This window comes from Pasteurella testudinis DSM 23072, from assembly GCF_900176075.1.
GTDB classification, from domain to species: domain Bacteria; phylum Pseudomonadota; class Gammaproteobacteria; order Enterobacterales; family Pasteurellaceae; genus Chelonobacter; species Chelonobacter testudinis.
This window is the reverse complement of record NZ_FWWV01000067.1, coordinates 21,462-79,132: the sequence shown is the minus strand read 5'-3', so window position 1 is coordinate 79,132 and position 57,671 is coordinate 21,462. Positions and strand designations below refer to the sequence as shown.

Genomic DNA, 57,671 nt, shown 5'->3' with positions numbered 1-57,671 from the left:
TATTGTTTTCACAGGAACAATTCAAAGCACACAATTCAAAGCACATTGTTAGCCAGTGCCGTGTGCCGTAAACGAGTATGTGAATATTGTTTGAGCATTTAATTATGCTAGTATGTGTTTCAGAGCATTGGTTCTGAAAGGAGATTGGTATGATAAAGAAAGGTTTGAAACAGGCGCTGTTGCTGTCTGCAGTGTTATCGGCGGGCGGTTGTACGAGCGCGATGTGGGGCAGCGGCACGGCGGTAGATACGCAAGATATTTACCACCGTTTGGGCGAAGACAAGGTTCATGCTTTTGGTTATGCCCGGGCAGACAGCGGGCAATTAAAACAAGGCAGCCTGGTCATGATGGGCGAGCGCTACTGGTATGTGGTGGAGCCGCAAGCATCAGAAAGATTGCTGCCTGTTTTGAATGCGAAGCTGCAACACAGTTATCAGATTTTTTCACCCGGCGCTAACAAAGAGCAGCTGGTTGAATTGCCGGTGACGATTGAAGATGAGAGTGGTAAATTTAGCAGCAGTTTTTGCCTCAGATATCCTGTCGACACAAGCCAAAACAACAAGCAGGCCGCCCAAGAAAAAACGGCTTTGCAGGCTTTGCGGTTTCGTCCGATAAGCGAGGAGCCATCGTTGATGACGTATGAACGGTGTTTTTCCGCACGCGGTCAATTGTACGATAAACCGTTGCAAGTGAAGCAAAATTACCGGTTCGAACAGTATGTGCCGGTGAAATTGCAGACAGCCGAGCGTAAAACCGTGGTTAAAAGCGGGTCGAAGCTGTTGAGAAACATTGTGCTGACTCCGCTTACGCTGGTGGGGGATGCCGTTGTGACAGTGATCGCGGTGCCGATTTTTGCGATTAGCAAACCAAAACTTATGTTTTAACCCATGCCTTAGGGCTTGCTGAACTGTCGGTTTTACGGTTGCTAATGCGAAAGCTAAAATTGGGGGCGGGAAAAGATTGAAAGGCATTGGTTACGTTGTTGTTACTCCACTAAAGTTTGCGGCACGCCAATTGTTTCAGGTAATGTTTCAGGTAATGTTTCAGGTAATTACGTTCGCCGATGGTTTTCATGGCGGCGGTCAGGGGTTCCGGTTGTAGCAGTACGCCGTTATAGATCTCACCGCGACCTTGCCGGTGGGCAATGGATTCTGCCTGTTGTAACGCCCACTTAACTTGCTGAAATGATGGTCGGTAAAATCACGCGAGAGTAGCGTGGAGATAACTAATTCAGTATGAGTTTAACGCTATGAATTGCAATGCAAGTGCGGTCTGAGCCGGATAGCCAGACCGCACTTTACCGTTGGCGTCGCCATTTCAAGCGGGTTTAAGGTATCGGCGGTACAAGCCTGTTTAATCACGACGGCTTTCATGTTGTTTGCCGATCAATAACTGTACCAAGTAATAACCGTACCAAGTCACTCGCCGGAGCGGTTTGCACTTGTTGCGGAGGCGCAAATTGTTCTATTTTGCCTCGGTGCAGTACCAGCACTTTGCTGCCGAGAGTGAGCGCTTCGTCAATATCATGAGTCACAAACACAATCGTTGTGCCGAGCGTCTGCCATAACTGTTTAATTTCCTGTTGCAGCAGTTTGCGCGTCACCGGATCTAAGGCGCTGAACGGTTCGTCCATTAAGATGATGTCAGGTTTTGCCGCCAAGGCACGGGCGATGCCGACACGCTGTTTCTGCCCGCCTGACAGCTGGTGCGGATAGCGGTTTTTCAACTCCTCATCAAGATTGACCTGCGGCAATAATTCCATCACCCGTTTGTTAATTTCTGATTTTGGAATCTTTTGTAAGCCCGGCACATAACCGATATTTTCCGCCACCGTCAAATGCGGAAACAGTCCGTTTTCCTGCACCACATAGCCGATTTTACGCCGCAGTTGCACTAAATCCGCCGTTGCCAACGCTGTGCCGAGAACCGAGATCTGACCGCTGTCGGGTTTTAGCAAGCCGTTCAGCAGTTTCAGCAAGGTGGTTTTACCGCTGCCGGATTGCCCGATGATGGTAATGAAATCGCCTTGCTCGATTTGTAAATCCAACGGATAAAGTGCGGTCTGATTGGCGAAGATTTTGCTCACATTGCTCAAACGAATCATTTTAATAATCCCTTGGCTTGCAAAAAGGCTTTGGCGACCGCTCTTTCGTCTTTATGCTCGATTTCCACTGCGGAATTCAGTGTTGCCATTTCCGCATTGGAGATTTGGTTATCCAATTTTGCCAGAATCGCTTTTAATTCAGGGTGTTTGGACAGAGTTTCCGCCCGAACTACCGTGCCGGCATAATAGCTCGGGTAAAAATATTTATCGTCTTCGAGAACATTCAGCCGTTGCGATGCCAGTTGCCCGTCGGTGGTGAACACGTTAATCACATCGACTTTACCGCTCTGAATCGCTTGATATTTCAAACCGATATCCAAATCATGGGTTTGTTTGAAGCGAATGCCGTAAGCCTGCGTCAAACCTCGATAACCGTCTTCCCGTTCGAAAAAGTCATATTCCGCGCCGAAAATCAGGCTGTCGTTGAGTTTGGACAGATCGGAGAAACGGTGCAAGCCGTGTTGTTGTGCCAAATCAGCGCGCACCGCAATGCTAAAGGTGTTGTTAAAGCCGTAATTTCCCAGCCATGCCAGCCCCAGTTTGGCGTATTCGCTTTTCAACAGAGCAAGCAATTGTCCGTCATCAGCCAGAGGTTGTTTTTTCAGTACATACAGCCAAGCAGTGCTAGTGTATTCGGGGTAGAGATCAAATTCGCCGTTGAGCAGTGCAGGGTGGATATTCGCCGTACCGCCGCCGATGCCTTTTTTGATTTCTACCTTCAATTCGCTGTTTTGTTCAATTAATAACGCCAGCATTTCCGCAATGATAAACTGTTCCGCCATCGGTTTAGTGGCGATTTTGATTGTCGTTTGTTCAGGCTTACAGGCGGCAAGCGCTAAAAGTGCGGTACAGATCATCACAAATTTGTTAAACATATTATTTCTCCCAGTGAGATTTTTTGGCGAGATAGGCGCACAGGCTGTCTGCGCTAAACGCTAACAACATGATTAATAGGCTGCCGGCCACCGAAAGTGCGGTATTGTTGGTGGTAATACCGCGATAAATCGCCACGCCCAAACCGCCGGCGCCGATAAATGAGGCGACGCCCGCCAAGGATATGATCATCACCACCATGGTGCGAAAGGCGGTTAAAATCGACGGCAACGCCAACGGTAATTTGATTTTGTACAACAACTGCCAACGGCTGCTGCCCATGGCGTCCGCCGCTTCGATAATTGCCGGATTAATTTGGCGGATACCGGTGTTGGTGGCGCCGATCATCGGCAACAAGCCATAAAGGGTCAACGCGATCACCGCGGTTAAATTGCCGATTCCGCTAAACGGCAGTAATAAACCGAACATCGAAATAGAGGGAATGGTGTAGATAATATTATTACTTTGCAGAACAAAAGGGGCGAGTTTCGGTTTTTCCGCGATCCACAGCCCCAATGTAATGCCAATCAGCGCCGAAGCGAAGATGGCAAACGCTGAAATCGCCAAATGTTCGAGGGTGAGCCGCCAGAAAAAATCACTACGTTCCCATAAAATATTGAGCATTGCTGTATCCCGAAGTTTAGTAAACAGTTTGAGCTGCAAAATTAGACAATACTATAACGGAAAATCGGCGCAGGTGTTGGGTTTTAGTCTGTTTTTTAGGAGAAGAAGTACAGGAGTTAGGGGCTTAAACCGAAATCCGTATCTTAATGAACGGGTTTTATCTCACGAAGATACAGATTCGGTTATATTTTTTAAGGCGGCTTGAGATTATTTTAACGTTAATTATTTAACGATGGTAATCGTCCAAGAGGCATCGCCAATTTGTTCAAAATGAGTAACTTCATATCCTTCCTCAGCCGCCCAACTTGGGATCGCTTCGGTTGCTTGCGTGCAGTCAAAGTCAATAATTAAGCCGTCGCCTTTGTTTAATTTAGCCATTGCCTCTTTTGCTTCAACTAAGGGAAAAGGGCAGACTAAGCCGTTGGTTGCCAGTTTGATATTCATAACTATTTTCCTTATTTTTATTAAATTGCTGTTGCTAATCGTTGTTGCTGTGGGCGAATAATGGTGAAGTATGCTGCAAACCATGTGCCGAGAATCATCACGGGTAGCGAGAGCCAGCCTTGCCAAGAAAAGAATGCGGTTTCGACCAGACCGTTACCGATTGAGCAGCCGCCGGCTAGCGTTGCGCCGATTCCCATTAGTATTCCGCCGAAAGCGCTGCGTAATAATGTTGTGGTATCGGGAACACGAAAACGGAATTCATTGCTTGCTTTGGCCGCAATAAATGATCCGATTAAAATACCGAGAACCAGAAATACGCCCCAGTTAATATATTTACTGTCGCCGGTAATCAAAAACTGCATAATATTAGCCGAGGGTCCTGTAATGCCTAGACCAAAATTACGACCGCTGGCAACACTTAATGGCCAAGCAATTAAGGCAATTAAGCCAACCAAGGTCGCGGTGATAAACGGATTCCAACGTTTTTCAAAAAGAATATGCGCCAGCCCGGTTTTCTTTGGTTTTAAAACCGCTAATTTAGCTTTGGGTTTAATGAAATGCTTAAACACTAAAAACAAAGTGACCGCACTTAATAGTACAACCAGCCACCAAGCTGAAATACCTAAGGTTTCATAAATGGTTTTCTGCTCAATATAATGGCTTTTTAACGCATTATTAAAATCAGCCAAAGGTCCGGTACGCATCATTGCGCTAAATAACATATAGGTAAATAGCGCAACCCAACTGCCGATTAAGCCTTCACCGGCGCGATACCAAGTGCCGGTTGCGCAACCGCCGGCGTAAATAATACCAACGCCAAAAACAAATGCGCCAATTAATACCGCACCAAACGCAAGATTTTCAGCCGGAATTTCTACCACACCGAAATCGCGTAAGATAAATAAACCGACGGATTGCACACTAATGGCAATCAATAAAGCGATAAACATTTTATTACTTTTGGTGACATACATGTCACGGAACGCACCGGTAATACAAAAACGCCCGCGCTGCATCACAAAACCCAGTAATAATCCGCAAAGTAAACCGGTAATCAGCATATAACCTCCTAAAAAATAGAATGTCATTATGTGGAAAATTTTTAAGGAGAGAAAATAACTTTTTCAGTGTATTTATAACTGTTTTTTATAAGATGCAAAATTTTTTGTAGGGTTTAAATCAATAAAAAAACCCAGCATAAGCTGGGTTGTGTGAAGCGTGATGATTAAAACGGAATATCATCGTCAAAATCAATTGACGGTTCCGGTTGTGCCGCCGGTTTTTGTGCGGCGGCAGGGCGGGAGGCCGGTGCGGCGTAAGATTGTTGTTGCGGGGCGTAACCGCCGCTGCTTTGTTGCGGTGCATAGCCGCCTTGTTGTGCGCGCTCGCCACGCGAATCTAACATTTGCAGGCTGTCACCTTGAATTTCGGTGGTGTAGCGATCTTGTCCGTTTTGATCCTGCCATTTGCGCGTTCTTAATCTGCCTTCCACATAGACTTTGCTGCCTTTGTGCAGGTATTCGCCGGCGATTTCCGCCAAGCGACGGTACAGCACGATTCGGTGCCATTCGGTGATTTCACGCATTTCACCGCTGTTTTTGTCGCGCCAGGATTCGCTGGTTGCCACGCTGATATTGGCGACCGCTTCGCCGTTCGGCATGGTACGGATTTCAGGTTCGTTACCCAAGTTACCTACAATAATGACTTTATTTACGCCTGCCATAGTATCCTCTTTTTCTGTATAGCTGGTTGGAATGCGGTATATATTGCCTGAAAATCATGGAAAAATCATCTTTTAAAATAAAAAAGATACTGGATATTTACACAGTTTTTTTATTTGTGCGATAATCATTCCAATTTTACAAAAACACTGAGATGAATTTATGGACAAGATTGAGGTTCGTGGCGCACGCACCCATAATTTAAAAAATATTGATTTGACGATCCCACGCGATAAATTGGTGGTGATTACCGGCTTATCGGGTTCGGGAAAATCGTCTTTGGCGTTCGATACCCTATACGCCGAAGGGCAGCGGAGGTATGTGGAATCGCTGTCTGCCTATGCGCGTCAGTTTCTATCCTTGATGGAAAAGCCCGATGTCGATCATATTGAAGGCTTGTCGCCGGCGATTTCGATTGAGCAGAAATCCACCTCCCACAATCCGCGTTCCACCGTCGGTACAATTACCGAAATTTATGACTACCTGCGCTTGTTGTTCGCCCGTGTCGGCGAACCGCGTTGTCCGACCCATGATGTGCCGTTGGCGGCGCAAACCATTAGTCAAATGGTGGATAAGGTGCTGGAATTGCCGGAAGGCAGCCGCATGATGTTGCTGGCGCCGGTGGTGAAAGAGCGCAAAGGGGAACACGTCAAGTTGTTGGAAAATATTGCGGCGCAGGGCTATATCCGTGCCAGAATCGACGGCGAGATTTGCGATTTGTCCGATCCGCCGACGCTGGAATTACAGAAAAAACATACCATTGAAGTGGTGATCGATCGCTTCAAAGTGCGGTCGGATTTGGCAAGTCGCTTGGCGGAATCGTTTGAAACCGCACTTGAGTTGTCGGGCGGCACGGTGGTGGTGGCACCGATGGAAGGGAATGAGACCGCCGTCGACGAGTTGCTGTTTTCTTCGAATTTTGCCTGTCCACATTGCGGTTATTCGGTGGCGGAATTGGAGCCGCGCCTGTTCTCGTTCAACAATCCTGCCGGTGCCTGTCCGAGTTGCGACGGCTTGGGCGTACAGCAGTACTTCGATGAAAAACGGGTGATTCAAAATCCATCGATATCATTGGCGAGCGGGGCGATCAAAGGCTGGGATAAGCGGAATTTCTACTATTTTCAAATGTTGAGTTCGTTGGCGAAGCACTACGGATTTGATATTAACGCACCGTTTGAAAAGCTGCCGCCCGATATTCAAGCGGTGGTGTTAAATGGTTCCGGCGATGACGAAATCGAATTTCAATATGTCAATGATCGCGGCGATATCACCTTGCGCCGCCACCCGTTTGAGGGCATTTTGAACAATATGGCGCGCCGTTATAAAGAAACCGAATCGACCGCCGTGCGCGAGGAGTTGGCAAAAAATATCAGCACCCGTCCCTGTACCTCTTGCGGTGGTTCGCGCTTGCGCACCGAAGCCCGTCATGTGTTTATCGAACAATTTAACCTACCGAATGTGGCAGAGCGCAGTATCGGCAATGCGTTGGCGTTTTTTGAAGACTTGCAGCTCAGCGGACAACGGGCGCAAATTGCGGAAAAAATCTTGAAGGAGATCAAAGAGCGGTTGTCGTTTTTGGTCAATGTCGGCTTGAACTATCTTTCGCTTTCCCGTTCGGCGGAAACCCTGTCGGGCGGCGAAGCGCAGCGGATTCGCCTAGCGAGCCAAATCGGTGCCGGTCTGGTCGGGGTGATGTATGTGCTGGACGAACCGTCAATCGGTTTGCACCAACGGGATAACGAACGGTTGCTGAAAACCTTGATTCATCTGCGTGATTTGGGCAATACCGTGATCGTGGTCGAGCACGACGAAGATGCGATTATGGCGGCGGATCATATTATTGATATCGGACCGGGCGCCGGTGTGCACGGCGGTGAAATCGTCGCCAGCGGCACGGCGCAACAGTTGATGCAAAATCAAGCCTCGTTAACCGGTAAGTATTTGTCCGGCGAAGAAAAAATCGACATTCCGAAAAAACGTACACCGCTCAATAAAGAGAAATGGTTGAGCTTAAAAGGCGCGAGCGGCAACAACTTAAAAAATGTCGATTTGGCTATTCCGGTCGGTTTGTTTACCTGCGTCACCGGCGTGTCGGGATCGGGCAAATCCACTTTAATCAACGACACCCTGTTCCCGCTGGCGCAAAATGCGTTGAATCGGGCGGAAAATACCGATGTTGCGCCTTACAAAAGCATCGACGGTTTAGGGCATTTCGACAAAGTGATCGACATTGACCAAAGCCCGATCGGGCGCACGCCACGCTCCAATCCGGCGACCTATACCGGTTTGTTCACCCCGATCCGCGAGCTGTTTGCCGGTGTGCCGGAAGCGCGCGCCAGAGGGTATAATCCGGGACGGTTCAGTTTTAACGTGCGTGGCGGCCGTTGTGAAGCCTGTCAGGGCGATGGTGTGATTAAAGTGGAAATGCACTTTTTGCCGGACGTCTATGTACCTTGTGATCAGTGTAAAGGCAAACGTTACAACCGTGAAACCTTGGAAATCCGCTACAAAGGCAAAACCATTCACCAAATTTTAGAGATGACGGTCGAGGAGGGCTTGGAATTTTTTGCGGCGGTACCGATGATTGCGCGTAAACTGCAAACGTTAATGGACGTAGGGCTGTCGTATATTCGGTTGGGGCAATCCTCCACCACTTTATCCGGCGGGGAAGCGCAACGGGTGAAACTGGCGACCGAGTTGTCGAAACGTGATACCGGCAAGACCTTGTACATTTTGGACGAACCGACGACGGGGCTGCATTTTGCCGATATTAAACAGCTGCTTGGCGTGCTGCACCGTCTGCGTGATCAGGGCAATACCATTGTGGTGATTGAACACAATTTGGACGTGATCAAAACTGCCGACTGGATTATCGATCTCGGTCCCGAAGGCGGTGACGGCGGCGGACAGATTATCGCCAAAGGCACGCCTGAACAATTGATCAAAAATAAAGAATCCCATACTGCCAGATTTTTAGCGCCGATTTTAGCCAAAAAATAGCAAAGTGCGGTTTAGCCATGCAAAATGGCAAAAGCGTATTTTGTTCCGCTATCAAGCCTCTCGCTTTGGAGAGGCTTTTTACGTTGGGCGTGATTTCAAGTTGTGAAGCTCCCTGTTTTTTGGTACATTTAGCACAATTTTTTCGCCTCTGTCGGCTTAACCCCCTTTTCTAATCGGAATCATTATGTTTAAAAAAATTCGTGGTCTGTTTTCCAATGATCTTTCTATCGATTTAGGCACCGCCAACACCCTTATTTATGTGAAAGGTCAAGGCATTGTGCTTGACGAACCCTCTGTGGTTGCGATCCGCCAAGATCGTGTCGGCTCTTTAAAAAGCATTGCCGCCGTCGGGCGTGAAGCCAAAATGATGTTGGGGCGTACCCCGAAAAGTATTGCGGCGATTCGTCCGATGAAAGACGGCGTGATCGCCGATTTCTTTGTGACGGAAAAAATGTTGCAGTATTTCATCAAACAAGTACACCGCAATAATTTTATGCGTCCGAGTCCGCGTGTACTGGTGTGTGTGCCTGCCGGTGCAACTCAAGTGGAGCGCCGTGCGATTAAAGAATCGGCAATCGGCGCCGGCGCGCGTGAAGTCTATTTGATTGAAGAGCCGATGGCGGCGGCAATCGGGGCGAAACTGCCGGTTTCGACGGCAACCGGTTCGATGGTTATCGACATTGGCGGCGGTACGACCGAAGTGGCGGTGATCTCCTTAAACGGGGTGGTCTATTCTTCTTCCGTCAGAATCGGCGGTGACCGTTTTGATGAAGCGATTATCGCCTATGTACGCCGTACTTTCGGTTCTTCCATCGGGGAAGCAACGGCGGAACGGATCAAACAAGAGATCGGCACGGCGTTTATTGATGAAAACGATGAAGTGAAAGAGATTGAAGTTCACGGGCATAATTTAGCCGAAGGTGCACCGCGTACCTTTAAACTGACCTCGCGTGATGTGTTGGAAGCGATTCAGCAGCCGTTAAGCGGTATTGTGACTGCGGTGCGTACCGCACTTGAGTCTTGTCCGCCGGAATTGGCTGCCGATATTTTCGAACGGGGTATGGTGTTGACCGGCGGCGGTGCATTAATGCCGAATATTGATACGCTACTGTCCAGAGAATCCGGCGTACCGGTGATTGTGGCGGAAGATCCACTGACTTGTGTGGCGCGCGGCGGTGGCGAAGCGTTGGATATGATTGATATGCACGGTGGTGACATCTTTAGCGACGATTAATCGCGACACTCTTCTTTTTTCACAAGTGCGGTTTTAAACCGATTAAAACCGCCACTTTTTAGAGTAATCTGCATGAAACCAATTTTTTCTAAAGCTCCGCCTTTAGGAATCCGTCTGATTTTAGCCATTGTGGCATCGATTCTATTGATGATAGGCGATGGTCGCAGCAGTGGCATGATTCAACTGCGCAGTCTAATGGAAACCTCCATTAGCGGTCTGTTTTATTTCGCCAATATTCCCCGTTCGGTGCTGGACGGCGTGTCCGATAACCTTGCCGATACCTCTAAATTACAGATTGAAAATCGGGTTTTAAAAGAGCAGTTACGCGAAAAAAATGCCGATCTGTTATTGCTCGATCAACTCAAAGTTGAAAACCAGCGTTTGCGCTTATTGCTCAATTCACCGTTACGTTACGACGAATATAAAAAAATTGCCGAAGTGCTGACCACCGAATCGGATATTTATCGGCAACAAGTGGTGATCAATCAAGGCAGTCGCGACGGCGTGTTTGTCGGTCAGCCGGTGATTGACGAAAAAGGCGTGGTCGGGCAGGTGACTTCAGTGGGGGCAACCACCAGTCGGGTGTTGCTGATTACCGATGTGACGCACTCGATTCCGTTGCAGGTGTTGCGTAATGACGTGCGCCTGATTGCCAGCGGCACGGGACGGGGCGACGAACTGCAACTGGATAACGTACCGCACTCGGTCGATATTGTAAAAGGTGATCTGCTGGTGACATCGGGTTTGGGCGGGCGTTTTCCGGAAGGCTATCCGGTGGCAATCGTCGATTCGGTATCCACTGACAAACAAAACTATTTTGCGATGATCTCCGCCAAGCCGTTGGCATCGCTGGAGCGTTTGCGCTATCTGTTACTGCTATGGCCGGTGAATGATGAATTACACCGCCCGCAATCCCTTTCGCCGGAAGATGTGCGCAATACCGTGCGCCAGCGTTTGCTGACTCGACAAGATGAGCTGTTGAGCCCTGACGGGAATAAAAATATTAAAGAGCAGATTAATTTGAATTCGGAGGAAGTAGCCAATTCGACGAGTGAGGAACTGGCACCGGCGGATGCCAACCAACAGCAGCAAGATGCCCTGACTGAGGAGAACCAATAATGAAAGGCAACTGGATTTTGCAATTGTTGATGGTGGTGTGTACCTTTTTGGTTGCTTTGGTGATGGAAATTACCCCGTGGTCAGCCGAATTTCAAGGGCTGAGACCGTCCTGGTTGGTATTGGTCTTGTTGTATTGGGTGTTGGCGATTCCGAATAAGATCAGCATCGGCTGGTCGTTTGTGGTCGGTTTGATTTGGGATTTGAGTTTGGGGTCGATTCTCGGCGTACACGCCTTGGTATTGTCGATTTTCGCTTATTTGATTGCCTCTAATCACTTGGTTTTGCGTAATCTGTCATTATGGCTGCAAAGCATGTTGGTCATTATTGTGGTGATTGTGATCCATACCAGTATCTTTTTAATCGAACTCTTTATGCATAGCGCCCACTTCAGTTCACAAGAATTACTGGGAGCGCTGTTTAGCGGCATACTCTGGCCTTGGGTATTTTTATTGCTGCGTACCTTAAGACGGAAGTTCAGTTTGCGCTAACAGTCGGCATTATGCAGTGAAAAAGCGGATATAAAATCCGCTTTTTTGCATCGAATGAGCCGCTTGATTAGCGACTATTTTATCACTTTCAGCAACGCCGTGCCAATCTCCGCCAAGCTGCGGACGGTAGTGACACCGGCAGCTTCAAGCGCAGCGAATTTTTCATCGGCAGTGCCTTTGCCGCCGCTGATGATTGCGCCGGCGTGTCCCATGCGTTTTCCTTTCGGGGCGGTGACGCCGGCAATATAGGACACCACCGGTTTGCTGACGTGTTGTTTAATGTACGCCGCAGCCTCTTCTTCCGCTGAGCCGCCGATTTCGCCGATCATCACAATCGCTTCGGTTTCCGGATCTTGTTCGAACAGCGCTAAAATATCGATAAAGCTCGAACCGGGGATCGGATCACCGCCGATCCCGACACAGCTGGATTGCCCCAATCCGCAGTCGGTGGTCTGTTTCACCGCTTCATAGGTGAGTGTGCCGGAACGGGAAACGATTCCCACTTTGCCTTTCTTGTGAATATTGCCCGGCATGATACCGATTTTACATTCGTCAGGGGTGATCACACCCGGACAGTTCGGACCGATCATGCGCACGCCGGTTTGATTGAGTTTCTGTTTCACCGCCAACATATCCAAGGTCGGAATCCCTTCGGTGATACAGACGATCAGTTGAATTCCGGCATCAATCGCTTCTAAAATGGCATCTTTACAGCCCGGCGCCGGCACATAAATCACACTGGCGGTTGCGCCGGTCGCTTGCACCGCTTGCGCCACGGTATCGAATACCGGCAAGCCCAGATGGGTGGATCCGCCTTTGCCGGGCGAAGTGCCACCGACCAGTTGTGTGCCGTAGGCAAGGGCCTGTTCGGAATGGAACGTACCTTGTCCGCCGGTGAAGCCTTGACAGATCACTTTAGTATTTTTATCAATTAAAATAGACATTTATTTGTCCTCCGCTGCGGCAACCACTTGTTTGGCGGCATCTGTTAAACTGTTGGCGGCGATAATATTCAGACCGCTCTTGGCTAAAATCTCTCTACCCAACGGCGCATTGTTGCCTTCCAGACGAACCACGACCGGAATTGCCACGCCCACTTCATTCACGGCGTCGATAATACCGTTGGCGATTAAATCACAGCGTACGATTCCGCCGAAAATATTGACCAATACCGCTTTTACTGCGTTGTCGGACAAAATGATTTTAAATGCTTCGGCAACTCGCTCTTTGGTGGCGCCACCGCCGACATCGAGGAAGTTGGCCGGCTGGCCGCCGTGCAATTTGATAATATCCATCGTTCCCATCGCCAAACCTGCGCCGTTGACCATGCAGCCGATATTGCCGTCCAATGCCACATAGTTGAGTTGCCATTGTTCCGCCAGTGCTTCACGCGGATCTTCTTGGCTCGGATCTTGCATGGCTTGCAAATCGGGGTGGCGGTAAGCAGCGTTACTGTCGGTAACGATTTTGGCATCGAGGCAGAGCAGTTGATCGTTGTCTAAAATCACCAACGGATTGACCTCCACCAGCGCCAAATCTTTTTCTACGAACAATTTCGCCAGTTGAGTGAAAATATGGCTGAACTGTTTAACTTGATCGCCTTTTAATCCCAGCTTGAATGCCAGCTGCCGTCCCTGATACGGCATGCCGCCCAACAGCGGATCCAGGCTGATTTTATGCAGTAATTCAGGGGTTTTTTCCGCGACTTCTTCGATATCCATACCGCCTTCGGTCGAGGCCATTACCACCACGCTTTGCGAACTGCGATCCAAAACCGCGCTGAGGTACAGCTCTTTTTTGAAAGGGGAGCACTGCTCAAGATAGATGGTATTGACCGGTTGTCCGTTTTTATCGGTTTGGAAGGTGATTAAGCGTTTGCCGAACCATTGTTGCGCAAACGCACTGATTTCCGCTTCGCTTTTGACCAGTTTGACGCCGCCGGCTTTGCCGCGTCCGCCTGCATGAACCTGACATTTGGCAACCCAAGTGTCGCCGCCCAATTTTTTGGCTGCGTCGAGCAGTTGTGTTAAATTTTGGCAGGCATAACCGGTGGGAACGGGGATTTGATAATCGGCAAAGATTTGTTTACTTTGGTATTCATGCAAGTTCATTGTTCGTCCTTATCCGTATAGTCCGTTTGTGTATAAATAATAGCGGGTTTGAGGGGCGGCATGCTACCGCCCCGTGTTATATTGACGGCGGGTTAAATTTCCAACAGAATCCGTGTCGGATCTTCCAATAACTCTTTAATCGTCACCAAGAAACCAACCGACTCGCGTCCGTCGATCAAGCGGTGATCGTATGACAGCGCAAGATACATCATCGGGCGAATCACCACCTGTCCGTCTAGGGCAATCGGGCGCTCTTTGATCGCGTGCATACCTAAAATGGCACTTTGCGGCGGGTTGATGATCGGCGTAGACATCAGCGAACCGAATACACCGCCGTTGGTGATGGTGAAGTTGCCGCCGGTCAAATCTTCCACCGTCAGTTTGCCGTCACGCCCTTTTTCCGCCAGTTCTTTGATCTGTTGTTCGATTTCGCCCATTGAGAGTTTATCGCAATTTTTCAACACCGGTGTCACCAGACCGCGCGGTGTGGAAACGGCGATACTGATATCAAAATAGTTATGATAAACAATATCTTCGCCGTCAATCGACGCATTGACTTCCGGATAGCGCTTCAGCGCTTCGACCACCGCCTTGATGTAGAACGACATAAAGCCCAAGCGTACATTGTTGCGTTTTTCAAATTTTTCACCGTAGGTTTTGCGCAGCTGCATAATCGGCGACATATCCACTTCATTAAAGGTGGTCAACATGGCGGTGCTGTTTTTGGCTTCCAGCAGGCGCTCGGCAACCCGTTTGCGCAAGCGGGTCATCGGCACGCGTTTTTCACTGCGGTTCGCCAATGCTACCGAGCTGTCGGTACCGTCTTTATGTACGGCTGAGGCCTGTTTGGCAAGATAGGCATCAATATCTTCACGGGTGATTCGGCCGCCGACGCCGGAACCTTTGATATCGCTGGAGTCAATATTGTTTTCTGCCAGTAAGCGGCGTACCGACGGGCTTAAATTGTCGTGGGAATCGCTGCTCTCGGTGCTTAAAACCGCACTTTGGCGTTCCGCCGGTGTTGTAGCCGGCGCGGAAATGGTATCTTTGGTTACCGTACCTGCGGTAGAAACCGGCAGCAATTTGCCTAAAAGCTGGCTGCTGACCACGGTGGCGCCTTCGTCTTGCAGAATGGATTCAATCACGCCGTCTTCCGAGGCCGGTACTTCCAAAACGACTTTATCGGTTTCGATTTCGACAATAATTTCATCGCGGCTGACACTGTCGCCGATTTTTTTATGCCAGGTAGCAACGGTGGCATCAGCGACGGATTCGGGTAAAACAGGGGTTAAGATATCAATGCTGCTCATATTTATTTCCTTCCAATATGTAATTAACTGTTTAATTCATGCTTCAATCAATTTGTCGAATTTGATTATTCGGTCATCAATGCTTCTTCGACCAAGGCTTTTTGCTGTGCATTATGCAAAGAAGCAAAGCCGGTTGCCGGGGAAGCGGAAGCCGGTCGACCGACATAATTCAAACTGGCGCCTTCCGGTAAGGAAGTGCGGAAATTATGTTGGCTGCAATACCACGCCCCTTGATTTAACGGCTCTTCCTGACACCAGATAAAATCTTTCACATGTTGGTACGCTTTCAGCACGTTTTGCATATCGTCGCTCGGATACGGATAAAGCTGCTCCACTCGAATCAAAGCAACATCGGTCTGCTGTTTTTCACGCCGTTTTTCCAGTAAATCGTAATAGATTTTTCCGGCACAAAGCACGACGCGTTTCACCTGTTTCGGATTGAGCTCGTCGAACTCCGCCAAGACCGGTTGGAATGTGCCTTCCAGCAGTTCCGACATCTCGGAAATCGCCAAGGGGTGACGCAACAATGATTTTGGCGTCAGCGCAATCAGCGGGCGGCGCATTGGCCGGATCATTTGACGGCGCAGCATATGGTAAACCTGTGCCGGCGTGGACGGCACGCAAACTTGAATATTCTGCTCGGCGCACAGTTGTAGATAGCGTTCCAGACGGGCAGAGGAGTGTTCAGGGCCTTGACCTTCGTAGCCGTGCGGCAGCAACATGGTCAAACCGCACATTCTGCCCCATTTTTGTTCGCCGGAGCTGATAAATTGATCGATAACCACTTGCGCTACGTTGGCAAAATCGCCGAATTGGGCTTCCCAAATCACTAAGGTTTTCGGATCGGAGGTGGCATAGCCGTATTCATACGCCAAAACCGCCTCTTCGGACAGCACGGAATCCCAAACCTCAAAGCGCCCTTGCTGATTATGCAGGTTGGCAAGCGGAATGTAGTAAGTGCCGTCTTCTTGGTTATGCAGCACCGCATGACGGTGGAAGAACGTTCCCCGTCCTGAATCTTCGCCGGAAAGGCGAATGGCATTGCCGTCGTCCAGCAGAGTGGCATACGCCATGATTTCCGCCATACCCCAATCCAGCGGTTTCTCGCCGGCCGCCATCAGTTCGCGGTCTTCGTAGATTTTTTTCACCCGATTGTGCAGTTTGTGCGATTCCGGATAGAGGCAGACTTTCTTCGCCAAGGCGATAAACCGCTCTTTCGGGAATCGGTTTTCGTAGTGTGCCGTCCAATCGTGATCCAGATAGTTGATCCATTCCAATGAATTGCGATCCAACTCGCGCCACTCTTTCACCACGCATTCACCGTTATCCAAAGCATCACGATAGCCGTTCATCATTTCAAAGGTTTGATCGTCGCTTAACACCCCTTCGGCAACTAAGCGATCGGCATAGACTTTGCGCGGTGTCGGGTGCTTTTTGATTTGTTTGTACATCATCGGCTGGGTGGCAGACGGTTCATCCGCTTCGTTGTGGCCGTGGCGGCGGTAAGAAACCAGATCAATGAAAATATCGTTTTTAAATTTCGCACGGTATTCCACCGCCATGCGTGCGGCGTAGATCACCGCTTCGGGATCGTCGCCGTTGACATGAATCACCGGTGCGTCCACCATTTTGGCAATATCGGTACAATATTCGGTGGAACGGGTGTCGCCGGTGTAAGAGGTGGTGAAACCGATGCGGTTATTGATCACCACCCGAATTGTGCCGCCGATGGTGTAACCGCGGGTGGACGACATATTCAGGGTTTCTTGTACAATGCCTTGTCCGGTGACGGCGGAGTCGCCGTGTACGGTAATACCCAACACTTTGTTGCGTTCGTCATCTTGCAGACGGGTTTGACGGGAGCGGACAGAGCCGATGACCACCGGACTGACAATCTCCAAGTGCGACGGGTTAAACGCCAACGACAGGTGAACCGGACCGTTTTCCGTCATAAAATTAGATGAGAAGCCTTGATGGTATTTCACGTCGCCGGTGCGATCTTGGCTGTTGTGTTTGCCGGCGAATTCGTCGAATAGTTCCGCCGGTTTCTTGCCTAATACGTTGACCAGCATATTTAGTCGCCCACGGTGCGCCATGCCCATCACAATATCTTTGGCACCGAATTTTCCGGCGTGGCGGATAATCTCTTTCATCAGCGGAATAAAGGCGTCGCTGCCCTCGAGAGAGAAACGTTTGGCACCGGGAAATTTCGCGCCCAAATAACGCTCCAGCCCTTCGGCGGCGGTCAGTTCTTGCAGATAGGTTTTTTGTTCTTCCGCGCTAAAGAGCGGTTTGTTTAAGCGCGCTTCCATTTTTTGCTGTAGCCAGTCGCGGATCTCAATATTATGCAGGTGCATAAATTCCAGCCCGATGGTGCTGCAATAAGTGTCGTGCAATTTTTCGGAAAGCTCGCGCAGGGTAATATTTTCACGCTCGTATACATATTTACCGATATTGAACTCTTCGTCCAAATGCTTCTCTTCCAAACCGTAGAATTGATAATCCAGATTCGGTACGGAAAGACGTTTCCACATTTTCAGCGGATCGAGATCGGCGCGCAGATGCCCGCGATAACGGAACGCATTGATATATTGCAATGCCCGCACAAGGCGGCGGCTGGCACTCGGATCAATGATGGTGTGAGTGCCGGTTTTATTGGTGTTTTCTTGGGCTAATTCGCGGAAGTATTCGCGCACCGGCGTGTGCGGTTGTTCGGCAACCGCCGGTTTGGGCCAAGTATCAAAAATCCGTTTCCAGCTGGAGTCAACACTCTGCGGGTCTTTAAGATAGTCTTCATAGACTTGTTCTACATACGTCTGGTTGGCTCCCCCCAGGGCACTGGAGGCGATCCAATCCTGCATCGCACCGTTTTGTTGCATAACTACCTGACCTTTTCTTAAAATAAAATAATAGGATAAACTATAATTTTGTTAGTAAATTGAATATTTTACCGTTAAATGTAGGCGAAAAATATGCGCTTTACAAGAACATGACGAACTTTATTTCGAGCTTTTATTTCAAGCTAAGCTACCATTCAAATTATACCTAAAAATTTTTTTTATAATGTGACCTGGATAGTATTTTTTACAAAAAAATAACATTTTCCCCAAAAGTTCCTTTAAATTTGTCCGTTAAAAGACTAAATTGTTGAAAATTCATTTTACATTATCTCTTTATTTATGCTAATAAATGAATCAGTCTAACGATAAATACGATTAAATCGGTTGTTTTAACAAAAATATAACATAGGGAGTGATCATGTCAGAATTAAAAGCAACATTATCCATCAGTGATGGTCGTCAGCTTGAAGTGGATGTTCATCGGGCGGTATTGGGTTACGATTCGATTGATGTTCAGTCATTGGTCAAAAATCATCTGTTTACCTTTGATCCGGGCTTTATGTCAACGGCTTCCTGTAAATCGGCGATTACTTATATTGACGGCGATGAAGGGATTTTGTTGCACCGAGGTTATCCGATTGAGCAATTGGCTGAAAATGCGGACTATTTGGAAGTTTCTTATCTGCTGTTGTTTGGTGAGCGCCCGAACAAAGAGCAGTATCAGGCATTTGAAGCCAGAGTAAAAAAACATACCCTCGTACATGAACAGATTTCCCGCTTCTTCCACGGCTTCCGTCGCGATTCCCACCCGATGGCGATCATGTGCGGTGTCAGTGGCGCATTGGCGGCGTTCTATCACGACTCGATTGACGTCAACAATATTTACCACCGTGAATTGACCGCCTACCGCCTCTTGGCAAAAATGCCGACCTTGGCGGCGATGTGCTATAAATATTCAATCGGACAACCGTTTATGTATCCGCAGCGCCATCTCTCATTTTCCGGCAACTTCCTGTATATGATGTTCGCCACGCCGTGCGAGCCGTATGTGGTCAATCCGGTGTTGGAAAAAGCGATGGATAAAATCTTTATCCTGCATGCGGATCATGAACAAAACGCCTCCACGTCCACGGTGCGTACCGCCGCCTCGTCCGGCGCCAACCCGTTTGCCTGTATCGCCGCCGGCATCGCTTCCCTTTGGGGGCCTGCACATGGCGGCGCCAACGAAGCCTGTATCAATATGTTGGAAGAGATCGGCAGTGTTGATCGCATTCCGGAATATATCGAGAAAGCCAAAGACAAAAACGATCCGTTCCGTTTGATGGGCTTCGGCCATCGGGTGTACAAAAATTACGATCCGCGCGCCAAAGTGATGCGCCAGACCTGCCATGAAGTGTTGAAAGAACTGAACGTGCAGAATCCGCTGCTTGATGTGGCAATGGAGCTGGAGCGCATTGCCTTGAGCGATCCGTATTTTGTCGATCACAAGCTGTATCCGAACGTGGATTTCTATTCCGGCATTATCCTGAAAGCGATCGGCATTCCGGTATCGATGTTTACCGTGATGTTCGCTTTGGCGAGAACGGTCGGCTGGATTGCGCACTGGAAAGAGATGTACAACCAAGGGGCGATCAAAATCGTGCGTCCGCGCCAAGTCTATATCGGCCATGCGCAACGGGATTTCGAAAAAATGGAAAAGTAGTGCAAACCGCACTTTGCCCATTTTGGCATTGAAATAGAAACGGCAGAAACGGAAACGGTGGAACAATTCTTCTGCCGTGAAAAACAGATAAAATTAAAGGATCAGGCTGGCGCTTGATCCTTTATCTATTTCAGCGACTTGACACGCTATTTCGAGGTTTGCTTTTCGCGAATTTCCGCTAATGTTTTACAGTCGATACAGAGATCGGCGGTCGGACGGGCTTCCAAACGGCGAATACCGATTTCCACACCGCAGGACTCACAGTAACCGAAATCGTCGGTGTCCAGCTTCAGCAGGGTGTGATCGATTTTTTTCAGCAGTTTGCGTTCACGATCACGGTTTCTTAATACTAAACTGAATTCTTCCTCTTGGGTCGCCCGATCAGCCGGATCCGGAAAATTGGCAGCTTCATCTTGCATTTGCGCCACGGTTTTTCCGGCTTCATTCACGATTTGCTCGCGCCAAGCGGTCAAGATTTTTTTGAAATGAAGAACCTGTTTCTCATTCATATATTCTTCACCCTCTTGTTCTTGATAAGGTTCGACCCCCGCCAATGACAAAAGACTCAAAGATGTTTTTGGAGCTGCTGAACTCATACTGTTCTCCCGTATAGAGTAACCTCAATCAACGTGGTTATCCGCTGAAATTACCCGATTATTTTAGTCGAAAATGAGAAGAAATTTCGATTATTAAAATTTCACGCCTTTTTAAAGCCGATATAAATAGCAGATGTTAAATCTTTTGGCAAATGAAAAGCGGAATATCGCGGTATGATTTTTAGTCATTCAAATAAAAATATTTAAAAACAAATAGTTAAAAATAGCAAATTAAATTCGTGTTTTGCGATCCAGCTCGCAAAAATAAAGGCAACACTTTTATGATTTTGTTTTTTTATTAAAAAATCCTTTTAAAGGAAGGCGAAAATCGGGGAGAAATACGCTTGAACGGAACAAACCGATGAGATTACAAAATATTGCGCTTTGCTGGCTGTTGAGCCTGAGCCAAATTTTTTGGCTGCCGGTTTCGTGGCTGGGTTATCAACGGATTCTGCTGGCGCTTGCGGTTACGGCGGTTTTCAGTGCGTTGTGGTTAGCGCGAAACCGTCGCTACCGCACTTTACTGTTATTGTTCGCCGTGACCTTATGCAGCGCCGCTTATCAACAGTGGTATATCGCCTCAACCTTAGCCAAAACCGAACGGATTGCCGAGTTAAGCCGGCAAATGCAAACGATAGACGCGGAATTTAAGATCGTGTCGCTGCGGCAAATGTTGGCCAATCGCACGCTGGTTGCTGAGTTGGATTTAAACGGATATCAACTGGGCAAAATCAAGGTCAATATCCATTGGCAAGCGGAAGCCGAACCGCACTTGGGCGAAATTTGGCGGGCAACATTGAAGCTGCGTCCGCTCAGCAGCCGTTTAAACGAAGGCGGATTCAATCGGCAGCGCTGGTTGTTGTCGCAATCGATTTTGGCTTCGGCAACGATGAAACAGGGCGAATTGCGGCAACGGCAAAACGGCTGGCGACAGCAAAAATTAGAGCAGATCGTCGCCCAAACCGACGGTTTGCGCTATCAGGGCGTGATCTTGGCGCTAGCGTTTGGCGAACGGGCGTGGATAACCGCACATGACTGGCAACGTTTTCGTGAAAGCGGTACGGCACATCTGATTGCGATTTCTGGACTGCACATCGGTTTGGTTGCAACCATGGCATGGGGTATGGCGCGCTTGGCACAACTGCTTTTGATTCGGCGTTATGCCGCCTTGATCAGTTATCCGCTACCGCACCTGACGGCATTGGTTGCGGCGGCGTTTTATGCCTATTTGGCGGATTTTCTGATTCCCACCCAACGTGCGTTGTGGGCGTACTGTTTCTGGTTGGGGTTGAGCTTTATGCGCATTTATCTGCCGCCGTGGAAATTGCTGATATTGATTATCGCTTGGTTGAGCCTGCTCGATCCGTTGTCGCTGTTGAACGAAAGTTTTTGGCTGTCCTGCGGAACGGTGGCGATTTTGTGTTTTTATTATCACTATTTTCCGTTAAGCGGCTTGAGGTGGCGTGGTAAAACCCTGCGGCAACAGCTGCCGAAAATCGGCTATTGGATACTGGGGCTGCTCCATTTGCAACTCGGCTTACTATTGCTGTTCACGCCGTTGCAACTATTTGTTTTTAAAGCGTTACCGCTGAATGCGTTTTTAAGCAATTTGTTATTAGTACCGCTGTTTAGTCTTGTCTTGGTTCCGTTGATTTTAATCAGCCTGTTTAGCGGCGGATTCAGTTGGCATTGGGTTGACGGTTTATTGCAACGGACGTTGGCATTGCTGGATTGGTTGCCGAACCGCTATTGGCTGGTGTCGGATCTTGAGCGCGACGGCATGATTTTACTGGTGCTGTTGTTGCTTGGTATTCTCTTCGGCTTGCGCCGCCATTACCGCACTTTGGCTATTGACGGCACGACGACGGCTAAAAGTGCGGTTAAAGCCGAAAATAAAGCGGCGTTTGTTATTGGGATTCTGTTTTTGCTGTATGGCGGCAAAGTCGTGTTTGAGCAGAGCCGCCAAGCGGATTGGCAACTGGTGATGTTAGATGTGGGGCAAGGGCTGGCGCTGTTGATTGTCGAACGGCAGCACGCTACGCTGTTTGACACCGGACAAGCGTGGCAGGGTGGCAGTATGGCGGAAACGGAAATTTTGCCGTATTTGCAGCGCAATGGTTTGCAGTTGGAACAGCTGATCCTCAGTCATGACGATAATGATCACGCCGGTGGCGCGGAAGTGCTGCTGCGCCATTTCCCAAGTGCGGTGCTGTTCGGCAGTTCGCAGAAAGCGTATAACGCCCAGCCTAAACAAGCCTGCATTCAGGGAGCACGTTGGCTGTGGCGTGGCTTTCAATTTGAGGTTTTTGCCCCATCTCAGTGGGTTCCGGTTGCCAAAAATCAGGATTCTTGTGTGGTGTTGGTCAGCCGTGACAACGTGCGGTTCATCTTGAGCGGCGATGTTGCGCGAACAACCGAAGATCGCATTGCGCAGCACATCGGCAAGGTCGATTGGCTGCAAGTGGGACATCACGGCAGCAATACCTCCAGCGGTTGGATCTGGTTGAGCCGTCTGCGCCCGACAATATCGCTGATTTCCGCAGGGCTGCACAACCAATGGAAGCTGCCGCACACCGCCACGTTGCAACGCCTGCGGTACACGCAAAGTGCGGTTTACAACACCGCACTTGACGGGCAGATCACGCTTTCAGTGCGCGCGCAAAATTGGCAAATCTCAACGGCGAGAGGCGGTTGGCTTGCGTGGTATCAGATAATTATTGGCTTAGAAAAGGAAATACAGTTAGAATAACCCCATTTTACAGTTCAGCCTGTCGCTTTTTGCTCAAATAATAAAAGAAAGCGGCTAGGTTGCGGACGCTACTCAATGGAAAATAACGATTTAATGGAAGATAAAGACTTTTCGACGGCAAAGACGTTCAAACGCCTTTGGCCAATGATTTTGCCGTTTAAATCCGGATTAATTGTGGCGGCAATTGCCTTGATTCTCAATGCCTTGACCGATGCCGGTTTAATTTCAATGTTGAAACCGTTGCTGGATGACGGTTTTGGCAAAGCCGATACCGATTTCCTCAAACTGATGGCGGTGTTGGTGGTGGTGCTGATTTTTCTGCGCGGATTGAGTAATTTTATCTCTACTTATTGCTTGGCATGGGTGTCCGGCAAAGTGATCATGACCATGCGCCGCCGTTTGTTTAAACATATGATGTATATGCCGGTGTCGTTTTTTGACAAGAATTCGTCCGGCAAACTGCTGTCACGGATTACTTATGATTCCGAACAAGTTGCGTCTTCCTCCTCCGGCGCCTTGGTGACGATTGTGCGTGAAGGGGCGTATCTGTTGTCCTTGTTGGGCGTGATGATTTATACCAGTTGGCAGTTATCGGTAGTGTTGTTTATTATCGGCCCGATTATTGCGGTGTTGATTCGCATGGTGTCCAAACATTTCCGCCGTTTAAGCAAGAATATGCAAACTTCGATGGGCGAGCTGACCTCGTCGGCGGAGCAGATGTTGAAAGGGCATAAAGTGGTGTTGTCGTTCGGCGGGCAAAAAGTGGAAGAAGATCGTTTTAACCACGTCAGCAACGATATGCGCCGCAAAGGCATGAAAATGATGATGGCTTCGGCGATCTCCGATCCGGTGGTGCAGATCATCGCGTCCTTTGCCTTGGCGGTGGTGTTGTATCTGGCGACCATGCCGAGCATCATGAGCCAAAACCTGACCGCCGGTGCGTTTACGGTGGTGTTTTCTTCGATGTTGGCGATGATGAAACCGCTGAAATCGCTGACCAATGTCAATGCACAATTCCAACGCGGTATGGCGGCATGCCAAACTCTGTTTGCGATTATGGATCTGCCGATTGAAAACGATAACGGCAAGTTGAATGTTGAGAAAGTCGCCGGTGATGTGCGTTTCGATAACGTCTCTTTCCACTATGAGGGCAAAGAGAACAATGTGCTGCAAGATGTTTCGTTTACGGTTAAAGCCGGTAGCACGGTGGCATTGGTCGGGCGATCCGGATCGGGGAAATCGACGATTGCCAATCTGGTAACCCGTTTTTATGATATTGAACAAGGGGAAATTACGCTTGACGGTCATAATATCAAAGATTATACCCTCGAAAATCTGCGCACCCATTGTGCGGTAGTATCACAGCAGGTGCATCTGTTCAACGACACGGTGGCGAACAATATTGCCTATGCGGCAACGGAAAAATACAGTCGCGAACAAATTATTGAAGCCGCCCGCGCCGCCCATGCGTTGGAGTTTATCGAAAATCTGCCGCAGGGTATGGATACCGAAATCGGCGAAAACGGCGTGATGTTGTCCGGCGGACAACGGCAGCGCTTGGCGATTGCCCGTGCGTTGTTGCGCAATGCGACGGTGTTGATTTTAGACGAGGCGACATCGGCGCTGGACACCGAATCGGAACGCGCAATTCAAGCGGCGATTGACGGTTTGCGTCATAACCGCACCATTATTGTGATTGCCCATCGCTTGTCAACCATTGAAAATGCCGATGAGATCTTAGTAATCGATCACGGCAGAGTGGTTGAGCGAGGCACGCATAAACAGTTATTGGCTGCCGGAAATGCGTATTCCCAATTGCATAAATTGCAGTTTAGCCAGTCGTAATTGAATATAAAGGACGGCATTGCATGAATTTTTGGTATCAAAAAAGTCTGTTGACTTGGTTGCTTGCGCCATTGGCGTTATTGTTTTGGGGCATAACCGCACTTCGCCGTTCGGCTTATCGTATTGGGCTGCTGAAGTCTTGGAAAGCACCGTTGCCGGTGGTGATTGTCGGTAATTTGTCGGTCGGCGGCAACGGCAAAACCCCGTTTGTGATTTGGCTGGCACGCCGCCTACAACAACAAGGCCTCAGGGTCGGTGTGATCTCACGCGGTTACAGCGGCGAATTGAAACAGTTTCCGCAACTGGTTTGTGCCAATTCGAATCCGGTTGAAGTGGGGGACGAACCGGTATTAATCGCACGCCGCAGCGGTGCGAAAATTGCGATTTCACCGAATCGTCGCCAGAGTATTGAATTATTGTGCAAAGCCTACCATATTGATGTTATCTTGAGCGATGACGGACTACAGCATTATGCTTTGCAGCGCGATATCGAAGTGGTGGTGGTCGATGCGCAACGCCGCTTTGGCAATGGATTTTTACTGCCGGCAGGGCCGTTGCGCGAATTACCTACTCGCTTGCAAAACGTTGATGCGGTGATTTGTAACGGGGAAACGGCACGCGCCGAAGAGATCCAAATGCAGTTGCAAGCCGAGGTGGCGGTCAATCTGCTCACGCAGGAAGAGCGCCCGCTCAGCGAATTCGGTGCGCAAGCGATTGTTGCGCTGGCGGCGATAGGCAATCCGCAACGCTTTTTCACTATGTTACAACAACATAAGCTGAACGTGGTCAAGCAAAAAGCGTTTACCGATCATGCCAAATTTTCCGCTGAGAAGTTAGCCTCTTTGACCAATGCGGAACAGATGTTGTTTATGACCGAAAAAGACGCGGTGAAATGCAGCGGCTTTGCCCGTGAAAACTGGTGGTATGTACCGGTGGATGCGGTGTTACAGCCGGAAGTTGACGGCTTAATTGAGAAAATCATGCAGCAAGTGAAAGCAAACGGTGAAAAAGGTGAATAATAAAATGTTACAGGTGATCGCCTGTCCGCGTTGTCACGCAAAATTACGCTATGATCAAGCCAATCAGCGCCTGATCTGTGAATTCGAGCATTTGGCGTACCCGATTAAAAACGGAATTCCGGTGCTGTTGCCCGAAAGTGCGGTCACGCTGGCGGAAACAAACGACAAGGAGTCGCAACATGACAAAATTTAGTGTGATTATTCCGGCACGTTTCGCTTCCTCGCGCTTGCCGGGCAAACCGTTGGCGGATATCGACGGCAAACCGATGATCCAACACGTTTGGCAACAAGCACAGAAATCTGGTGCCGAGCGGATTATCGTCGCTACCGATCATGCCGAAGTAGCGGCAGTTGCAGGTGCATTTGGCGCCGAAGTGTGCATGACGTCGGAACGGCACAACTCCGGCACCGAGCGTTTGGCGGAAGTAGTCGAAAAGTGCGGTTTGGTCACCGATGAAATTGTTGTCAATGTACAGGGCGACGAGCCGCTGATTCCGCCGACGATTATTCGGCAGGTGGCGCAAAACTTGGCAGATAATGCGGTAAAAATGGCGACATTGGCGGTAAAAATCGAAGATGTCGAAGAACTGTTTAATCCGAATGTGGTCAAAGTGTTGACCGACCAAAAGGGTTTCGTGCTGTATTTTTCCAGAGCGGCGATTCCTTGGGATCGCGATCAGTTTGCCGCCCTGAAAAAAGGCGAAACGCAAGCCGCGGATTTGGATTTGAGCAAAACCGGCTATTTGCGCCACATTGGTCTGTATGCCTATCGTGCGGGCTTTATCCGGCAATATGTGCAGTGGCAGCCGACCGCACTTGAACAGATAGAATCGTTAGAACAGCTGCGCGTGTTGTGGTACGGTGAAAAAATTCATCTGCAGTTGGCACAAGAAGTTCCGGCTGTCGGCGTGGATACGTTTGAGGATCTTGAAAAAGTCCGTCAAATTTTAACTCAGTCATCTTAGGAATAAATATATGTTAGACAAAATTTTAGGTTCGGTGGTATCCGGTGTGTTGGGCGGCGAAGCCGGTAAGCAAAGTCAGGCGATGTCGATCATCAATGCGCTGTTGTCTTCACAGGGCGGCATTCAAGGCATTTTAGCCAAATTTCAACAAGGCGGGCTGGACGATCTGCTGCAATCTTGGTTGGGAACCGGCGAAAACAAAAGTATTTCTCCGACCCAAGTGGAAGACGTATTCGGCAAACAGGAGCTGCAACAAGCGGCGCAGCAAGCCGGCGTGAAAGACGAAGCGGAAGCCTCCGATCTGCTTTCGCAATTTTTACCGCAGATTGTGGACAAATTAAGCCCGAACGGTGCGCTGGATCAAAATGCGAGCGGTGATCTGCTGTCCAAAGGGATTCAATCCGTTTTAAATAATTTTTTAAAATAACCCTATTTCGGGCGGATCGCGATTCCGCCCGTTTACCATAACCTTGCCGCTATGCTGTTTGATGCCAAACGTTTCCTCGCCGAAGTCACTTCCGAGCCCGGTGTTTATCGTATGTATGATGATAAAAACGAGATCATCTATGTCGGTAAAGCCAAAGATCTGAAAAAACGCTTATCCAGCTACTTCAGAAAAAATTTGTCGAGCAAAAAAACCGAAGCCTTAGTGTCGGTTATCGCCAATATCGACGTGACCGTCACCCACTCGGAAACCGAAGCGTTACTGCTTGAACATAATTATATCAAAAAATACCAACCGAAATACAATGTCTTGCTGCGCGACGATAAATCCTATCCGTTTATTCTGCTGACCAAAGAGCGTCACCCGCGTTTGAGCGCATTTCGCGGCAGTAAAAAAGCAGCCGGTGACTATTTCGGGCCTTATCCTAATGCCGGTGCAGTGCGTGAAACCTTGTCGCTGATTCAAAAATTGTTTCCGGTGCGGCAATGCGAAGACACCACCTACCGCAACCGCTCCCGTCCTTGTCTGCAATATCAGATAGGGCGTTGTTCCGCGCCTTGTGTCAGCGGCTATGTCAGTGATGAAGAGTATAACCGGCAAGTCAATTATGTGCGCCTGTTTTTGCAAGGTAAGGATCAACAGGTGTTGGATCATCTGGTGCAGCAAATGGAGCAGGCGAGCACCGCACTGAATTTTGAAAAAGCGGCGTTGTACCGTGATCAGATCCAAGCGGTGCGGGCGGTCACTGAGAAACAGTTTGTCTCCAACCAAAATACCGACGATCTGGACATCATCGCCATCGCTTATCAACACGGCATCGCCTGTATTCATGTGATGTTTATCCGGCAAGGCAAAGTGCTGGGCAGCCGCAGCTATTTCCCAAAAATTCCGAGCCATACCGCACTTGACGAAGTGAGCGAAACCTTTTTCGGGCAATTTTATCTGCAAGCCGGACAGGGCAGAACGATCCCGAAAAAAATCATTACCAACCGCCGGTTGGAACAAAAATCGGCACTGGAAACCCTGCTGAGCCAACAGGCCGGTTTTACCGTCACTATTCAGGATAATGCCAAAGGCAAGCAATCCAAGTTTTTGCATTTGGCACAAATGAACGCTGACATTGCGCTGACCGATCAGCTGAAACAAAGCGGCAGAATCAAAGAGCGGTATCAAGCGCTGTGCGAACTGTTGGATTTGCCGGCGATTCGGCGCATGGAGTGTTTCGATATCAGCCACACCATGGGTGAGCAGACGGTGGCTTCGTGCGTGGTGTTCAATCAAGACGGGCCTTACAAAAGCGATTACCGTCGCTTTAATATTAGCGGTATCACGCCCGGTGACGACTATGCAGCAATGGAAAAAGCACTGTTGAAACGCTATAACAAACCGCTGGAGGCAGAGAAAATCCCCGATATTATTTTTATCGACGGCGGCAAAGGGCAGCTTAACCGCGCGTTGGAAGTGTTTGCCAAGCTGCAAGTGGCATGGGATAAAAACCACCCTTTGTTGATCGGGGTCGCCAAAGGGGTTGAACGTAAAGCCGGATTGGAAACCTTGATTATCAGCAAACAGGATCGTGAGCTGCACCTGCCGGCCGACAGCTTGGCACTGCATTTAATCCAACATATCCGTGACGAATCGCATCGCCACGCGATCGGCGGACACCGCAAAAAACGGCAAAAAGCCTTTGCCCAAAGCGGCTTGGAATCTATCGCAGGGATTGGCGGCAAACGCCGTCAGGCGCTGCTGAAATACCTCGGCGGCATGCAAGGGGTGAAAGCCGCAACGATTGAAGAGCTGGCGAGCGTGCCGGGGATTTCGCAAAAAATGGCGGAGACCGTATTCGAGCGCTTGCACGAATAACGCGGCAACAGCCTATAAAAGCCGGATTAAACCTGCTAAAATTCCTCACCATTTTCGATTTATATTTTAAACACGACCCTAACATTACAAAACACGGGGCTGTGACGATTTTTCGTCACTACTGGGTTAAAAGCCGTTGGTTTAGAATCACTAAATTTCACGACGTTTGCCTTGTATTGGTGAAAAATAGCCTATGGCTCAAATTATAGATAAAGATCAACAAACCCTAAGGATTATAGTTTGGCATTACTGAATTTAACCAATGCGTATTTGTCATTTAGTGATCATCCGTTATTGGATCACGCCGATTTGCATATCGAAGCCGGCGAACGGGTCTGCTTGGTCGGGCGCAACGGCGCCGGCAAGTCGACTTTGATGAAAATTCTTGCCGGCGAAGTCAACCTCGACGACGGCACATTACAGCTGGAAAGCGGTGTGGTGGTTTCACGCTTGGAGCAAGATCCGCCGCGCCATATCGAAGACAACGTATTCGATTATGTTGCCGAAGGCATCGCCGATCTTGCCGATTTGCTGAAGCAGTATCACCGCCTTTCGCACCAATTGACGGCGGATTATTCCGACGAACTGTTGCAGCAACTGGCGGAAGTGCAAAACGAATTGGATCACGCCAACGGCTGGCAGGTCGAAAGCCGGATTCAAGACGTGTTGCGCCGTTTGGATTTGAACCCTGACACCCTGCTGTCCGAGCTGTCGGGCGGTTGGCAGCGCAAAGCGGCGTTGGCACGGGCGTTGGTCAGCAATCCGGATATTTTATTGCTGGACGAACCGACCAACCATCTGGATATTGAAGCAATTGACTGGCTGGAAGCCTTTTTGTTGGAATTTTCCGGCAGCATTATTTTTATTTCGCACGACCGCTCTTTTATCCGCAAAATGGCAACCCGAATCGTCGATTTGGATCGCGGCAAGTTGGTGTCTTATCCGGGCAATTACGATCTGTATCTGACCGCTAAAGAAGAAAATCTGCGGGTGGAGGAGTTGCAAAACGAGCTGTTCGATAAAAAACTGGCGCAAGAGGAAGTGTGGATTCGACAGGGGATCAAAGCGCGTCGCACCCGTAACGAGGGCAGAGTGCGTGCGTTGAAAGCTCTGCGTGAAGAGCGTCGCCAACGGCGTGAAGTGTTGGGCACGGCGAAAATCCAAGTGGATACCGCCACCCGCTCCGGCAAAATTGTGTTTGAAATCGAAGATCTGGGCTATCAAATCGAAGAGAAAGTGTTACTGAAAAATTTCAGCGACAATATTATGCGCGGCGATAAAATCGCATTGGTCGGCCCGAACGGCTGCGGCAAAACCACGTTTATCAAACTGTTGCTGCAACAATTGAGCCCGACGGCAGGCAAAGTGCGGTCGGGAACCAAACTGGAAGTCGCCTACTTCGATCAATACCGCGCCGATTTGGATCCGGAAAAAAGCGTGATGGATAACGTCGCCGACGGCAAACAAGATGTGGAAGTCAACGGGCATAAACGCCATGTCTTAGGCTATTTGCAAGACTTCCTGTTTCCGCCGAAACGGGCGATGAGTCCGGTGAAAGCATTGTCGGGCGGCGAACGCAACCGTTTATTGTTGGCGAAGCTACTGTTAAAACCGAATAATTTATTGATTCTCGACGAACCGACCAATGACTTGGACGTGGAAACGCTTGAATTATTGGAAGATATTTTAAGCGACTATCAAGGCACGTTGATTATCGTCAGCCATGACCGCCAATTTATCGACAACACCGCCACCGAGTGCTATTTCTTCGAGGGCAACGGTGTATTGAACCACTATGTCGGCGGCTACAGCGATGCCAAACAACAGCAGCAAAACTATTTTGCCGCTTTGCAACAGAAAGCCGCCGGCAGCCAAGCCAAAGAAACGCCGACAAAAAGCGAAAGTGCGGTCGAGAATCCGGACGATAAGAAAGGCAAAGTGAAAACCGCAGAGCGCAAAACCAAATTGGGCTTTAAAGAGCAGCGGGAATTAGAGCAGTTGCCACACTTGTTGGAACAGTTGGAAGCGGAAATCGAAGCGCTGCAAACAGAAGTGGCAAGCGCCGAATTTTTCCAAAAAGACCACCAATACACCAGTCAAACCCTGCAACGATTGGCAGATAAAGAGCTGCAACTGGAACAGAGTTTGGAACGCTGGGAAGTGCTGGAAAACATCAGCAACGGCAACGTGTAGCGAGTTACCGCACTTTAGGAATAAAGGTTTCACGCGGAATATTAAAAAAGCGGGCGAAACCTTTGATTTCTTGATTTCTAAAAAAGCGGTTGATCTGCAGAAATAGATAAACAAAAGGCGGTTAAGTAAACCGCCTTTCGTACTATTTGTCGAGAACTACTTTTTCAATTCGTCGGTCAAGTGCGGTTGGATTTTGGTCAAAACCGCTTTGGCGATACGCGGGGCGGCGGCAACGATATTACCGGATTTCAAATAGTTATGCCCACCGACAAAATCGGTCACAATACCGCCTGCTTCACGCACGATCAGATCGCCGGCAGCGCAGTCCCACGGTTTCAAACCGATTTCAAAATAGCCGTCCACACGGTTGGCGGCAACATACGCCAAATCCAGTGCGGCAGAGCCGGCGCGACGGAAGTCGGCGGCGTTTTCAATTAACGAACCGATAATATTTAAATGCGCCTGCATATGTTGTTTGGCTTTGAACGGGAAACCGGTGGCTAATACCGTGCCGTCTAAATCGCGTTTGTTTTCAACGCGTAAACGGGTTTCGTTTAATTTAGCGCCTTCGCCGCGCACTGCCGTGAACAGCTCGTTACGCAGCGGATCGTAAACCACGCCGACTTCGGTGCGACCGTTTTCACGGATAGCGATAGAAACGGCAAAGTGCGGAAAGGATTTGATAAAGTTGGTTGTTCCGTCCAGTGGATCGATCACCCATTGTACATTCTTGTTTTCGCCTTCGATGACACCGCTTTCTTCGGTAATAATCGTGTGATCAGGATACGATTTTTTGATCACTTCGATAATGACTTCTTCAGCAGCTTTATCGATATTGGTGACATAGTCGTTAGCGCGCTTGCTGGTTGTTTCAATACTTTCTGGGCGTTCATAGCCTTTGGCAATCACATTGCCTGCTTTTCGTGCGGCACGAATAGCGATGTTTAACATTGGATTCATAGTTCCACCGGATTTTAAAGAACAAATTAAAAGGAATTGATTATTATCTACACAAAATCAACGTGCGCATTATAAGAAATTCTTCGGTAAATTGCGAGGTAAATTTTGAGAGCGTCTTTAAATCTTTTTGCTTGTCGGATCACAGATTCTGATTTTTATTGGCTAAATTTTGTGCGTTATCTCACAAATTAATTAGTGCGCTATTTATTTTTTATTTTTCAATGACACACTCAAACAAAAGTTGAAAAATAAACAGGTGTTGATTATGAATCGTGAGCAACAAATTTTAGAGCTGTTACGCAAAGATCCTTTAATATCTCAACAACAAATCGCCGATATTTTGGGATTAAGTCGATCCAGTGTGGCCGGCTATATTATGAATTTAATGCGCAAAGGGTATATTAAAGGCAAAGGCTATATTTTATCGCCGCAGCAAAGAGCGGTGACGATTGGCGGAACGAATATGGATATCGCCGGATATTCGCTGAATAATCTTGTTTTTGGCGATTCGAATTTAGGCAAAATTAAATGTACGCCGGGCGGCGTCGGACGAAATATTGCCCAAAATATTGCAATGTTAGGCAAGGAGTCGCATTTAATATCGGTGGTCGGTGACGATTTATATGGCGAAACCGTTTTAGAAAGAACAAAGCAATCAGGCGCTTATGTGGATCGTTGTTATCAATTGCATAATGAAACCACTTCTACTTATATTTCATTGCTCGACAACAACGGCGAAATGGTTGTTGCGATTAACGATATGGAGATTCTAAATAATCTGACCCCAGCCCTGTTATCTTCCCGTCTTAAATTTATCCAGCATGCCGATGTTATTATTTTAGATTGTAATTTAAGTGAAAAAACATTGGCGTGGCTTTTTAGTAATAGCGGCGATATTCCTATATTCGTTGATACGGTTTCAACCTTTAAAGCCATGAAAATTAAACATTGGTTGTCACATATCCATACGTTAAAACCCAATCGCTTGGAAGCCGAAGCATTAAGCGGAATAAAAATAGAAACGAATGACGATGTATTAAAGATTGCAGCTTGGTTTCACCAACAAGGTTTGACCCGTTTGGTGCTGAGTTTGGGATCCGACGGTGTTTATTTTAGTGAAAAAACGGGCGTGTCCGGTTGGGCGGAACCGTTAAAAGTGAACATTATAAATGTGACCGGTGCCGGCGATGCGATGATGGCGGGACTGGTATGTTGCTGGTTGGAAAATATGACGTTTGCGGACAGTATCCGTTATGCTCAAGGCTGTTCGGCGTTGGCGTTATCTTCCGAATTTACTAATAACCCGAATCTATCTGACGATAGTGTTAAAAAACTCCTAGAGGTTCAATTATGAATAAATACCTTGATATTGCTCCCGAAGTCGCGCAAGCGTTGGCAAATAATGTGCCGGTTGTCGCGTTGGAATCAACCATTATTTCTCATGGAATGCCTTATCCGCAGAATGTGGCAACAGCGTTGGAGGTGGAGAATGTTATTCGTGAGAACGGTGCGGTTCCTGCCACAATTGCGATTATCAAAGGGCGGTTAAAAGCCGGTTTATCGCAAGCAGAAATCGAACTGTTAGGCAAAGAGGGGCATGCAGTGGCTAAAGTCAGCCGCCGTGATCTGTCTTTTGTCGTCGCCGCACAAAAGAATGGGGCGACGACGGTGGCGGCAACCATGATTATTGCGGAAATGGCAGGGATTAAGGTATTTGCGACCGGAGGAATCGGCGGCGTGCATAGAGGCGCAGAGTCGACTTTTGATATTTCCGCCGATTTGCAAGAGTTGGCGCGGACGAGTGTTGCGGTGGTGTGTGCCGGAGCAAAATCGATCCTTGATCTGGGATTAACCACCGAATATTTGGAAACATTCGGCGTGCCGTTAATTGGCTACCAAACCGATAAATTACCGGCATTTTTTTCCAGAACAAGCCCTTTCGAGGTGAGTGTTCGCCTTGATTCGGCAGAATCTATTGCACAGGCGATAGATGCAAAATGGTCGCTTGGGTTAGCCGGCGGCGTTGTGATAGCCAATCCTATTCCACAGCAGTTTGCCATGCCGGAAGAGAAAATCAATGCGGCAATTGAACAAGCGCTACGAGAATCAGTGACCCAAGGCATTGTCGGCAAAGAGAGCACGCCGTTTTTGTTGGCAAGAGTAGCGGAATTAACCGGCGGCGAGAGCTTGCATTCCAATATTAATTTGGTTTTCAACAATGCGGAACTGGCGGCTCGAATCGCGGTTAATTATTATCAACTCACGTCATGAATTGCGTTACAGATGAAAGCCGCTGCCTAATAGCGAGCGGCTTTAGTAGTGAACATATACGTTTTACTTCTTTTTATGTGAGGTTTCTATGAGTTCCCTGTTAAGTATCATCGGTATTTTTGTGTTATTGGCAATCGCATTTTTATTATCCGAGAATCGCAAAGCGATTAATTATCGTACGGTTTTCGGCGCATTAGGCATGCAAATTGCTATCGGTGCGTTAATTCTGTATGTATCTGCCGGACGAAATGCGCTGTTGGCTATTTCCAACGGCGTACAAAAAGTGATTGATTACGGCAATGACGGTATCGGATTTTTATTCGGAGGTTTAGTCAGCGATAAAATGTTTGAGGTTTTTGGCGGTGGCGGCTTTATTTTTGCGCTGCGTGTTCTGCCGGTTATCGTCTTTTTTGCTTCGCTGATCTCAGTGTTATATTATATCGGCATTATGCAGTGGGTGATCAAAATTTTAGGCGGTTTTCTGCAAGCCGTATTAAAAACCTCAAAAACAGAATCCATGTCGGCGGCAGCAAATATTTTTGTCGGGCAAACCGAAGCGCCTTTGGTGGTGAAACCCTATATTGCCAAAATGACACAATCGGAATTGTTTGCGGTGATGTGCGGCGGTTTGGCGTCTATTGCCGGTTCGGCATTGGCTGGCTATGCGGCAATGGGCGTGCCGGTGCCTTATTTAATCGCGGCTTCGTTTATGGCGGCGCCCGGCGGATTATTGTTCGCCAAGATTTTGGTTCCGCAAACCGAAACCGTCAATGATGAAATTGATTATGATAACAACGAAGATAAACCGGCGAATATTTTAGATGCGGCGGCAGGCGGTGCTTCGGCAGGTATGCAATTGGCACTGAATGTGGGGGCAATGTTACTGGCATTCGTCGCATTGATTGCATTGCTAAACGGGATCATCGGCGGAGTCGGCGCTTGGTTTAATCAGCCGGAACTCAGTTTGCAAATGATTTTGGGCTGGTTGTTCCAACCACTGGCTTATATTATCGGCGTTCCGTGGGGAGAAGCACAGGTTGCCGGTTCGATGATTGGGCAAAAATTAGTGATTAACGAATTTGTTGCTTATTTAGATTTCGGACGTTATTTAGGCGAAAATCCGCCGATGGTTCTGACGGATAAAACCAAAGCGATTATCACATTCGCCTTATGCGGCTTTGCAAACTTAGGCTCGATCGCTATTTTAATCGGCGGAATAGGCACACTGGCGCCGAATCGCCGTTCCGATATTGCCAGAATGGGGATCAAAGCGGTGATTGCAGGTTCTTTATCTAATTTAATGAGCGCAACCATTGCCGGTTTATTTATCGGGTTGACTGGTATCGCGTTAATCGGTTAATTATCTTCCGCACAATTCACGTTATAATGACCTGATTTTGATTTTATCAAAATCAGGTTTTTTTATCGTTATAAGCAAAGAAAAAGGAAAAATATGTTAAAAAATATCCGAATCGTGCTGGTTGAAACCTCGCACAGCGGCAATATCGGCTCGGCGGCGCGGGCGATGAAAACGATGGGGTTGTCGTCGTTGTGTTTGGTGGCGCCGAAAGTGCTGCCGGACGAGCAGGCGTTGGCATTGGCGGCAGGGGCGGATGATGTGGTGCAAAGTGCGGTGGTGGTGCCGGATTTCGCGCATGCGATTGCCGATTGTTCATTGGTGATCGGCACCAGCGCACGCAGTCGGCATTTAACGATTCCGCAGCTGGATCCGCGCGGCTGTGGCGAACGGGCCGTGCAATATGCCGAACATCATGAAAAGGTGGCGATTGTGTTCGGGCGCGAGCGGGTCGGTTTGACTAATGACGAATTGTTAAAGTGCGGTTTTCATTTGAATATTCCGGCCAATACCGACTATTCTTCGCTGAATTTGGCGATGGCGGTGCAACTGGTCAGCTATGAAGTGCGCATGGCGATGTTGGCGCGGCAAAACGCGGGGGCAATTACGCCGCCGACCGCACTTTCAACACCGAGTTCGGAAAAACCGGCGCAGCAGGAGTTGGAGTATTTTTTCACGCAAACCGAACAGCTTTACCGTGAGCTGGACTTTATTCAAAATAACGGTGTGATGCCGAAACTGCGCAGTCTGTATGCGCGTGCCGAGCTGCGCAAAAACGAACTGAATATTTTGCAGGGTATGCTAAGTGCGGTACGCAAAAAGTGCGGTTAACGCCGGTAAGTTGTCGCTTGTTGCTACGATAGATAAAAACATACAAAAATAGTCGGGTTTAAAGTTGACTAAAATAGTCTGGTATGAAAGAATCTCACTATCAGATTATCGTTGAGGAACAAAGATGAAATTGACATCAAAAGGGCGGTATGCCGTGACGGCAATGCTGGATATTGCGCTCCATTCGCAACGTGGTGAGATTGAGATGCCGATTACCTTAGCTGAAATTTCAGATCGTCAACAAATTTCGCTTTCCTATCTAGAACAGTTATTTGCCAAATTACGCCGTTACGGCTTGGTCAAGAGCGTGCGTGGACCGGGCGGCGGTTATCTTTTAGGCATGCCGATTGAGAAAATTGCTATCGGCATGATTATTGCGGCGGTGAATGAAAATATCACTGCGACCAAGTGTAAAGGAAAAGGCAATTGCCAAGGCGGCATCACTTGTTTGACACACTCATTGTGGGAGCAGTTGAGTGAGGAGATCGAGGAGTTTCTGAACGGTATCACCATTGCGGATTTAGTGAATAAACAGACGCAACGCAGCGCCCTTAAAAAACATTTGGAACAACAACCCTTTCAAGTCGTCAACCGCACTTAAATGAAGTGCGGTTGATATTGTTAATTTTTCAGGAGTGAAAATGAAATTACCAATTTATTTGGATTATGCGGCAACTTGTCCGGTGGACGAACGAGTAGCCAAAAAAATGATGGAATTTATGACCTATGAGGGCATTTTCGGCAATCCGGCTTCGCGTTCACACCGTTTCGGCTGGCAGGCGGAAGAGGCGGTGGATATTGCGCGTAACCAGATTGCGGACTTGATCGGTGCGGATTCCAGAGAAATCGTGTTTACTTCCGGCGCAACAGAGTCTGATAACTTGGCGATTAAAGGCGTGGCGCATTTTTACCAAACCAAAGGCAAGCATATCATCACTTGTAAAACCGAACATAAAGCGGTGTTGGATACCTGCCGTCAGTTGGAGCGCGAAGGCTTTGAAGTCACTTATCTGGAGCCGGAAGCGGACGGATTGGTGGATTTGGCGAAACTGGAAGCGGCAATGCGTGACGATACGATTTTGGTGTCAATCATGCACGTCAATAATGAAATCGGTGTGATTCAAGATATCGAGAAAATCGGCGAATTGTGTCGTGCCAAGAAAGTGCTGTTCCACACTGACGCGACGCAAAGCGTCGGCAAGGTCGAGATTGATTTAAGCAAATTGAAAGTGGATTTAATGTCGTTTTCCGGTCACAAACTATACGGGCCGAAAGGGATCGGCGGCTTATATGTGCGGCGTAAACCACGCGTGCGCATCGAAGCAATGGTGCACGGCGGCGGTCATGAGCGCGGTATGCGTTCCGGCACTTTGCCGGTGCATCAAATTGTCGGTATGGGCGAAGCCTACCGTATCTGTAAAGAGGAAATGGCGACTGAAATTCCACGCATCAAAGCCCTGCGCGACCGTTTATACAACGGTTTGAAAGACATCGAAGAAGTGCACGTCAACGGTTCGTTGGAACAACGTGTTGCCGGCAATCTGAACATCAGCTTCAACTATGTGGAAGGCGAATCGTTAATGATGGCATTGAGCGATATTGCGGTGTCTTCCGGTTCGGCTTGTACCTCAGCCAGCCTTGAGCCGTCGTATGTCTTGCGTGCCTTGGGCTTGAACGATGAATTGGCGCACAGCTCAATCCGTTTCTCAATCGGACGCTACACCACCGAAGAAGAAGTGGATTACACTATCGAATTAGTGAAAAAAGCAGTAAGCAAACTGCGTGAACTATCGCCGTTATGGGATATGTTTAAAGAAGGGATTGATTTGAACACAGTGCAGTGGACTGCCCACTAATCGGTTAACAGGAGAAATAACATGGCATACAGCGAAAAAGTAATCGATCATTATGAGAACCCGCGTAACGTGGGGTCATTTGATAAAAAAGAGCAAAACGTCGGCAGCGGCATGGTGGGCGCACCGGCATGCGGCGACGTAATGCAGTTACAAATCAAAGTCGATGATAACGGCATTATCGAAGACGCGCGTTTCAAAACCTACGGCTGCGGCTCGGCGATCGCCTCTAGTTCCCTGATTACCGAATGGGTGAAAGGCAAATCTTTAGACGAAGCCGGCTCGATCAAAAACAGCCAAATTGCAGAAGAGCTGGAATTGCCGCCGGTGAAAGTTCACTGCTCGATTCTGGCGGAAGACGCGATCAAAGCGGCGATTGCCGATTATAAAAGCAAAAATAATAAATAAAAATTAACCCTGTTTCGCCAAGCGGAACAGGGGCTTTCTCTATTTGTCAGCATATGGTTTTATATTAAGGAATTCATCATGGGTGTCAGTTTAACTGAAAGTGCGGCCAACCGTGTGCGTACTTTTCTTGAAAACCGCGGTAAAGGACTGGGTTTGCGTTTGGGCGTGAAAACGTCGGGCTGCTCCGGACTTGCGTATGTATTGGAATTTGTCGATGAAATGAATGAAGACGATCAAGTGTTTGAACAGCACGGCGTTAAAGTGATTATCGACAGCAAAAGTTTGGTCTATCTGCAAGGAACCCAACTGGATTTTGTCAAAGAAGGTTTGAACGAAGGCTTTAAATTTGATAATCCGAACAAAAAAGACGAATGCGGTTGCGGTGAAAGTTTCACGGTATAAAGTGCGGTTTACGCAATAGGACAAATCATGCAAAACCCTTTTGAACTTTTTAATTTGGCAGTCGCATTTCATCTTGATACCGCACTTTTATCACAACGCTATCTTGAGCTGCAAAAACAGTATCATCCGGATAATGCGGCGACCGCAGCGCAACCGCAGCAGCTTGCGGCTGTACAAAAAGCCGCCGAAATTAACGATGCCTACCAAATTTTAAAAAGCCCGTGCCGTCGGGCGGAAGCGATCTTAGCGTTGAATTGGCAGCAGTCGCTCAATCTCGAAGAAACGGTGCGCGATACTGAATTTTTGATGCAGCAGCTGTTGTTGCGCGAAGATTTGGAAGCGGCTGCCTGTGCTTGCAACGAGGCTGATATTGCCGCCTTGCGAACTAAAGCGGAAGGATTGCAAACGCAGCAGCTGCAAGCGATTGAAGACGCTATCCGACAAAAAGATTGGCGCAGCTTGAAACAGCAAATTGATCGTCTGAAATTTGTTGAAAAATTATTGCAGGAAGTGGATCATATCGAAGATCGGCTATACGGTTAACGCTTCTCTCCCTCGAAAATGCTGATAGGCAGAATATACCCGACTGCTTATCGGTTTTTTTACTTTAAAACGAATTGACTTAAACGGAATTACTGAATGGCATTACTACAAATTGCCGAACCCGGACAAACGGCTGCACCGCACCAACACCGTTTGGCGGTCGGGATTGATTTAGGCACGACCAACTCGCTGCTGGCGACGGTGCGTAACGGCAGCAGTGAAATTTTAACCGACGTGGACGGCAGTGCATTGATTCCTTCCGTCGTCAATTATTCGGCGGCGCCATTGGTGGGCAATCAGGCGTTGGCAAGAGCGGCTAGCGAGCCGCAGCAAACAATTGTATCGGTGAAACGTTTGATCGGGCGCAGTCTTGCCGATGTGCAGCAACGCTACCCTAATCTGCCTTACCGTTTTCATGCCAGCGAAAACGGCTTGCCGTTAATCGAAACCGCACAGGGCAGTTTTAGTCCGGTGCAAATTTCGGCGGATATCCTGAAAAAATTGAACCATCTGGCGGAAGCCCGTTTGGGCGGAGAGCTTTCCGGTGCGGTGATCACCGTACCGGCTTATTTTGATGACGCACAACGGCAGTCCACCAAAGACGCGGCGCGTTTAGCCGGTCTACAAGTATTACGCTTGCTGAACGAACCGACTGCCGCAGCGATTGCTTACGGCTTAGATTCCGGACAAGAGGGCGTGATCGCGGTTTATGACTTGGGCGGCGGCACATTCGATATTTCGATTTTGCGCCTGTCGAAAGGGGTATTCGAAGTGCTGGCGACCGGCGGCGATACCGCACTTGGCGGCGATGATTTTGATCACCTGCTGGCAGAATGGATTGAACGCCAGTCGGGGATTGTTGCCGTCGATAGCATTGAACGCCGTCAACTATTGGAAAGTGCAATTGCAGCTAAAGTACAATTAAGCGCGCAAAGTGCGGTCTCAATCGAGTTCAAACAGTGGCAGGGGGAAATTTCGCGCGAACAGTTTGACCAACTGATTCAGCCGTTAGTGAAACGTTCTTTAATCGCATGCCGTCGGGCGTTGAAAGATGCCGGAGTTACTCAAGACGAAGTGTTGCAAGTGGTGATGGTCGGCGGCTCTACCCGTGTGCCTTTGATTCGTGAGCAAGTCGGCGAATTCTTTGGCAAAACGCCGCTCACTTCGATTGATCCGGATAAAGTGGTGGCTTTGGGAGCGGCAATCCAAGCGGATATTTTGGTCGGCAACAAATCCGATTCTGATATGCTGTTGCTTGATGTGACGCCTTTATCACTCGGAATTGAAACCATGGGCGGTTTGGTGGAGAAAATCATTCCGCGCAACACCACCATTCCGGCTGCCAGAGCGCAGGAATTTACCACCTTTAAAGACGGACAAACCGCCATGACGGTGCATGTGCTGCAAGGGGAACGGGAAATGGTGGCAGACTGCCGCTCGTTGGCACGTTTTACCTTGCGCGGTATTCCGCCGATGGTTGCCGGCGCCGCACATATTCGGGTCACTTATCAGGTGGATGCCGATGGTTTACTGAGTGTGACCGCAATGGAAAAATCCAGCAAAGTGCAGGCTTCGATTCAGGTCAAACCGTCATACGGTTTAAGCGATAATGAAATTCGCGACATGATCCATGCCTCGATTGAAAATGCTGAACAGGATATGCAGGCGCGTCGCTTGGCTGAACAGCAAGTGGAAGCCAAACGCGTGATTGAAGGTGTGGAAGACGCGATCAAACTGGATAGCGAGCTGTTATCCGCCGATGAATTAAACCGTATTCGCACGCAGATTACAGCGTTGCGCTCACTGATTGACGGACAGGAAAGCGAGCCGATCAAACAGGGAATTAAACAGCTTGATGTGGTGACCCGTGATTTTGCCGCCCGCCGTATGGATAAATCGGTGCGCAGCGTGTTGCAAGGGCACAGTATCAGTGAAATTGAAAATAGTTAAGCGATTAAGCAACAAATAAAAGGACAAAAAATGCCAAAGTTAATTTTTCTTCCCCACGAAAGTTTATGTCCGGAGGGAATGGTTGTCGAAGTGGCGCGTGGCGAAAGTATTTTAGATGCCGCACTGAATGCCGGTATTGAAATTGAACACGCCTGCGAAAAATCCTGCGCCTGCACCACTTGTCATGTGGTGGTACGCGAAGGGTTTGATTCGTTAAACGAAAGCAGCGATTTAGAAGAAGACATGCTGGACAAAGCCTGGGGCTTGGAAATGGAAAGCCGCTTAAGCTGCCAAGCGGTGGTGGGCGACGAAGATTTGGTGATCGACATTCCGCGCTACACCATCAACCACGCGCGCGAAGAGCATTAATCGCCGCTAAAGCACCCAGATAAAGGCTCTCAGATAAAAAGGAGATCAAGATGAAATGGCAGGATTCACAGGAGATTGCTTGGGCGTTATACGATCTCTATCCGGAGATCGACCCAAAAAGCGTACGCTTCACCGATATGCACGCCTGGATCTGCAATCTGGCAGACTTTGATGACGATCCGCAAAAATCCAATGAAAAAATCCTCGAAGCAATTTTGTTGCATTGGCTGGATGAGTTCCAGGATTAGGTTATAAGAAAAAAGTGCGGTGGTAAATTTAGAAGCTAGTTCCAATCCGGAGGTTCTTTCAAAAATAGTGCTGTTTATCGGATTAACAGGGATTTAATTTGCGTACTACCGCATTCCGTTCACTGGAACATACTTACTTTTTGAGTATGTTGTCGGATTAAAATTACCGTTCTATAAATAAACTTTAGTTTTGTGATCGTATTCACGGTTTTCATATCCATTTTTTGTTAGTCTTCTTTTCAAGAAAACATGAGGTTTTTCTTTTGTTTTAACTTGTATACTAGTATTTATTTAAATTATGAATTGAGGGCTATTATGAAAAAAAGATTATTTTTCAAAATGTTATTAGTAAGTGCGGTCGTGTTTTCTATAACTGCCTGTGATGATTCTGATCAACGTTCACAATCAGATCAAGTGACTAGAGTTGTTAAAATTTCTTCCGTTGTAGCCGCGACACACCCTTCCACTATTGCATTAAAAGAGGTCTTTAAACCTATAATTGAAAGTAAAACGAATGGCCGTTATCAAATTGATGTTTATGATTCAGGGCAATTAGGTGATGAAAAACAATCTTTTGATTACACGCGTCAAGGTATCATTGATATGTCGGTACTTGGCACGGTGATGTGGTCTGAAGTACCTAAAATGTCTGTTCCTGATTTTCCTTTCCTATTTAAAGATGTTGCTCACGCCAGAAAAATTTATCAAGGTGAAGTTGGCAAAGATATTGCCGATAGCTTTGAATCTTCCCAACCGATTAAATTCTTAGCTTGGCTGCCAAACGGTGCCCGTGTATTTTCGTCTAGCAAATCATTATCTAATCCTGATCAATTCAAAGGTCAAAAAATGCGTATGCCGAATAACCCGATTCATGTGAAAGTGGCGGAGTTATTGGGAGCCAATGTAGCGATTATGGGATTAGGTGAAGTATTTACCGCACTTGAACAAGGTGTTGTTGATGGTCAAGATAATCCGATGTCCACATTTGTTCAACAAGGTTTTTATTCCGTAAATAAAAATATTTATGAAACTAACCATATGATTTCATCACTTGAACTTCTTTCTAATGCGAAATTTTGGAAAGGGCTAAGTGATGATGATAAAGCTATTTTCTTAGAGGCAGCAAAAGCGGCATCCGATAAAAGTTGGGATTTATACCAAGAAAGTATTGATGCGGACAAAAAATTCTTGGCTGAAAAAGGCGTTGTTGTTGTAACTCCGACGGATACAGATAAAACCCAACTCGTCGAAAAAATGCAGCCGTTGTATGATGATTTGTATGAAAAATATGACTGGGCGGAAGCATTGGTTGAACGTATTCGAAATACAAATTAATTAGTCAATATAAGGGATAGAGTATGAAAGCTCTAATTGAAAAATTATTTTACGGTATTTCATTACTACTTGGGTTAATGCTAGTAGTGATGATTGCCCTAGTGTTTCTTAATGTGATATTACGATTTTTCTTTAATTCGGGATTGGTTTGGTCTGAAGAAGTATCAAGATATGTTTTTGTATATGTTATCTATCTCGGTGCAATTGTTGCGATGAAAGAGAATTCGCATTTAGGGGTAGATACATTAATTAAAAATGTACCGGAAAAAGTGAAGTTGGTTTTGTTTGTGCTGGGTAGGCTAATCATTATTACGGTTATGGCTATCTTGGTAAAAGGCACATATGCCATGGTAATCCAATCGATGACAGCAAAAGCAGCGGCTACCGGACTACCGCTATCATTTGTGTATGGTATCGGTTTGCTCACAGGCTCGGCAATTATTTTAATCGGTTTTTTACATATCGTAGATGTAATTAGAAATCCGAAGGATATTCATCGTGTCGTATTGATGAGTGAATCAGATTCAGATTAGGCAGCAGGTGTAATATGACAATTATTATTTTCTTAGCAAGTTTAATCGGCGGTATTGTAATTGGTGTACCGATTGCATTCTCGCTATTATTTTCCGGCATTATGTTAATGCTGTATTTAGATGTATTTAATGCCCAAATTTTGTCACAAAACTTATTTAACGGCGCGGATAGTTTCTCAATGATGGCAATTCCATTCTTTGTAGTTGCGGGAGATTTAATGAATCGTGGCGGTTTAACTAACAAGATTGTAGATGCCGCAACAGCTATGGTTGGACACATTCGAGGTGGTTTAGGATATGTCGCTATTTTAGCTATTTTACTTTTTGCAAGTCTTGTTGGTTCTGCTGTGGCTTCAACGGCAGCATTAGGTGCGATTTTGATTCCAATGATGGTGCAATCCGGCTACAACCGTGATAGATCAACCGCACTTATTGCCGGAGGTAATATCCTATCACCAATTATGCCGCCTTCAGTACCGATGATTATTTTTGGTGTGACAGCTGGTGTGTCAGTTACCGATCTATTTATGGGAGGGATTGCTCCGGCTATTTATATCACTGCCATTTTGTGTGTTGTTTGGGCACTTGTTTCGCGTAAAGATTCCGCAGCACCTCTACCGCGTAAATCTTTCAGAGAAGTCGTCACGGCTGTGCGAAAAGCAATCTGGGCAATTTTTATGCCGGTTGGCATTTTACTGGGTTTACGCAGCGGCATGTTTACTCCAACGGAAGCCGGAGTAATGGCAGTAGTTTATTCTTTAATTATCGGTGTGTTTGTTTATCGTGAGTTAACTTTACAAGATATCAAAGAAAGTATGATTGCCTCAGCAAAAGCCAGCAGTGCCATTATGTTTTTGGCAGCTGCGGCAATGGTATCGTCCTGGTTAATGACTATCGGTAATATTCCTCGGATTGTGACGGATCTTTTACACCCGTTTATTGAGAGTCCTATTCTATTAATGTTGGTTATTACCGGCTTGGTTTTATTGGTGGGAACGTCAATGGATGTGGTTCCAACCATCTTGATTTTAACCCCCGTATTGATGCCGGCAGTCAAACAGGCGGGGATCAATCCGGTGTATTTTGGTGTTGTATTTATTATTACCTGTGTAATGGGGTTATTAACACCGCCGGTAGGCACGGTACTAAATGTAGCGGCCAGTACAGGACGAATTAATATGGAGAGAATTGTTAAAGCAGTTTGGCCTTTCTTACTTGCGATAATCATTACTTTATTGCTGCTGATTCTTTTTCCAAGTTTATTTATGCAACCATTAGAATTTTTTACTAAATAAGGATTAATAACATGAAAGCGATAACAGTAACGAAACCTTTTGAATTGAGTATTACAGATATTCCGCTACCTGAGGTCACCGACGATGATGATGTGGTAATTAAAGTACAATTTGGTGGAATTTGTGGATCGGATATCGGTATTTATACCGGAGGAAATTCACTTGCTAAATACCCAATTGTAATTGGCCATGAATTTGTCGGACGAGTAGAGAGAGTCGGGCAAGGGGTTAAACATGTGAAGGCCGGCGATTTTGTTGTAAGCGATATCGTGAATAGCTGTGGACATTGTTACGCCTGCCGGACGGGGTATCATAATGTTTGTAAAAATTTAAATGTAACCGGCGTGCATATTAATGGGGGTTTTGCACAATATGCAAAAACCAGAGCTGATAATGTTTATCTTGTAGATACCAATAAAATACCCGAAAAAACGGCATGTCTCATTGAACCCTATGCCGTTGGTGTAGAAATTAATACCCGTGCAAATGTTTCTGTCGGAGATAAAGTAGTGGTATTCGGTTCAGGACCGGCGGGATTAGCGGCTATGCAGGTCGCGATAGCTCGGGGCGCACAAGTATTGATTACAGATATTTTTGATGAGCGTTTGACATTGGCTAGAGAAATGGGCGCGACTAAAGTGATCAATGTGAAAGAGGTTGATTTGCATACTGCGGTCAACGAATTTACTGAAAATGAAGGGGCTCATGTTGTGATCGACGCAGTGTGTTCACCGCAAAGTATTTTGGATGCGCTAGATATTGTTGCTCCATCGGGACGTTTTGTGGTGCTTGGAACAGGTGCGACACCATCAGAAATTCCGCAAGTGGCATTTACTAAAAAAGGGATAAATGTATTTGGAACACGCTTAAATAATAAACGCTTTCCAGAAGTGATGAAACTATTTGAACAGAGGAAAGTGACGCCTGAAAAAATGATTACACACACTTATAAATTTGACGATATCGAAAAAGCGTTTGATGTGATTAAGAATGAAAAAAACAGAGTCTGTAAAGTGCTGTTAGAGTGGTAAGGAGTAAACGATGAAAACAACATTTAGATGGTATGGATTAGGCAACGATACAATCCCGTTAAGTTATATTAAACAAATTCCGAGTATGAGTGGGGTGGTATGGGCATTGCATGATATGGTAGCTGGCGAAGTGTGGCCGGAGGCTCGTATTGCCGAAGTGAAATCGCAGGTGGAACCTTACGGATTAAGTATTGATGTGGTAGAAAGTGTTAATATTCATGAATCGATTAAACTTGGAGCGCCTGAGCGTGAGCAATATATTGAAAATTATAAAACAACACTACGAAATTTAGGCAAATATGGCGTAAAAGTAGTTTGTTATAACTTCATGCCGGTATTTGACTGGATTCGTACCGATCTATTTAAAAAAACTGATGATGGTTCGACCGCACTTTTCTATGAAAATGCACGTATTGAAGGTATTGATCCAAAAATACTGGTAAAAGAATTTGAAAAAAATTCAAAAGATCTGACTTTACCAGGCTGGGAGCCGGAGCGTTTAAAACATTTGGATAATTTATTTGATTTATACAAAGGAATGACCGAAGACAAACTGCGAGAAAACTTAAAATATTTCTTAGAGCAGATTATCCCTGTGGCGGAAGACGTCGGTATCAAAATGGCTATTCATCCGGACGATCCGCCATTCTCGGTATTTGGTTTGCCGCGTATTGTAAAATGTCATGATGATTTACAAAAAATTGTTGATATGGTGGATAGCGAGTCTAACGGTATAACTTTATGTAGCGGTGCATTAGGTCCAAATCTGCAAAATGATATTCCGTCAATGATCCGTCAATTCCATAAACGTATTCCGTTTGCCCACATTCGTAATATTAAAGTATTTGAAAACGGCGATTTTTTGGAAACATCCCATTTAACCCGTGACGGTTCATTAGATATTGCCGAAATTATAAAAGCTTATCACGAGGTAGGCTTTAAAGGTTATTACCGACCAGATCACGGCCGTCATATTTGGGAAGAAAAATGCCGTCCAGGTTACGGTTTATATGATCGCGCCTTAGGTATTATGTATATTCAAGGTTTATGGGATATATGTGAGAAAATTAAGGGAGAAAAATAATGGAATTATCCTATAACGGGTTAGCCAACCGAACTGAGTGGGAAAATAAAGGTTATATTTTACCCGAATATAATATTGCGGATATTGTGGAGAATACGACTAAAAATCCAATTTGGTTACATTTGGGCGCCGGTAATATTTTTCGTGCTTTTTTAGCTAATTTACAGCAACGGTTGCTTAATCAGGGGGCAGCTGATAAAGGAATTATTGTTGCGGAAGGTTTTGACTATGAAATTATTGAAAAAGCTTATCGTCCTTTTGATAATTTATCGATTTTTGCGCGTTTAAAAAATGATCATACGGTAGATAAAATTGTAATCGGTAGTATCACCGAATCCTTAAGAATAGAGCCGGGCTTTGTTGATGACTTTGCCCGCTTAAAAGCAATTTTTACTGCTCCATCTTTACAAATGGTATCGCTCACCATTACAGAAAAAGGTTATCTGATTAAAAATCAAGCCGGTGAATATTTTGCCTCGGTACAGGCCGATTTCCAAAATGGTGTAGAGCAACCGCAAAGTTATATCGGTAAAATTGTCGCATTACTGTTTAATCGTTTCCAAAATGGCGCAGCGCCATTAGCCGTAGTAAGTATGGACAATATGTCTAAAAACGGTGAGAAATTAGAAAAGGTCATTTTAGAATTTGCCCGGCAATGGCTGCAAGCGGGTTTTGTTAGTGCTGATTTTATTGATTATCTCAATTCAGACAAAATCAGTTTTCCATGGTCAATGATTGATAAGATTACACCCCGGCCAGATGTTGAAGTACAACAAATGTTGCAATCGGATGGTATACAAAATTTAACGCCTGTAGTAACTTCAAAAAATACTTATGTGGCGCCTTTTGTTAATGCTGAAGAACTTGAGTATTTAGCGATTGAAGATAATTTTCCAAATGGCAGACCAACATTGGAGAAAGTAGGGGTTATTTTTACGGATCGAGCAACAGTCAATAAAATTGAAACCATGAAAGTAACAACCTGTTTGAATCCGATTCATACAGGCCTTGCTATTTTTGGTTGTCTGTTGGGCTACACATCGATTTTTGCAGAAATGCGCGATCCTGATCTATCGGCATTAGCGAAACGTATTGGCTATCAAGAAGGGCTACCGGTGGTAATTGATCCGAAAATTATTAATCCGAAACAGTTTATTGATGAAGTAATTAATATTCGCTTATCTAATGATTTTATTCCGGACACACCGCAACGTATTGCCAGTGACACATCACAAAAATTATCCATTCGTTTTGGTGAAACGATAAAATCTTATCTTCGTAACGGTAACGATAGGGATATTCAGACATTGACCGCGATTCCTCTGGTATTTGCCGGCTGGTTGCGTTATTTGATTGCGGTTGATGATAGGGGAAATGAGTTTGAAAATAGTCCGGATCCACTATTAAATGAGTTAAAAAGTAAAATTTCTTGTGTTAAATTAGGCGAAAGCGTATCTATCGAAATATTAAAACCAATTTTGTCTGACAAAAATATTTTTGGGATCGATCTGTATGAGGTCGGCTTAGCGGAGAAAGTGACGCAATATTTAAATGAAATGTTGTTGGATAAAGGTGCGGTAAGGGCAACCTTGCAAAAATATATTTATTGAGAAATTTTATGGCAGAACAAAAAGTACGAGAAAGTTCAAGGGAATTTGCATATCGAATCATTCGGGAAATGATTGTGAATATGGAATTGGCGCCGGGAAATAAGGTTAGTGAAACAGAACTTGCCGCACTGTTGGGATTAAGTCGAACGCCTATTCGAGAAGCGTTGATTGATTTGGAAAAAAGCGGAGCGGTGAAGGTAATTTCGCAAAAAGGTACGTTTATTTCCTTTATTGATCCTTTATTGATTGAAGAAGCACGCTTTTTGCGTTTGACTTTGGAAAAAGAAGTTTCCGCTTTACTATGTGAAGACGGTTATCAAAAATATCTTTATTTATTAGAGGATAATTTAAAGCTACAAGAGTTTTATCTCACTAATGAAAATTATGAAAAATTTCTTGAGCTTGATAATGAATTTCATCATTTGTTTTTTACGATTACGAATAAAAATAATATTTATGCATTAATGCGTGGGCTAAATATTCATTTTGACAGGGCAAGAATTTTCGTTTTTAAAAACAAACCAACATTAAAAACGATTGAAGATCATCGAAATATTCTCAATGCAATTAAAAATCAGGATAAAGTGCTCGTCAGAAAATTGATTGACCAACACTTGTATCAATATGTTTTAGATAAAGATCAATTTGAAAAAGAGTATAGTCACTATTTTAATCAAAGCGATCGGCAAATTAATGGGTAGCTATGGAATGAAAAAAATAGCCATTATCGGTGAATGCATGATTGAGCTGAATGGTGAACCGTTCGGTTTAATGCAGCAAACCTACGGAGGTGATACACTCAACACGGCGATTTATTTAGCGCGCGCTACACCGAAAAGTGCGGTAGAAATTCACTATATTTCTGTTATGGGCACGGATAAGCTCAGTCAGGGCATGGTGGCGGATTGGCAAGCGGAAGGTATTAATACGGATTGGGTTTTGAGGGATAAAACCCGTCAACCGGGTCTATATTTAATTCAACTGGACAGTTTGGGTGAGCGTACTTTCTTGTACTGGCGTAATCAATCTGCCGCTCGTTATTTATTGCAACATCATGATTATCCTCATATTTTATCGCAGCTAAAACATATGGATATGATTTATCTGAGTGGTATTTCCCTGGCAATTTTGCCGGATAGTGACCGCACTTTGCTGATTCAACAATTGACCGAGTTAGTAAAACTAGGCGTAAAGATTGCCTTTGACAGTAACTATCGTCCTGCGTTATGGGAATCTTTGCAAAAAACGCAAGAAATGTATACCGCACTTTTGCCGTTTGTGACGGTAGCACTTGTCACCTTTGATGATGAACAAGCCATTTGGCAAGATATAGATGAACAAGCTACAATTCAGCGCTTAAAACAATCAGGTGTAAGAACGGTGGTAGTAAAATCCGGTAAGCATGGCGCAATTTTCAATGATATTGATGGTGTTGAACAACAAGTACCAACTATTCCGGTTGATAATGTCGTTGATACCACATCCGCCGGTGATGCTTTTAATGCGGGATTTTTAAGCGGTTATTTACAAAATAAACCGTTGGAAATTTGCTGTCGGCAAGGCAACCAACTCGCCGGCGTGGTAATTCAGCATAAAGGGGCTATTATCAATAAATCTGCGACAATACATTTTATTAACCAATTTAATTAAGGAAAAATGTGTGATACAGATATATTTAGTCCTTGAAGTAATCGTATTTTTAATAAAGGACATTTTCAACTAAAAGCAATATCCGGCAACTGAATAAATCCACTGATGACATCGGGTCAGTGGATTTATTGCGGTGGTATGAATCTCTGCTTATACAAAAAGCCGAGCGCAGGATTTTTTATTCGATTTCAATCACTTTGCGTAATTCCGCACTTTCAAAACATTTTTCCAGCAATTTCATCACGTCCGTGGCCTGTTCAATGGTGACTATCAACGGGGTATTGCTGGTGATTGCCGCGTGGATATTGTCATAATAGGTGGCATAACTCATGGCGGGGGATTCGATTCTGCCGCGGAAGTGGCTACCGTTGAGCTCCGTGTTGAGTATGCCCCAGTCGGTTTCCACTTCGAGATTCCAGTTGCCACGCGGTTCGATACCTTGTGCCAGTCTGGCTTCCTGAACGTCCATGGTTTGTTTGATATACGAACCGAGACGGCCGTGCAGGGCAATATGGGGTGCTTTTTCGCGTACATATTTACTGGCGGTTAATTCCACCTTTAACTGAGGGTAATAGAGATAAATCTGAAAGTTATCATCGCTCAAGGCTTGCGGCTGTTGATAGCGGATGTCGGCAAACAGGGCTTGGGGCATTCCGAAGAGATCAACCGTATGATCCAGCAGATGGACGCCCAAATCGTAAACCAGTCCGATGCCTTTTTCACCGGTTTCTTTCCAGCGCTTCGGGTTTTTGTTGGGGCTGTAACGATCAAACCGCACTTGATAATCAACCACGTCACCGATCAAATTATGTTTAATAATGTTTTTGACCGCGTCAAAACCACTGTCCCAACGGCGGTTTTGGTAAGGCGAAAGGAGAATGCCATGCAAGGCAGCCAAGCGGCCTAATTCGGCGGCTTCATTGGCGGTCACACTCACCGGTTTTTCCACAATGACATGTTTGCCGGCTTCAATCGCTTGTTTTGCCAACGGATAGTGGGTCAGGTTGGGCGTGGTGATAACCACCAGATCAATATCGTCGCTGAGCAGGGCGGAAAAATCCCGCACCACTTCTACATCCGCTATTTTTTGCTTAGATTTTTCACTGCTGCGTTCAAACACTTTTTTAATCTTAAAACGCGGATCCACGGTTAAAAAAGGAACATGAAAGACCTGCGCCGACATGCCGAAACCGGCAATCCCTACATTGACTATTTTATCCATTTTATCCTCCGTTATTTAATGCGATCTAAATGTTGCAGCAATTCATTTGCCGGAATGCGTTGGATTTTACGCAAACGAAGCAGCAGGAAAATTGAAGCGAACAACAAACACAACACAAATCCGATCCAAAATCCCTCCGCCGCCAAAGCCGGCACAATCCAATCGGTGAGTCCGGTGATATAACCGACCGGCATGCCGATGACCCAGTAGCAGAGCAGAGAGATAATCAAAATGGCTTTGGTGTCTTTGTAAGCGCGTAATGCGCCGCCGGCGATCACTTGAATGCTGTCCGGAATTTGATAAGCGGCGGCAAACAGTAGCAGGAAAGAGGCCATCGCGATGACTTCTTGATCGGTAACAAAGATTTGTGCGATTTGCGTGCGGAACAGCAAGGTTAAAATTGCGGTGATGGTGGCAACGACAAGTCCCAGACCGAGCGCGGTGAAGCTGACCTGTTTTGCTCCGGCGACATTTTGCTCGCCCAAGCGCTGTCCGACTAAAATCGTGGTCGCCATCGAAATCGAAAGCGGTAACATAAAGATAAACGAACTGGTTTGCAGCGTGATTTGGTGGCTGGCGACAACATTTGCCCCTAACGGCGCAATTAATAACGACACAATGGTAAACAGCGTGACTTCGGCACACAAGGTCAAGGCGATTGGCACGCCCAAATTCAGTAACTTACGCTGCGTGTTCCAATCCGGCTTTTCAAACAGCTTCGGAAACAGCCGCAGATCGCGTTGATTCTTGGCGCGATAGCAATAGATTAAGATCATAAACATCATCAGCCAGTTGACAATCGCAGTGGCTATGCCACAGCCGACCGCGCCGTAAGCCGGTATGCCGAACTCTCCGTAGATAAAAATATAATTCAACGGAATATTCAGCAGCAAACCGATAAAGCCGATCACCATGGCGGGTTTGGTTTTTGCCAGCCCGTCATTCAGCCCGCGAAAGTTAATCATCAGCAAATAAGGTAGAATCCCAAATGCCATAGCTTGCAGGTATTGGCTGGAGATAGTTGCCAAACGGACTTCCATGCCCATAAAATCGACAATAAAATGGCTGTTATAAATCAGGATAAAGAGCGGTATGGTGATCATCAGCACAATCCAAATGCCTTGCCGCACTTGGTGGGCAATCCGCTTGCGCTGCCCAGAGCCATTGAGATAGGCAATTGTCGGCGGCAGCGCGAGCAGCAAGCCTTGGCCAAACAACACCAACGGAAACCAAATTGAGGCGCCGATGGAAATTGCTGCCATATCGGCAGCACTAACCCGTCCGGCCATAATGGCATCGATCATGCCCATCGAACTTTGTGCGATTTGCGCGATCAAAATCGGTATCGCAATTCGAATGAGCTGTTGCATTTCCAAGCGGTGTTGTTTGTCGCTGATAAAGGTTAACATAAATATATTTCTGCTTAATTGAAAGAAACGATCTATAATCGCTGTCGAGAAAAACGGATACGACAAGTGAGAGACTATGTTTACAGGTATTATACAGGGTAAAGCCCGAATTGAATCCATTGCGGCAAAAAAAGATTTTAAAACCCACATTATCAGAATGCCGGCGGACTTATTGGACGATCTGAAATTGGGGGCGTCGATTGCGCACAACGGTGTTTGCCTGACGGTGACTGAAATCAACGGTGATTTGTTGAGTTTTGATTTAATGCAAGAAACCCTTCGCATTACCAATCTGGGCGAATTACAGGTGGGCGACGAAGTCAATATCGAGCGGGCGATGAAAATGAACGATGAAATCGGCGGACACATGCTCTCCGGTCATGTTTACAGCATGGCGCTGATTGATGAGATTATCCAGAGTGAAAACAACTACCAAATTTGGTTCAGTCTGCTGCAACCGCACTTGCTTAAATATATTTTGACCAAAGGCTATATCGCGATTGACGGCATCAGTTTGACGATCGGCGCAGTGGAAAACGCCCGTTTTTGCGTGAATTTAATTCCGGAAACGCTGGAACGCACCATTATCGCGCAGAAAAAAACCGGCGATAAAGTCAATCTTGAAATCGACTCGCAAACCCAAGCGATTGTGGATACGGTCGAACGTTATTTAAGTGAAAAAGCGCAAAGTTGAGCGGATTTGTCGTCAAGAATAACGTTTTTGCGGTATAAGGTATAAAAAGTGCGGTCAAACCGCACTTTTTCGTATTAATATTCCGTCTTGTCTTTATATTCGCACAAATCTTCAATGATACATGCGCCGCAGCGCGGTTTACGGGCGACGCAGGTATAGCGGCCGTGTAGAATCAGCCAGTGGTGGACATCGACTTTGAATTCCGCCGGTACGACTTTCAGCAATTTCTCTTCCACTTTCACCACGTCTTTGCCCGGTGCAAAGTTGGTGCGGTTGGCGACCCGAAAAATATGGGTGTCGACGGCGATGGTCGGCCAGCCGAAAGCGGTATTCAGCACCACGTTGGCGGTTTTGCGTCCGACACCGGGCAACGCCTCCAGTGCTTCGCGCGATTCCGGTACTTCGCCGTGATGTTTATCCAGCAACAAACGGCAGGTTTTGATCACGTTTTCGGCTTTGCTGTTATATAACCCGATGGTTTTGATGTATTCTTTTAAGCCGTCCACGCCCAGATCCCAAATCGCTTGGGCGGTGTTCGCCACAGGAAACAGCTTGTCGGTGGCTTTGTTGACGCCTTTGTCGGTGGCTTGCGCCGAGAGAATCACCGCAATCAGCAATTCGAACGGCGAGCTGAAATTCAGTTCGGTGGTCGGTTCGGGATTGTTGTCGCGCAGACGGGTCAAAATTTCGATTCGTTTTTGTTGGTTCATACCGCACTTTTGCCTTTTTTGTTCTTTTTATCATCAATCAGATTTTTGACCGCCAACATAATGCCCAAGCCGATAAAGGCGCCGGGCGGTAAGATGGCCAATAAAAAACTGGTATCAATGTGCAAGATTTCAATTTTTAATGTTTTCGCCCACGCACCGAACAGCTGTTCCATACCGGCAAACAGCGTGCCGTTACCCAAAATTTCGCGCATAGCACCGAGCACGAACAGGCTACAGGTCATGCCCAATCCCATTGAGAAACCGTCAAACATTGACGGTAATACGCCGTTTTTAGATGCGAAGGCTTCGGCGCGCCCGATAACGATACAGTTGGTGACGATCAGCGGAATAAAAATCCCCAGCGCCAAATAGAGATCGTACACGAAGGCGTTCATCAGCAACTGCACGGCGGTGACGGTGGCGGCGATAATCATCACATAAATCGGAATGCGGATTTCATGCGGAATGGCGCGGCGGCAGAGGGAAACAATCGAATTGGTGCAGATCAGCACCAGCATGGTCGCCAAACCCAAACCTAGGGCGTGGGTTACGCTGTTTGACACCGCCAGCAGCGGACACAACCCAAGTAACTGTACCAGGGTGGAGTTGTTGTCCCACAATCCTTGTCGGAAAATCCCTTGCCAGTCGGTCGGTTTAATTGGCGGCTGTTGCGGAATTTCGGTGATTTCAATTTCGCCGATACGGCTATTTGTCGTTATTTCAGACATGCTCTCTTCCTCATTCGCAACGGCTAAATTGGCTTGGTGCGTGTTGTTTAAAATCGCCGATCACCGCAAGTGCGGTCTGTTTGACCGCATTGACCACCGCTCTTGGGGTGATGGTGGCGCCGGCAAATTGATCGAATTTACCGCCGTCTTTTTTTACCGCCCATTGGCTTTGGTTGTCAAGGGTGAACGGTTGTTGATCGAACGCATAGATCCAATCGCCTTTAGCGGTTTCGATTTTATCGCCCAAGCCCGGTGTTTCTTTATGTTCCAGCACGCGCACGCCCAACACCGTGCCGTCCACGCTGATACCGACCAAGATCTCGATCCGTCCCGAATAGCCTTGATTGGTAACGGCTTTGATCGCATAAGCGGTGGTTTCGCCGTGTTTTTGCGCGATATAAATGGTTTTCAACTGCGGATAACGCTGTGGATCGGGCAGCACGCAGGATTGCAACAGCGCATTGTCAAAATAGTCCGCCGGAATCACTTGCGTCAGCAGTTGCCGTTGTTGGTTTAACGCAACATTTTCAATCCGTTGCTGGGTCAGCAGAAACACACCGATCGAAAGTGCGGTGCAGAGCAGGGCGACAAATGCCAAAATAACGGCGGAGCGAAAAGTGGTTTTTAACATTGTTCGTTCCTATTTCTTTATGTGATTGTTTTTTATGCGATCGTTTTTCACTTGGTAGCCGTAAACGCGCGGTCGGGTGTAGTGGTCAATCAGCGGCACGCAGATGTTGGCGAGCAGAATCGCAAAGGCAACGCCGTCGGGATAATTGCCGTAGTAGCGGATAATATAGATTAAAAAGCCGACTAACGCACCAAATACCAGTTTGCCTTTCGGGGTGATCGAGGCGGTCACTGGATCAGTGGCGATAAAAAAGGCGCAGAACATGGTAGCGCCGCTGAACAGCTGCCACAACGGATTGAGCGAGCTTTGCGGCGCAAACAGCCAGTTTGCCGTCGCCAACAGCGTCAGGCTGAGTAAAAGTGCGGTCGGCGTTTGCCAGTGGATAATTTTTTTCCATAGCAGCAGCAATCCGCCGAGCAAAAACGCCAGATTAAGTTGCCACCAGCCGTTGCCGAAAAAAGCGAACCCAGAGCGACGGCTGAAAATCGGCGAACTGATGATATCGGCGAGGGTTTGTTGGTTATGCAAACCGCTCTTGACCGAATCCAAGGGCGTGGCTTGGCTGATGCCGTCAATCGTGCCGACCAGTTGCAGCAGCGAGTAGCCGTCGCTGCTGACACCGTTAAAAATCAGCGAAAGCGTGTCGTTCCAAGTCGGTGGCTCGTTGAGTAGGGCAATCGGCGGCATCCAGCTGGTCATTTGCAGCGGAAAGGAGATCAGCAAAACCACATAACCGACCATTGCCGGATTAAACGGATTTTGCCCCAAACCGCCGTAAACATGTTTGCCCAAAATCACTGCGCAAAATGTGCCGATTAAAATAATCCAATAGGGCGCGTAGGGCGGAATGGCGACGGCGAGGATCAAGGCGGTTAAAATCACGCTGAAATCCGCCACATAAAAAAAGATCGGTTTGCGGCGCAGGGCGGTGATGATCAGTTCCAACACATAGGCGAAGCCGACCGCCAAGAGGATTTGCAGCAGCACGCCCACGCCGAAATAGTAGTATTGCACCGCAACGGCAGGCAACATGGCGGCAATCACCCACAACATAAAACGGGCGGTCAGATTACTGGAGTGAGTATGGGGAGAACTGGCGATTTTAAACATATTTTTCCCTATGATGCCTCAGTGTTATGTTGTTGCGCCGCTTTTTTCGCTTTGGCACGGGCGATTGCCGCAGCAACCGCGGCTTTGCGCGGATCGGTAGTTTTGTCTGAATCGGCAGTGACCGCACTTTGCTCGTTTGGCGTCGCTTGCGCTGCGACTGTTTGGCTTTCTGCTGTTTGGTTTTCTACGGCT

At 47.1% G+C, this 57,671-nt stretch carries 56 protein-coding genes; 35 read left to right on the top strand and 21 right to left on the bottom strand.

Features of this window, described 5'->3' with window-relative positions; genetic code table 11:
- Window positions 1-149 precede the first annotated feature (149 nt).
- Complete coding sequence (locus tag B8880_RS13155; protein WP_084258028.1) at window positions 150-884, top strand: hypothetical protein; 735 nt, start codon at window positions 150-152, stop codon at window positions 882-884.
- 363 nt (window positions 885-1,247) lie between these two features.
- On the opposite strand, the gene B8880_RS14805 is transcribed toward B8880_RS13155, so the two are convergent.
- The 7 genes from B8880_RS14805 to ssb form a co-directional block, all read right to left on the bottom strand.
- The gene (locus B8880_RS14805) at window positions 1,248-1,373 is read right to left on the bottom strand and encodes a hypothetical protein (RefSeq protein WP_260337795.1); all 126 of its coding nucleotides are present in this window, start codon (window positions 1,371-1,373) and stop codon (window positions 1,248-1,250) included.
- Window positions 1,370-2,104, bottom strand: a complete 735-nt coding sequence (locus B8880_RS13150; protein WP_084258027.1) for an ATP-binding cassette domain-containing protein — start codon at window positions 2,102-2,104, stop codon at window positions 1,370-1,372. The genes B8880_RS14805 and B8880_RS13150 overlap by 4 nt, the downstream gene beginning before the upstream one ends.
- Window positions 2,101-2,979 (bottom strand): glycine betaine ABC transporter substrate-binding protein, encoded by an 879-nt coding sequence (locus tag B8880_RS14555; RefSeq protein ID WP_167370584.1) that lies wholly within the window; start codon window positions 2,977-2,979, stop codon window positions 2,101-2,103. Before B8880_RS14555 ends, B8880_RS13150 begins: the two co-directional genes overlap by 4 nt.
- A gap of 1 nt (window position 2,980) precedes the next feature.
- On the bottom strand, window positions 2,981-3,601 hold the full coding sequence (locus B8880_RS14550; protein ID WP_167370583.1) for an ABC transporter permease: 621 nt from the start codon (window positions 3,599-3,601) through the stop codon (window positions 2,981-2,983).
- A 222-nt stretch (window positions 3,602-3,823) separates the two neighbouring features.
- Complete coding sequence (locus tag B8880_RS13140; RefSeq protein WP_084258026.1) at window positions 3,824-4,045, bottom strand: sulfurtransferase TusA family protein; 222 nt, start codon at window positions 4,043-4,045, stop codon at window positions 3,824-3,826.
- A gap of 20 nt (window positions 4,046-4,065) precedes the next feature.
- Window positions 4,066-5,106, bottom strand: coding sequence for a YeeE/YedE family protein (locus B8880_RS13135; protein WP_084258025.1), 1,041 nt, complete (start codon window positions 5,104-5,106; stop codon window positions 4,066-4,068).
- A gap of 164 nt (window positions 5,107-5,270) precedes the next feature.
- A complete protein-coding gene (ssb, locus tag B8880_RS13130) occupies window positions 5,271-5,768 on the bottom strand; it encodes a single-stranded DNA-binding protein (RefSeq protein WP_084258024.1) in 498 nt (165 codons plus the stop codon).
- Window positions 5,769-5,928: 160 nt separating this feature from the next.
- Here ssb and uvrA point away from each other — a divergent pair, with 160 nt between their 5' ends.
- Window positions 5,929-8,766: an excinuclease ABC subunit UvrA gene (gene uvrA / locus B8880_RS13125; RefSeq protein WP_084258023.1), complete on the top strand. Its 2,838-nt coding sequence runs from the start codon at window positions 5,929-5,931 to the stop codon at window positions 8,764-8,766.
- A 181-nt stretch (window positions 8,767-8,947) separates the two neighbouring features.
- The gene (locus B8880_RS13120; RefSeq protein WP_084258022.1) at window positions 8,948-10,000 is read left to right on the top strand and encodes a rod shape-determining protein; all 1,053 of its coding nucleotides are present in this window, start codon (window positions 8,948-8,950) and stop codon (window positions 9,998-10,000) included.
- Here the strand turns inward: B8880_RS13120 and B8880_RS14800 are convergent.
- Window positions 9,997-10,128 (bottom strand): hypothetical protein, encoded by a 132-nt coding sequence (locus tag B8880_RS14800; RefSeq protein ID WP_260337797.1) that lies wholly within the window; start codon window positions 10,126-10,128, stop codon window positions 9,997-9,999. The two genes, B8880_RS13120 and B8880_RS14800, sit on opposite strands and share 4 nt — an antisense overlap.
- On the opposite strand from B8880_RS14800, the gene mreC reads away from it, so the two are divergent.
- Together mreC and mreD are read left to right on the top strand one after the other, a co-directional pair.
- Window positions 10,073-11,119, top strand: a complete 1,047-nt coding sequence (gene mreC / locus B8880_RS13115) for a rod shape-determining protein MreC (RefSeq protein WP_084258021.1) — start codon at window positions 10,073-10,075, stop codon at window positions 11,117-11,119. The two genes, B8880_RS14800 and mreC, sit on opposite strands and share 56 nt — an antisense overlap.
- A complete protein-coding gene (gene mreD / locus B8880_RS13110; RefSeq protein WP_084258020.1) occupies window positions 11,119-11,607 on the top strand; it encodes a rod shape-determining protein MreD in 489 nt (162 codons plus the stop codon). Before mreC ends, mreD begins: the two co-directional genes overlap by 1 nt.
- A 74-nt stretch (window positions 11,608-11,681) precedes the next feature.
- Here the strand turns inward: mreD and sucD are convergent, their stop codons facing one another.
- The 4 genes from sucD to sucA all read right to left on the bottom strand — a co-directional run bounded on the left by sucD (window position 11,682) and on the right by sucA (window position 17,907).
- Entirely contained in the window at window positions 11,682-12,551 is an 870-nt protein-coding gene (sucD, locus tag B8880_RS13105; protein WP_084258019.1) for a succinate--CoA ligase subunit alpha, read from the bottom strand.
- Window positions 12,552-13,718, bottom strand: coding sequence for an ADP-forming succinate--CoA ligase subunit beta (gene sucC, locus B8880_RS13100; RefSeq protein WP_084258018.1), 1,167 nt, complete (start codon window positions 13,716-13,718; stop codon window positions 12,552-12,554).
- 92 nt (window positions 13,719-13,810) lie between these two features.
- On the bottom strand, window positions 13,811-15,028 hold the full coding sequence (gene odhB, locus B8880_RS13095; protein ID WP_084258017.1) for a 2-oxoglutarate dehydrogenase complex dihydrolipoyllysine-residue succinyltransferase: 1,218 nt from the start codon (window positions 15,026-15,028) through the stop codon (window positions 13,811-13,813).
- Window positions 15,029-15,093: 65 nt separating this feature from the next.
- The gene (gene sucA / locus B8880_RS13090) at window positions 15,094-17,907 is read right to left on the bottom strand and encodes a 2-oxoglutarate dehydrogenase E1 component (RefSeq protein WP_084258016.1); all 2,814 of its coding nucleotides are present in this window, start codon (window positions 17,905-17,907) and stop codon (window positions 15,094-15,096) included.
- 379 nt (window positions 17,908-18,286) lie between these two features.
- Between sucA and B8880_RS13085 the strand changes: the two genes are divergently transcribed.
- Window positions 18,287-19,570, top strand: a complete 1,284-nt coding sequence (locus tag B8880_RS13085; protein WP_084258015.1) for a citrate synthase — start codon at window positions 18,287-18,289, stop codon at window positions 19,568-19,570.
- 146 nt (window positions 19,571-19,716) lie between these two features.
- Here B8880_RS13085 and dksA read toward each other — a convergent pair whose 3' ends face one another.
- Complete coding sequence (gene dksA / locus B8880_RS13080; protein ID WP_084258014.1) at window positions 19,717-20,166, bottom strand: RNA polymerase-binding protein DksA; 450 nt, start codon at window positions 20,164-20,166, stop codon at window positions 19,717-19,719.
- 361 nt (window positions 20,167-20,527) lie between these two features.
- Between dksA and B8880_RS13075 the strand changes: the two genes are divergently transcribed.
- From B8880_RS13075 to B8880_RS13040, 8 genes are all read left to right on the top strand, one after another.
- Window positions 20,528-22,915 (top strand): DNA internalization-related competence protein ComEC/Rec2, encoded by a 2,388-nt coding sequence (locus tag B8880_RS13075; protein WP_084258013.1) that lies wholly within the window; start codon window positions 20,528-20,530, stop codon window positions 22,913-22,915.
- A gap of 93 nt (window positions 22,916-23,008) precedes the next feature.
- Complete coding sequence (gene msbA / locus B8880_RS13070) at window positions 23,009-24,760, top strand: lipid A ABC transporter ATP-binding protein/permease MsbA (protein ID WP_084258053.1); 1,752 nt, start codon at window positions 23,009-23,011, stop codon at window positions 24,758-24,760.
- A gap of 23 nt (window positions 24,761-24,783) precedes the next feature.
- Window positions 24,784-25,779 (top strand): tetraacyldisaccharide 4'-kinase, encoded by a 996-nt coding sequence (lpxK, locus tag B8880_RS13065; RefSeq protein ID WP_084258012.1) that lies wholly within the window; start codon window positions 24,784-24,786, stop codon window positions 25,777-25,779.
- On the top strand, window positions 25,772-25,972 hold the full coding sequence (locus tag B8880_RS13060; protein ID WP_084258011.1) for a Trm112 family protein: 201 nt from the start codon (window positions 25,772-25,774) through the stop codon (window positions 25,970-25,972). Before lpxK ends, B8880_RS13060 begins: the two co-directional genes overlap by 8 nt.
- A complete protein-coding gene (gene kdsB / locus B8880_RS13055; RefSeq protein WP_084258010.1) occupies window positions 25,959-26,744 on the top strand; it encodes a 3-deoxy-manno-octulosonate cytidylyltransferase in 786 nt (261 codons plus the stop codon). The genes B8880_RS13060 and kdsB overlap by 14 nt, the downstream gene beginning before the upstream one ends.
- A gap of 10 nt (window positions 26,745-26,754) precedes the next feature.
- On the top strand, window positions 26,755-27,171 hold the full coding sequence (locus B8880_RS13050; protein ID WP_084258009.1) for a YidB family protein: 417 nt from the start codon (window positions 26,755-26,757) through the stop codon (window positions 27,169-27,171).
- A gap of 54 nt (window positions 27,172-27,225) precedes the next feature.
- On the top strand, window positions 27,226-29,052 hold the full coding sequence (uvrC, locus tag B8880_RS13045; protein ID WP_084258052.1) for an excinuclease ABC subunit UvrC: 1,827 nt from the start codon (window positions 27,226-27,228) through the stop codon (window positions 29,050-29,052).
- A 240-nt stretch (window positions 29,053-29,292) separates the two neighbouring features.
- Window positions 29,293-31,245: an ABC transporter ATP-binding protein gene (locus B8880_RS13040; protein WP_084258008.1), complete on the top strand. Its 1,953-nt coding sequence runs from the start codon at window positions 29,293-29,295 to the stop codon at window positions 31,243-31,245.
- A gap of 156 nt (window positions 31,246-31,401) precedes the next feature.
- Here B8880_RS13040 and suhB read toward each other — a convergent pair whose 3' ends face one another.
- Window positions 31,402-32,205, bottom strand: a complete 804-nt coding sequence (gene suhB / locus B8880_RS13035; protein WP_084258007.1) for an inositol-1-monophosphatase — start codon at window positions 32,203-32,205, stop codon at window positions 31,402-31,404.
- Window positions 32,206-32,470: 265 nt separating this feature from the next.
- On the opposite strand from suhB, the gene B8880_RS13030 reads away from it, so the two are divergent.
- From B8880_RS13030 to B8880_RS12935, 20 genes are all read left to right on the top strand, one after another.
- Entirely contained in the window at window positions 32,471-33,559 is a 1,089-nt protein-coding gene (locus tag B8880_RS13030; protein ID WP_084258006.1) for a PfkB family carbohydrate kinase, read from the top strand.
- On the top strand, window positions 33,556-34,476 hold the full coding sequence (locus B8880_RS13025; protein WP_084258005.1) for a pseudouridine-5'-phosphate glycosidase: 921 nt from the start codon (window positions 33,556-33,558) through the stop codon (window positions 34,474-34,476). Before B8880_RS13030 ends, B8880_RS13025 begins: the two co-directional genes overlap by 4 nt.
- 88 nt (window positions 34,477-34,564) lie before the next feature.
- Window positions 34,565-35,836, top strand: coding sequence for a NupC/NupG family nucleoside CNT transporter (locus B8880_RS13020; RefSeq protein ID WP_084258004.1), 1,272 nt, complete (start codon window positions 34,565-34,567; stop codon window positions 35,834-35,836).
- Between the two features lie 93 nt (window positions 35,837-35,929).
- Window positions 35,930-36,664 (top strand): tRNA (cytosine(32)/uridine(32)-2'-O)-methyltransferase TrmJ, encoded by a 735-nt coding sequence (gene trmJ, locus B8880_RS13015; protein WP_084258003.1) that lies wholly within the window; start codon window positions 35,930-35,932, stop codon window positions 36,662-36,664.
- A gap of 124 nt (window positions 36,665-36,788) precedes the next feature.
- On the top strand, window positions 36,789-37,265 hold the full coding sequence (iscR, locus tag B8880_RS13010) for a Fe-S cluster assembly transcriptional regulator IscR (RefSeq protein WP_084258002.1): 477 nt from the start codon (window positions 36,789-36,791) through the stop codon (window positions 37,263-37,265).
- 40 nt (window positions 37,266-37,305) lie between these two features.
- Window positions 37,306-38,520 carry an IscS subfamily cysteine desulfurase gene (locus B8880_RS13005; protein ID WP_084258001.1) on the top strand — a complete coding sequence of 405 codons (1,215 nt, stop codon included), beginning with the start codon at window positions 37,306-37,308 and terminating at the stop codon, window positions 38,518-38,520.
- 21 nt (window positions 38,521-38,541) lie between these two features.
- Window positions 38,542-38,925, top strand: coding sequence for a Fe-S cluster assembly scaffold IscU (gene iscU, locus B8880_RS13000; protein WP_084258000.1), 384 nt, complete (start codon window positions 38,542-38,544; stop codon window positions 38,923-38,925).
- A gap of 78 nt (window positions 38,926-39,003) precedes the next feature.
- The gene (gene iscA / locus B8880_RS12995) at window positions 39,004-39,327 is read left to right on the top strand and encodes an iron-sulfur cluster assembly protein IscA (RefSeq protein WP_084257999.1); all 324 of its coding nucleotides are present in this window, start codon (window positions 39,004-39,006) and stop codon (window positions 39,325-39,327) included.
- 27 nt (window positions 39,328-39,354) lie between these two features.
- A complete protein-coding gene (gene hscB / locus B8880_RS12990; RefSeq protein WP_084257998.1) occupies window positions 39,355-39,870 on the top strand; it encodes a Fe-S protein assembly co-chaperone HscB in 516 nt (171 codons plus the stop codon).
- A 96-nt stretch (window positions 39,871-39,966) separates the two neighbouring features.
- Entirely contained in the window at window positions 39,967-41,820 is a 1,854-nt protein-coding gene (hscA, locus tag B8880_RS12985) for a Fe-S protein assembly chaperone HscA (RefSeq protein WP_084257997.1), read from the top strand.
- Window positions 41,821-41,850: 30 nt separating this feature from the next.
- Entirely contained in the window at window positions 41,851-42,189 is a 339-nt protein-coding gene (gene fdx, locus B8880_RS12980; protein ID WP_084257996.1) for an ISC system 2Fe-2S type ferredoxin, read from the top strand.
- 50 nt (window positions 42,190-42,239) lie between these two features.
- Window positions 42,240-42,437, top strand: a complete 198-nt coding sequence (iscX, locus tag B8880_RS12975; RefSeq protein WP_084257995.1) for a Fe-S cluster assembly protein IscX — start codon at window positions 42,240-42,242, stop codon at window positions 42,435-42,437.
- 315 nt (window positions 42,438-42,752) lie between these two features.
- Entirely contained in the window at window positions 42,753-43,772 is a 1,020-nt protein-coding gene (locus tag B8880_RS12970; RefSeq protein ID WP_084257994.1) for a TRAP transporter substrate-binding protein, read from the top strand.
- Between the two features lie 23 nt (window positions 43,773-43,795).
- Window positions 43,796-44,305 carry a TRAP transporter small permease gene (locus tag B8880_RS12965; protein ID WP_084257993.1) on the top strand — a complete coding sequence of 170 codons (510 nt, stop codon included), beginning with the start codon at window positions 43,796-43,798 and terminating at the stop codon, window positions 44,303-44,305.
- A 14-nt stretch (window positions 44,306-44,319) separates the two neighbouring features.
- A complete protein-coding gene (locus B8880_RS12960; RefSeq protein WP_084257992.1) occupies window positions 44,320-45,600 on the top strand; it encodes a TRAP transporter large permease in 1,281 nt (426 codons plus the stop codon).
- Between the two features lie 11 nt (window positions 45,601-45,611).
- Window positions 45,612-46,631 (top strand): zinc-binding alcohol dehydrogenase family protein, encoded by a 1,020-nt coding sequence (locus B8880_RS12955; RefSeq protein WP_084257991.1) that lies wholly within the window; start codon window positions 45,612-45,614, stop codon window positions 46,629-46,631.
- Window positions 46,632-46,641: 10 nt separating this feature from the next.
- On the top strand, window positions 46,642-47,715 hold the full coding sequence (gene uxuA, locus B8880_RS12950) for a mannonate dehydratase (RefSeq protein ID WP_084257990.1): 1,074 nt from the start codon (window positions 46,642-46,644) through the stop codon (window positions 47,713-47,715).
- Entirely contained in the window at window positions 47,715-49,325 is a 1,611-nt protein-coding gene (locus B8880_RS12945) for a mannitol dehydrogenase family protein (protein WP_084257989.1), read from the top strand. Before uxuA ends, B8880_RS12945 begins: the two co-directional genes overlap by 1 nt.
- Window positions 49,326-49,333: 8 nt before the next feature.
- On the top strand, window positions 49,334-50,026 hold the full coding sequence (locus tag B8880_RS12940) for a GntR family transcriptional regulator (protein WP_084257988.1): 693 nt from the start codon (window positions 49,334-49,336) through the stop codon (window positions 50,024-50,026).
- 7 nt (window positions 50,027-50,033) lie between these two features.
- Window positions 50,034-50,975 (top strand): sugar kinase, encoded by a 942-nt coding sequence (locus tag B8880_RS12935; protein WP_084258051.1) that lies wholly within the window; start codon window positions 50,034-50,036, stop codon window positions 50,973-50,975.
- 178 nt (window positions 50,976-51,153) lie between these two features.
- Here the strand turns inward: B8880_RS12935 and B8880_RS12930 are convergent, their stop codons facing one another.
- Window positions 51,154-52,197 carry a Gfo/Idh/MocA family oxidoreductase gene (locus tag B8880_RS12930; protein ID WP_084257987.1) on the bottom strand — a complete coding sequence of 348 codons (1,044 nt, stop codon included), beginning with the start codon at window positions 52,195-52,197 and terminating at the stop codon, window positions 51,154-51,156.
- A gap of 11 nt (window positions 52,198-52,208) precedes the next feature.
- Window positions 52,209-53,606 carry an MATE family efflux transporter gene (locus B8880_RS12925; RefSeq protein ID WP_084257986.1) on the bottom strand — a complete coding sequence of 466 codons (1,398 nt, stop codon included), beginning with the start codon at window positions 53,604-53,606 and terminating at the stop codon, window positions 52,209-52,211.
- Between the two features lie 76 nt (window positions 53,607-53,682).
- Between B8880_RS12925 and B8880_RS12920 the strand changes: the two genes are divergently transcribed.
- Entirely contained in the window at window positions 53,683-54,300 is a 618-nt protein-coding gene (locus B8880_RS12920) for a riboflavin synthase subunit alpha (RefSeq protein ID WP_084257985.1), read from the top strand.
- Between the two features lie 74 nt (window positions 54,301-54,374).
- Here the strand turns inward: B8880_RS12920 and nth are convergent, their stop codons facing one another.
- From nth to B8880_RS14500, 5 genes are all read right to left on the bottom strand, one after another.
- A complete protein-coding gene (gene nth / locus B8880_RS12915; protein ID WP_084257984.1) occupies window positions 54,375-55,010 on the bottom strand; it encodes an endonuclease III in 636 nt (211 codons plus the stop codon).
- Window positions 55,007-55,738, bottom strand: coding sequence for an electron transport complex subunit E (locus B8880_RS12910; RefSeq protein WP_084257983.1), 732 nt, complete (start codon window positions 55,736-55,738; stop codon window positions 55,007-55,009). Before B8880_RS12910 ends, nth begins: the two co-directional genes overlap by 4 nt.
- Window positions 55,739-55,748: 10 nt before the next feature.
- Complete coding sequence (gene rsxG, locus B8880_RS12905; protein ID WP_084257982.1) at window positions 55,749-56,369, bottom strand: electron transport complex subunit RsxG; 621 nt, start codon at window positions 56,367-56,369, stop codon at window positions 55,749-55,751.
- A 9-nt stretch (window positions 56,370-56,378) separates the two neighbouring features.
- Window positions 56,379-57,479 (bottom strand): electron transport complex subunit RsxD, encoded by a 1,101-nt coding sequence (gene rsxD / locus B8880_RS12900; protein WP_084257981.1) that lies wholly within the window; start codon window positions 57,477-57,479, stop codon window positions 56,379-56,381.
- A gap of 8 nt (window positions 57,480-57,487) precedes the next feature.
- A partial coding sequence (locus B8880_RS14500; protein ID WP_159460760.1) for a hypothetical protein occupies window positions 57,488-57,671 on the bottom strand: 184 nt, incomplete at its 5' end.

Bases quoted from the DNA above. Each gene is read 5' to 3' on its own strand.
- B8880_RS13020 (WP_084258004.1), top strand. From the start codon at position 34,565: ATGAGTTCCCTGTTAAGTATCATCGGTATTTTTGTGTTATTGGCAATC.
- B8880_RS12970 (WP_084257994.1), top strand. From the start codon at position 42,753: ATGAAAAAAAGATTATTTTTCAAAATGTTATTAGTAAGTGCGGTCGTG.
- B8880_RS13150 (WP_084258027.1), bottom strand. From the start codon at position 2,104: ATGATTCGTTTGAGCAATGTGAGCAAAATCTTCGCCAATCAGACCGCA.
- ssb (WP_084258024.1), bottom strand. From the start codon at position 5,768: ATGGCAGGCGTAAATAAAGTCATTATTGTAGGTAACTTGGGTAACGAA.
- B8880_RS13135 (WP_084258025.1), bottom strand. From the start codon at position 5,106: ATGCTGATTACCGGTTTACTTTGCGGATTATTACTGGGTTTTGTGATG.
- B8880_RS12920 (WP_084257985.1), top strand. From the start codon at position 53,683: ATGTTTACAGGTATTATACAGGGTAAAGCCCGAATTGAATCCATTGCG.
- mreC (WP_084258021.1), top strand. From the start codon at position 10,073: ATGAAACCAATTTTTTCTAAAGCTCCGCCTTTAGGAATCCGTCTGATT.
- B8880_RS13140 (WP_084258026.1), bottom strand. From the start codon at position 4,045: ATGAATATCAAACTGGCAACCAACGGCTTAGTCTGCCCTTTTCCCTTA.
- odhB (WP_084258017.1), bottom strand. From the start codon at position 15,028: ATGAGCAGCATTGATATCTTAACCCCTGTTTTACCCGAATCCGTCGCT.
- uxuA (WP_084257990.1), top strand. From the start codon at position 46,642: ATGAAAACAACATTTAGATGGTATGGATTAGGCAACGATACAATCCCG.
- B8880_RS13030 (WP_084258006.1), top strand. From the start codon at position 32,471: ATGAATCGTGAGCAACAAATTTTAGAGCTGTTACGCAAAGATCCTTTA.
- dksA (WP_084258014.1), bottom strand. From the start codon at position 20,166: ATGAGTTCAGCAGCTCCAAAAACATCTTTGAGTCTTTTGTCATTGGCG.
- kdsB (WP_084258010.1), top strand. From the start codon at position 25,959: ATGACAAAATTTAGTGTGATTATTCCGGCACGTTTCGCTTCCTCGCGC.
- B8880_RS14805 (WP_260337795.1), bottom strand. From the start codon at position 1,373: ATGAAAGCCGTCGTGATTAAACAGGCTTGTACCGCCGATACCTTAAAC.
- hscB (WP_084257998.1), top strand. From the start codon at position 39,355: ATGCAAAACCCTTTTGAACTTTTTAATTTGGCAGTCGCATTTCATCTT.
- sucA (WP_084258016.1), bottom strand. From the start codon at position 17,907: ATGCAACAAAACGGTGCGATGCAGGATTGGATCGCCTCCAGTGCCCTG.
- mreD (WP_084258020.1), top strand. From the start codon at position 11,119: ATGAAAGGCAACTGGATTTTGCAATTGTTGATGGTGGTGTGTACCTTT.
- lpxK (WP_084258012.1), top strand. From the start codon at position 24,784: ATGAATTTTTGGTATCAAAAAAGTCTGTTGACTTGGTTGCTTGCGCCA.
- iscU (WP_084258000.1), top strand. From the start codon at position 38,542: ATGGCATACAGCGAAAAAGTAATCGATCATTATGAGAACCCGCGTAAC.
- B8880_RS13085 (WP_084258015.1), top strand. From the start codon at position 18,287: ATGTCAGAATTAAAAGCAACATTATCCATCAGTGATGGTCGTCAGCTT.
- fdx (WP_084257996.1), top strand. From the start codon at position 41,851: ATGCCAAAGTTAATTTTTCTTCCCCACGAAAGTTTATGTCCGGAGGGA.
- iscA (WP_084257999.1), top strand. From the start codon at position 39,004: ATGGGTGTCAGTTTAACTGAAAGTGCGGCCAACCGTGTGCGTACTTTT.
- B8880_RS13155 (WP_084258028.1), top strand. From the start codon at position 150: ATGATAAAGAAAGGTTTGAAACAGGCGCTGTTGCTGTCTGCAGTGTTA.
- B8880_RS13075 (WP_084258013.1), top strand. From the start codon at position 20,528: ATGAGATTACAAAATATTGCGCTTTGCTGGCTGTTGAGCCTGAGCCAA.
- msbA (WP_084258053.1), top strand. From the start codon at position 23,009: ATGGAAGATAAAGACTTTTCGACGGCAAAGACGTTCAAACGCCTTTGG.
- B8880_RS12960 (WP_084257992.1), top strand. From the start codon at position 44,320: ATGACAATTATTATTTTCTTAGCAAGTTTAATCGGCGGTATTGTAATT.
- B8880_RS13050 (WP_084258009.1), top strand. From the start codon at position 26,755: ATGTTAGACAAAATTTTAGGTTCGGTGGTATCCGGTGTGTTGGGCGGC.
- B8880_RS14555 (WP_167370584.1), bottom strand. From the start codon at position 2,979: ATGTTTAACAAATTTGTGATGATCTGTACCGCACTTTTAGCGCTTGCC.
- B8880_RS12910 (WP_084257983.1), bottom strand. From the start codon at position 55,738: ATGTCTGAAATAACGACAAATAGCCGTATCGGCGAAATTGAAATCACC.
- suhB (WP_084258007.1), bottom strand. From the start codon at position 32,205: ATGAATCCAATGTTAAACATCGCTATTCGTGCCGCACGAAAAGCAGGC.
- B8880_RS14800 (WP_260337797.1), bottom strand. From the start codon at position 10,128: ATGGCTAAAATCAGACGGATTCCTAAAGGCGGAGCTTTAGAAAAAATT.
- B8880_RS12930 (WP_084257987.1), bottom strand. From the start codon at position 52,197: ATGGATAAAATAGTCAATGTAGGGATTGCCGGTTTCGGCATGTCGGCG.
- nth (WP_084257984.1), bottom strand. From the start codon at position 55,010: ATGAACCAACAAAAACGAATCGAAATTTTGACCCGTCTGCGCGACAAC.
- rsxD (WP_084257981.1), bottom strand. From the start codon at position 57,479: ATGTTTAAAATCGCCAGTTCTCCCCATACTCACTCCAGTAATCTGACC.
- sucC (WP_084258018.1), bottom strand. From the start codon at position 13,718: ATGAACTTGCATGAATACCAAAGTAAACAAATCTTTGCCGATTATCAA.
- B8880_RS12955 (WP_084257991.1), top strand. From the start codon at position 45,612: ATGAAAGCGATAACAGTAACGAAACCTTTTGAATTGAGTATTACAGAT.
- iscX (WP_084257995.1), top strand. From the start codon at position 42,240: ATGAAATGGCAGGATTCACAGGAGATTGCTTGGGCGTTATACGATCTC.
- B8880_RS12940 (WP_084257988.1), top strand. From the start codon at position 49,334: ATGGCAGAACAAAAAGTACGAGAAAGTTCAAGGGAATTTGCATATCGA.
- B8880_RS12965 (WP_084257993.1), top strand. From the start codon at position 43,796: ATGAAAGCTCTAATTGAAAAATTATTTTACGGTATTTCATTACTACTT.
- B8880_RS12925 (WP_084257986.1), bottom strand. From the start codon at position 53,606: ATGTTAACCTTTATCAGCGACAAACAACACCGCTTGGAAATGCAACAG.
- trmJ (WP_084258003.1), top strand. From the start codon at position 35,930: ATGTTAAAAAATATCCGAATCGTGCTGGTTGAAACCTCGCACAGCGGC.
- rsxG (WP_084257982.1), bottom strand. From the start codon at position 56,369: ATGTTAAAAACCACTTTTCGCTCCGCCGTTATTTTGGCATTTGTCGCC.
- iscR (WP_084258002.1), top strand. From the start codon at position 36,789: ATGAAATTGACATCAAAAGGGCGGTATGCCGTGACGGCAATGCTGGAT.
- sucD (WP_084258019.1), bottom strand. From the start codon at position 12,551: ATGTCTATTTTAATTGATAAAAATACTAAAGTGATCTGTCAAGGCTTC.
- B8880_RS12935 (WP_084258051.1), top strand. From the start codon at position 50,034: ATGAAAAAAATAGCCATTATCGGTGAATGCATGATTGAGCTGAATGGT.
- B8880_RS13025 (WP_084258005.1), top strand. From the start codon at position 33,556: ATGAATAAATACCTTGATATTGCTCCCGAAGTCGCGCAAGCGTTGGCA.
- B8880_RS14550 (WP_167370583.1), bottom strand. From the start codon at position 3,601: ATGCTCAATATTTTATGGGAACGTAGTGATTTTTTCTGGCGGCTCACC.
- uvrA (WP_084258023.1), top strand. From the start codon at position 5,929: ATGGACAAGATTGAGGTTCGTGGCGCACGCACCCATAATTTAAAAAAT.
- hscA (WP_084257997.1), top strand. From the start codon at position 39,967: ATGGCATTACTACAAATTGCCGAACCCGGACAAACGGCTGCACCGCAC.
- B8880_RS13005 (WP_084258001.1), top strand. From the start codon at position 37,306: ATGAAATTACCAATTTATTTGGATTATGCGGCAACTTGTCCGGTGGAC.
- B8880_RS12945 (WP_084257989.1), top strand. From the start codon at position 47,715: ATGGAATTATCCTATAACGGGTTAGCCAACCGAACTGAGTGGGAAAAT.